At 69.9% G+C, this 57671-nt stretch carries 47 protein-coding genes (2 of these 47 cut by a window edge); 20 read left to right on the top strand and 27 right to left on the bottom strand.

The genetic code is table 11. The features are described 5' to 3' along the window. From AB0M29_RS25400 to AB0M29_RS25385, 4 genes are all read right to left on the bottom strand, one after another. A protein-coding gene (locus AB0M29_RS25400) for a hypothetical protein (protein ID WP_365386354.1) crosses the window boundary here: on the bottom strand, positions 1-569 show its 5' portion. It extends 34 nt beyond the left edge of the window; only the first 569 of its 603 coding nucleotides appear in the window; it begins with the start codon at positions 567-569; the stop codon falls past the left edge of the window. 459 nt (positions 570-1028) lie between these two features. Next, entirely contained in the window at positions 1029-2186 is a 1158-nt protein-coding gene (locus AB0M29_RS25395) for an RICIN domain-containing protein (protein ID WP_365386352.1), read from the bottom strand. Between the two features lie 89 nt (positions 2187-2275). Beyond that, entirely contained in the window at positions 2276-4501 is a 2226-nt protein-coding gene (locus tag AB0M29_RS25390) for an RICIN domain-containing protein (protein WP_365386349.1), read from the bottom strand. Positions 4502-4950: 449 nt separating this feature from the next. Beyond that, positions 4951-5361, bottom strand: coding sequence for a hypothetical protein (locus tag AB0M29_RS25385; protein WP_365386346.1), 411 nt, complete (start codon positions 5359-5361; stop codon positions 4951-4953). A 289-nt stretch (positions 5362-5650) separates the two neighbouring features. Between AB0M29_RS25385 and AB0M29_RS25380 the strand changes: the two genes are divergently transcribed. Beyond that, positions 5651-6931, top strand: a complete 1281-nt coding sequence (locus AB0M29_RS25380) for an ROK family protein (RefSeq protein WP_365386344.1) — start codon at positions 5651-5653, stop codon at positions 6929-6931. 94 nt (positions 6932-7025) lie between these two features. Here the strand turns inward: AB0M29_RS25380 and AB0M29_RS25375 are convergent, their stop codons facing one another. Continuing rightward, positions 7026-7679, bottom strand: a complete 654-nt coding sequence (locus AB0M29_RS25375) for a helix-turn-helix domain-containing protein (RefSeq protein ID WP_365386342.1) — start codon at positions 7677-7679, stop codon at positions 7026-7028. A gap of 58 nt (positions 7680-7737) precedes the next feature. On the opposite strand from AB0M29_RS25375, the gene AB0M29_RS25370 reads away from it, so the two are divergent. Continuing rightward, the gene (locus tag AB0M29_RS25370) at positions 7738-8190 is read left to right on the top strand and encodes a VOC family protein (protein ID WP_365386341.1); all 453 of its coding nucleotides are present in this window, start codon (positions 7738-7740) and stop codon (positions 8188-8190) included. 155 nt (positions 8191-8345) lie between these two features. Here AB0M29_RS25370 and AB0M29_RS25365 read toward each other — a convergent pair whose 3' ends face one another. From AB0M29_RS25365 to AB0M29_RS25330, 8 genes are all read right to left on the bottom strand, one after another. Beyond that, complete coding sequence (locus AB0M29_RS25365) at positions 8346-10436, bottom strand: alpha-galactosidase (protein WP_365386340.1); 2091 nt, start codon at positions 10434-10436, stop codon at positions 8346-8348. Positions 10437-10936: 500 nt separating this feature from the next. Then, the gene (locus AB0M29_RS25360) at positions 10937-11422 is read right to left on the bottom strand and encodes a PH domain-containing protein (protein WP_365386338.1); all 486 of its coding nucleotides are present in this window, start codon (positions 11420-11422) and stop codon (positions 10937-10939) included. Positions 11423-11700: 278 nt separating this feature from the next. Then, on the bottom strand, positions 11701-13176 hold the full coding sequence (locus AB0M29_RS25355; protein WP_365386337.1) for an aldehyde dehydrogenase: 1476 nt from the start codon (positions 13174-13176) through the stop codon (positions 11701-11703). A gap of 18 nt (positions 13177-13194) precedes the next feature. After that, a complete protein-coding gene (locus tag AB0M29_RS25350; protein WP_365386334.1) occupies positions 13195-14703 on the bottom strand; it encodes an FGGY family carbohydrate kinase in 1509 nt (502 codons plus the stop codon). A gap of 27 nt (positions 14704-14730) precedes the next feature. After that, positions 14731-15441, bottom strand: a complete 711-nt coding sequence (locus tag AB0M29_RS25345) for a class II aldolase/adducin family protein (RefSeq protein WP_365386333.1) — start codon at positions 15439-15441, stop codon at positions 14731-14733. 32 nt (positions 15442-15473) lie between these two features. After that, entirely contained in the window at positions 15474-15704 is a 231-nt protein-coding gene (locus AB0M29_RS25340; RefSeq protein WP_365386331.1) for a hypothetical protein, read from the bottom strand. Continuing rightward, positions 15701-16483: an NAD(P)-binding protein gene (locus tag AB0M29_RS25335; RefSeq protein ID WP_365386329.1), complete on the bottom strand. Its 783-nt coding sequence runs from the start codon at positions 16481-16483 to the stop codon at positions 15701-15703. The genes AB0M29_RS25340 and AB0M29_RS25335 overlap by 4 nt, the downstream gene beginning before the upstream one ends. Then, a complete protein-coding gene (locus tag AB0M29_RS25330) occupies positions 16480-17895 on the bottom strand; it encodes an NAD(P)/FAD-dependent oxidoreductase (protein WP_365386326.1) in 1416 nt (471 codons plus the stop codon). Before AB0M29_RS25330 ends, AB0M29_RS25335 begins: the two co-directional genes overlap by 4 nt. A gap of 369 nt (positions 17896-18264) precedes the next feature. On the opposite strand from AB0M29_RS25330, the gene AB0M29_RS25325 reads away from it, so the two are divergent. After that, positions 18265-19848, top strand: a complete 1584-nt coding sequence (locus tag AB0M29_RS25325; protein WP_365386324.1) for an APC family permease — start codon at positions 18265-18267, stop codon at positions 19846-19848. 254 nt (positions 19849-20102) lie between these two features. Beyond that, positions 20103-20846 carry a DeoR/GlpR family DNA-binding transcription regulator gene (locus AB0M29_RS25320; protein WP_365386322.1) on the top strand — a complete coding sequence of 248 codons (744 nt, stop codon included), beginning with the start codon at positions 20103-20105 and terminating at the stop codon, positions 20844-20846. 149 nt (positions 20847-20995) lie between these two features. Here AB0M29_RS25320 and AB0M29_RS25315 read toward each other — a convergent pair whose 3' ends face one another. Beyond that, the gene (locus tag AB0M29_RS25315) at positions 20996-21727 is read right to left on the bottom strand and encodes a TetR/AcrR family transcriptional regulator (protein WP_365386320.1); all 732 of its coding nucleotides are present in this window, start codon (positions 21725-21727) and stop codon (positions 20996-20998) included. Positions 21728-21790: 63 nt separating this feature from the next. Here AB0M29_RS25315 and AB0M29_RS25310 point away from each other — a divergent pair, with 63 nt between their 5' ends. The 8 genes from AB0M29_RS25310 to AB0M29_RS25275 all read left to right on the top strand — a co-directional run bounded on the left by AB0M29_RS25310 (position 21791) and on the right by AB0M29_RS25275 (position 28855). Beyond that, positions 21791-23263: a hypothetical protein gene (locus AB0M29_RS25310; RefSeq protein ID WP_365386319.1), complete on the top strand. Its 1473-nt coding sequence runs from the start codon at positions 21791-21793 to the stop codon at positions 23261-23263. Between the two features lie 63 nt (positions 23264-23326). After that, positions 23327-24226 (top strand): virginiamycin B lyase, encoded by a 900-nt coding sequence (locus AB0M29_RS25305; RefSeq protein ID WP_365386317.1) that lies wholly within the window; start codon positions 23327-23329, stop codon positions 24224-24226. A gap of 111 nt (positions 24227-24337) precedes the next feature. Then, entirely contained in the window at positions 24338-24871 is a 534-nt protein-coding gene (locus AB0M29_RS25300; RefSeq protein WP_365386315.1) for a DUF4262 domain-containing protein, read from the top strand. A 195-nt stretch (positions 24872-25066) separates the two neighbouring features. Beyond that, positions 25067-25855 carry an HAD-IIA family hydrolase gene (locus AB0M29_RS25295; protein ID WP_365386313.1) on the top strand — a complete coding sequence of 263 codons (789 nt, stop codon included), beginning with the start codon at positions 25067-25069 and terminating at the stop codon, positions 25853-25855. Positions 25856-26069: 214 nt separating this feature from the next. Further along, on the top strand, positions 26070-27011 hold the full coding sequence (locus AB0M29_RS25290; protein WP_365386311.1) for a DUF5996 family protein: 942 nt from the start codon (positions 26070-26072) through the stop codon (positions 27009-27011). Positions 27012-27119: 108 nt separating this feature from the next. Next, entirely contained in the window at positions 27120-27623 is a 504-nt protein-coding gene (locus AB0M29_RS25285; RefSeq protein ID WP_365386309.1) for a MarR family transcriptional regulator, read from the top strand. 112 nt (positions 27624-27735) lie between these two features. Further along, positions 27736-28263, top strand: coding sequence for a YceI family protein (locus tag AB0M29_RS25280; RefSeq protein ID WP_365386306.1), 528 nt, complete (start codon positions 27736-27738; stop codon positions 28261-28263). Positions 28264-28291: 28 nt separating this feature from the next. Then, positions 28292-28855: an NADPH-dependent FMN reductase gene (locus AB0M29_RS25275; protein ID WP_365386304.1), complete on the top strand. Its 564-nt coding sequence runs from the start codon at positions 28292-28294 to the stop codon at positions 28853-28855. A 39-nt stretch (positions 28856-28894) separates the two neighbouring features. Here the strand turns inward: AB0M29_RS25275 and AB0M29_RS25270 are convergent, their stop codons facing one another. Next, positions 28895-29578 (bottom strand): response regulator transcription factor, encoded by a 684-nt coding sequence (locus tag AB0M29_RS25270; protein ID WP_365386302.1) that lies wholly within the window; start codon positions 29576-29578, stop codon positions 28895-28897. Continuing rightward, a complete protein-coding gene (locus tag AB0M29_RS25265; RefSeq protein ID WP_365386300.1) occupies positions 29575-30774 on the bottom strand; it encodes a sensor histidine kinase in 1200 nt (399 codons plus the stop codon). Before AB0M29_RS25265 ends, AB0M29_RS25270 begins: the two co-directional genes overlap by 4 nt. Positions 30775-30917: 143 nt before the next feature. Between AB0M29_RS25265 and AB0M29_RS25260 the strand changes: the two genes are divergently transcribed. Next, positions 30918-31664, top strand: coding sequence for an ABC transporter ATP-binding protein (locus AB0M29_RS25260; protein WP_365386297.1), 747 nt, complete (start codon positions 30918-30920; stop codon positions 31662-31664). Between the two features lie 145 nt (positions 31665-31809). Continuing rightward, positions 31810-34164 carry an FtsX-like permease family protein gene (locus AB0M29_RS25255; protein ID WP_365386295.1) on the top strand — a complete coding sequence of 785 codons (2355 nt, stop codon included), beginning with the start codon at positions 31810-31812 and terminating at the stop codon, positions 34162-34164. Positions 34165-34328: 164 nt separating this feature from the next. Here the strand turns inward: AB0M29_RS25255 and AB0M29_RS25250 are convergent, their stop codons facing one another. After that, positions 34329-36713: a LuxR C-terminal-related transcriptional regulator gene (locus AB0M29_RS25250; RefSeq protein WP_365386294.1), complete on the bottom strand. Its 2385-nt coding sequence runs from the start codon at positions 36711-36713 to the stop codon at positions 34329-34331. A gap of 288 nt (positions 36714-37001) precedes the next feature. After that, a complete protein-coding gene (locus AB0M29_RS25245) occupies positions 37002-37820 on the bottom strand; it encodes an intradiol ring-cleavage dioxygenase (RefSeq protein WP_365386291.1) in 819 nt (272 codons plus the stop codon). A gap of 190 nt (positions 37821-38010) precedes the next feature. On the opposite strand from AB0M29_RS25245, the gene AB0M29_RS25240 reads away from it, so the two are divergent. Beyond that, a complete protein-coding gene (locus tag AB0M29_RS25240) occupies positions 38011-38394 on the top strand; it encodes a VOC family protein (RefSeq protein ID WP_365386290.1) in 384 nt (127 codons plus the stop codon). An 84-nt stretch (positions 38395-38478) separates the two neighbouring features. On the opposite strand, the gene AB0M29_RS25235 is transcribed toward AB0M29_RS25240, so the two are convergent. After that, a complete protein-coding gene (locus AB0M29_RS25235; RefSeq protein WP_365386289.1) occupies positions 38479-39510 on the bottom strand; it encodes an aldo/keto reductase in 1032 nt (343 codons plus the stop codon). A 104-nt stretch (positions 39511-39614) separates the two neighbouring features. On the opposite strand from AB0M29_RS25235, the gene AB0M29_RS25230 reads away from it, so the two are divergent. Both AB0M29_RS25230 and AB0M29_RS25225 read left to right on the top strand, forming a co-directional pair. Next, on the top strand, positions 39615-40502 hold the full coding sequence (locus AB0M29_RS25230; protein WP_365386288.1) for a LysR family transcriptional regulator: 888 nt from the start codon (positions 39615-39617) through the stop codon (positions 40500-40502). A 161-nt stretch (positions 40503-40663) separates the two neighbouring features. After that, positions 40664-41491, top strand: coding sequence for a ZIP family metal transporter (locus AB0M29_RS25225; RefSeq protein WP_365386285.1), 828 nt, complete (start codon positions 40664-40666; stop codon positions 41489-41491). Between the two features lie 77 nt (positions 41492-41568). Here the strand turns inward: AB0M29_RS25225 and htpX are convergent, their stop codons facing one another. The 3 genes from htpX to AB0M29_RS25210 form a co-directional block, all read right to left on the bottom strand. Then, positions 41569-42471, bottom strand: coding sequence for a zinc metalloprotease HtpX (htpX, locus tag AB0M29_RS25220; protein WP_365386283.1), 903 nt, complete (start codon positions 42469-42471; stop codon positions 41569-41571). Between the two features lie 118 nt (positions 42472-42589). Next, positions 42590-44059, bottom strand: coding sequence for an APC family permease (locus tag AB0M29_RS25215; RefSeq protein WP_365386280.1), 1470 nt, complete (start codon positions 44057-44059; stop codon positions 42590-42592). A 77-nt stretch (positions 44060-44136) separates the two neighbouring features. Further along, positions 44137-44871 (bottom strand): FCD domain-containing protein, encoded by a 735-nt coding sequence (locus AB0M29_RS25210; protein WP_365386278.1) that lies wholly within the window; start codon positions 44869-44871, stop codon positions 44137-44139. Positions 44872-45493: 622 nt separating this feature from the next. Between AB0M29_RS25210 and AB0M29_RS25205 the strand changes: the two genes are divergently transcribed. The 3 genes from AB0M29_RS25205 to AB0M29_RS25195 all read left to right on the top strand — a co-directional run bounded on the left by AB0M29_RS25205 (position 45494) and on the right by AB0M29_RS25195 (position 51264). Next, a complete protein-coding gene (locus AB0M29_RS25205; protein ID WP_365386383.1) occupies positions 45494-46840 on the top strand; it encodes an amino acid permease in 1347 nt (448 codons plus the stop codon). 198 nt (positions 46841-47038) lie between these two features. Further along, positions 47039-48337, top strand: a complete 1299-nt coding sequence (locus AB0M29_RS25200; RefSeq protein ID WP_365386276.1) for a glycosyltransferase 87 family protein — start codon at positions 47039-47041, stop codon at positions 48335-48337. Between the two features lie 38 nt (positions 48338-48375). Further along, positions 48376-51264, top strand: a complete 2889-nt coding sequence (locus AB0M29_RS25195) for a LuxR C-terminal-related transcriptional regulator (RefSeq protein ID WP_365386273.1) — start codon at positions 48376-48378, stop codon at positions 51262-51264. A gap of 61 nt (positions 51265-51325) precedes the next feature. Here AB0M29_RS25195 and AB0M29_RS25190 read toward each other — a convergent pair whose 3' ends face one another. The 5 genes from AB0M29_RS25190 to AB0M29_RS25170 form a co-directional block, all read right to left on the bottom strand. Continuing rightward, on the bottom strand, positions 51326-52564 hold the full coding sequence (locus tag AB0M29_RS25190) for an MFS transporter (RefSeq protein ID WP_365386272.1): 1239 nt from the start codon (positions 52562-52564) through the stop codon (positions 51326-51328). Beyond that, positions 52561-55299 (bottom strand): class III lanthionine synthetase LanKC, encoded by a 2739-nt coding sequence (gene lanKC / locus AB0M29_RS25185; RefSeq protein WP_365386270.1) that lies wholly within the window; start codon positions 55297-55299, stop codon positions 52561-52563. Before lanKC ends, AB0M29_RS25190 begins: the two co-directional genes overlap by 4 nt. Positions 55300-55432: 133 nt before the next feature. Then, the gene (locus AB0M29_RS25180; RefSeq protein ID WP_365386268.1) at positions 55433-55564 is read right to left on the bottom strand and encodes a hypothetical protein; all 132 of its coding nucleotides are present in this window, start codon (positions 55562-55564) and stop codon (positions 55433-55435) included. Between the two features lie 379 nt (positions 55565-55943). Then, positions 55944-56810, bottom strand: a complete 867-nt coding sequence (locus tag AB0M29_RS25175) for an AfsR/SARP family transcriptional regulator (protein WP_365386265.1) — start codon at positions 56808-56810, stop codon at positions 55944-55946. Beyond that, positions 56807-57671: the 3' portion of an MsnO8 family LLM class oxidoreductase gene (locus AB0M29_RS25170; protein WP_365386263.1), read on the bottom strand. It continues 221 nt past the right edge of the window; only the last 865 of its 1086 coding nucleotides appear in the window; its start codon lies beyond the right edge, outside the window; the stop codon is at positions 56807-56809. The genes AB0M29_RS25175 and AB0M29_RS25170 overlap by 4 nt, the downstream gene beginning before the upstream one ends.

The raw sequence follows: 57671 nt of genomic DNA, 5'->3' as shown, positions 1-57671 counted from the left end.
CTGCTGTTCCACAGGCTCTGCAGCGAGCGGATGTCCGTCGGGCTGAGCTTGACGCAGCCGTTGGAGACATAGCTGCCAGTCCACCGGTAGGGACCGCTGCCCTGCTGGCCGCTGGGCAGCATCTTGCTGTGGACGAACAGTTCGGTGCGCGGTGTTCCGTTCCAGCACTTGTGGTCGCTGATCTGCCACGAGATACCGTTGACACCGTGCGCGCCGCCGTTGTGGTGGGCGTAGTAGTGCAGGATGTTGTACGTGCCGTTGGGCAGCCAGCCGTGGTTCCTGTAGCAGGTGTTCTTGCTGCCGTCGCCCGACCCCGCGCGCCAGCTCGCGACCACCCAGGACCGTACGTGGTCCGGGTTGGTGTTCTGCACGTAGATGAACCTCAGGCGGGAGTTGGTCGGACTCGTGCCCTTGTCGAATTCGAGGTACGTGTAGTTCCTTCCGGCCGCCGCGGCCCGCGGGGCCGCCTTCGCGGTGGTCCCGGCCGCGGTGTTCGTAGCGGCGTGCGCCCCCGCCGGCGCCAGCCCGACCGCCGCGACGACCGCGCCGACCGCGACCGCGGTCCGCACCCTCGCCCGCCAACCGCCTTGCGCAGCTGCCCTGTTCGTTGTCCCGCTGTCCACTGGTTTCCCCCTGCGTTGCCGAAGTTCCGATGCCCACAACGTAGAGGCGGTCCCCCTCGCCGGACGTCGCACACAAGGTGGAACCTGCCGTCAACTCTGGCGGCAGCCGCGGGGCCGGTCCTCGACCCACGGCGGTACGCGGGCGGTCACCGTACGGGGGACACCGGCTGTCACCCGCCGGTGCTCCCGCCGCCGGGCAGCAGAACTGACTGCGGTACACACCGAGGCTGGACTCCGCGCTGGGGTCGTCGTAGGCGTCGATGAGGGCGACGGTCGCACCCGAGCCCGCGGTCGCAAGGCAGGTTGTAGGCGCTGCGCAGGGCACCGCTGTGAGCGTGCGGGGGGCGGTCCGGCGGGGTTGGTCCATCGCTGGGGAGCGCGATGGACCAACCCGTTCGCGCCGGGTTAGCTACGAGTCCACTGCTGGTTGGTGCCGCCGGTGCAGGACCACAGTTCGACGGGGGTGTTGTTGCCGGTGGCGGCTCCGGTGACGTCCAGGCACAGCCCTGACTGCGTGCCGCGGAGGGTGCCGTCGGAGTTCAGGGTCCACTGCTGGTTGGTGCCGCCGTTGCAGTCCCAGATCTCCACCTTGCTGCCGGCGGTGGTTCCGGCGGCGTCCAGGCACTTGCCGCCCACGGTGGTGAGCGTGCTGCCAGTGCCGGTGGCCCACTGCTGGTTGGCTCCGCCGGTGCAGTCGTAGATGATCGTCTGCGTGCCGTTGGTGGTGCTGGAGGCGGGGTCGTCCAGGCAGCGCCCGGATGCCTTGGACACCAGCGCCTTCCCGGTTCCGCCGCCGCCTCCGGCGACCCATCCGCGGGTCACATGGGTGCCGTTGCCGACCTGCGTTGCCTGGTAGTTGGACTGGCCGACGCAGTCGCTGTACTCGTAGTTGGCCTGCGACGTGCCGGTCAGTCCGCCGGCGTCGGTGGTGGTCGGGCCGCCGAAGACGACGTCCGAGCGGGGCATGGTCGCGCAGCTCGGGACGCCCAGGTAGTACTCGACGAAGCCGCCCTGCGACCCCGCCAGATTGCCGCTGCCGCTGGGCACGGTGTACGTGCCGATGTGGGTGGACACACCGGTGACGGTGTCCTTGGCCGTACCGGTCCAGGTGTCGGTGCCGGTGCGGGCGACCAGCAGGTTGTACTGGTGGCCGTAGACGCCGTTGAAGTCGACGGCGCAGCTGACACCGCTGCCGGAGTCCGCGCCCGAGTGGCAGTTCGGGTCGCTGGTCGTGGCGCCGTCGCCGAAGACGGAGAAGACGCCGTGCAGCCGCTCGCTGCCGCCGCTGTTGGCACGCGGCTGCAGACCCGTGTAGCCGCCGACGTTGTGCTGGAAGTCGTACTGCTGGGCGAAGTAGATGCCGTCCTGGTGGGCGGTGGCGGAGTTGACGGTGATCGGGAACGTGATGTTGGTCAGGCCCGAGGAGGGGACGTTCGGGATCGACCACCCGATGGAGACGTTGCCGCCACCGACCGACGCGCCCGCGTACTGGGATGCCGCCACGAGGAGCCCTGTCGCGCCGAGAGCGGCTGCGCACAGCCGGACCGTTCGAGACCTCAGCATGGATCGTCCTATCTGTTGGAGTGTCGCCGTGGGGTGCGTGTACTCCGGGGTCGCCGACCGGTGTGGGGTTCCGGTCGGCGACCCCGCAGCTAGCCGAGGGTCCAGTGCTGCAGGGCGGACCCGGTGTCGGCCTGCTGGGTGACCAGGGCGCCGTCGGTGGTGGAGGCGGTAGTCATCAGCAGGTGGGAATTGGCGGAGGCGACGGTGTAGGTGCCGTCGGAGAGCTTGGTGAGCGTCCAGTGCTGGTTGGCGGCCGCCGAGCAGGTCCACTGGATGATCTGGGCGCCCGCGGTGGTGGAACCGCCGGAGACATCCGCGCACAGCCCCGACTCACCGTTGGCGATCTGGTAGCTGCCGTCGGCCTGCTGGGTGAACGTCCAGGTCTGGTTGGTACCGCCGTTGGCGGTCCAGGTGATGAGCTGGGTGCCCGCGGTCGTGCTGTGCCCCGGGTCGTCGAGCGCCTTGCCCGAGACGGCCAGCGTGTGCGTGCCGTTGAGGTTGCCCGACGACGTGCCGACCGCGGTGATGGTCAGGGTCTGTTCCGCGGCGGTACGGGTGCCGCCGACGCTGTTGCCGGTGGTGTTGGTCCAGGCGCGGGTGGGTGTGGTCTCGGTGAGCCGACCGGAGGCCGAGGACAGGCCGATGACCAGGCCGCTGTAGCGGTTGACCAGCTTGTACGTGCCGTCCGCCGTGCCGCTGGTGGAGGTGCCGGGGATGACGAACCACTGCTGGCCGACAGTGGGTCCGCCGCTTCCGGACGCGGTCACGGTGGGGGCGGTGCCCCAGGCGCGGGTGGCGGAGGCAGTGGCGGCCACACCCAGCAGCTGGCCTGTGGAGGCGTTGGCGACGCGGTAGGAACCGTCGCCGTTCGCGGTGAACGTCCACGCGTCCAGACCTGTGCCGGACGCCGCGGCCAGCGAGGTGGTCGCCGAACTGCCGGAGACCTGGGCCAGGACACGGCCGTTGCCGCCCGCGATCTGGTACGTCTTCGCCGGGTCGAACAGTGCCGCGGCCGGCGCCGACGAGCCGATGGTGACGTTCACGTACTCCGAAGAGGAGCCGCCGGAGCAGCCGAAGGAGCAGTACGTACGGAAGTCCTTGCCGACGATCGTCGAGTTGGTCTTGTTGGCGCTGTCGAGGAACCAGCGGTACCAGGACGCGGTGTGATAGCTCCCGGTGTCACCGATGAGCGTCCACTTCTGCGTGGCCAGGTTGTCGGTGGCGTAGTACTGCTGCGGCGCGTTCCCCGACTGGTCGACGGCCTGCGGCTCACCGATGTACAGGCCCAGGTAGGCGTTGTACGTGACATCCATGACGAACAGCGGTGAGGTGGGCGGGGCGGTACCGGCCGCGACCTGCTGGTCGGTGGTCCCGGTGGTCGCCGGGCTGTACTCCTTCGACGTGGGCGTGTAGCCGGTGGTGTTGGCCGACGTGACGGGGACGACGTTGCTTTCCTTGCCGCCGACGCCGGGCTGCGTCCAGGCGCCGCCGTACCACTTCTGCCACGAACCGGGCGCCATCTTGCCCGACATCGGCGCGCGGGCGACGTGCTCGTAGAACGCCTTCCAGCCGCCGTTCTTGTCGATCACGCGTGAGCCGTAATAGACGTAGAAGTAGCCGGAGGCGGTGTCGACGAACAGCCGCGGGTCACCGTCGCCGTAGTAGTAGGTCTGCTGGGGGAACGCGGCCGTGTCCCCGCGGGTGGTGCTGTACGGGGATGTGATCGCGTGGTCCTTGATCGTCCAGGTCTTGCCCTGGTCGGTGGAGACCGCGTAGTCGATCGCGTCGTAGTGCAGCCCGTCACCGAAGGGCTGCGGGGTGAACTCGTTGTGCACCAGCCCGTACCAGTCACCGGTGTCCGGGTCGACCCAGGTGCCGGTCAGGTCGCAGTAGTTGGGTTGGGCGTAGCCCGAACCGGCGGGGGCCTTGGTGGAGTTGACGCCGGTCGGGCTGTTGTTGCAGAACGTGGTGGTGTCGGCGTTGGTGCCCGCGCTGTTGATCGCGCCGGCGGCTGTGGCGGAGTCCATGGTGGTGCCGGTGTAGAAGCTCCACGAGCGGCCGTCGCTGGCGCCGTAGTTGGAGTGGGACTCCTGGAAGTAGAAGGTGCCGTCCTTGTCGGTGTACGGGTTGGCGGGCGTGTCGTCCGGGTGCGTCCAGGTCCCCTTCGCGCCGACGGTGACGCTGTAGGTGGGGCTCGCGGCGGATACCCCCGGTGCCGCCGTCAGGGCGGTGCCCGCCACCGACAGGACGGCAGCCGCGACCGCGATGGCCAGGCTCCCCCGCCGTCTCCTTCTCACGTTCATGCCAGGTGACACGGGAATCTCCTCTTGGTTGTCGGCTGACGACCGATCCCAGAACCTGCGAAGGATCATGATGTGATCGATATCAATCCGGGATTGAGCGGTGCTTCGGGGCAACGTGGCAGTAAATGAGCCACCGCAACGGAGCCAGCGGCCGGAACTATGGCAGACGATGGGATCGATGCCAACCCTTCACGCAGGTTCCCCGTGACGTTTTCTTGTTCGCACATGATTCAAACGACTCTTCTCCGCGCACTACTGCGCAGAAGCGGCTGGTAGCCGGAGCGTGGGATGTCGCTCCCGAACATCCGGTCGGCCGCTGGTGGCGGCGCCGCGGCGGGCGCGGGCGGGCAGCCCGAGGCCGCCGCCCGAAGAACTTCGGGCGGCTTTGGCCTTCCCGGGTAGCCGACGGGGTGCACGGGAGCCGGGTTGAGGCACATCAGCGGCTGTGGGGCTGATGCCGGTCAGACGGCGGGCGCCAGCCAGGGCGGGGTATCGGTGGCAGTGACGCCGGCGATTGCGGGGCGGTGGTTCGGTGAGGGGACGGTCTGCACGGCGCAGCCGAGGGCTTCGAGCCGGGCGGCCCGCTCGTGGGCTTCCCGGTCCCTGAGGGAGAAGACCCACAGGCCCGGAACGAGGACGGTGTCTATCCAGCCCCTGGCGACCAGGGCGGTCAGCCGCCCGAGGGCGGGCAGCGGGCCGGACGACGGTTCGCCGTTGTCGAGGAAGATCAGCGGCGCGGTCGACCAGCCCATGCCGTCGGCGTAGTAGTGCAAGGCACCGACGTGTGCGCTCATGCCCCATGCGTCGTACGGGTAGCAGCGCAGGTACAGGGCCAGGCGGCGCGGTGCGCCACAGGGGGCCGGGGTGTACATCGCGAGAACACCTCCCGGGTGCGGCGCGCCAGGCGTCGCAGGGGTGCGAAGGTGCAGCGGACGGCGTGTCCGCGGCAGGGGTGGCGTCCGGCTCTTCAGCAGCCTAGACTTAGTTCGACTAAAGTCGGAACTAAAGCTAACGGCGGGTTTGGGGGCATTGTCAAGCGCGAGGACCAGGCCGTCGGCAAAAAGTGGAATGTGATGCTCCGGGTGGCTGCCGGGGTCCACGTCCGGCCGGGCCGCACGCTGGTTCCGCACCCGCGATGAGCGCTGGACGAAGGAGAGCGTTGTGGTCGTCAGCCGCGCGATTCCCGCCGTAGTGGATCTCCATGCCCGCCAGGCTCTGCCGTCGCGCCGTTCCAACCTGGGCATGGTCCTGCGCCTGCTGCGCGACCGCGGCCCCCGCTCCCGCAGCCGCATCGTCACCGACACCGGACTGCCCAAAGCCACGGTCTCCACTCTTACCGCCGAACTGGTCGCACTGGGGCTGGTACGTGAGGGCGAGGCCGCACGGGAAGGCGGCATCGGGCGGCCCAGCCAGCAGGTCGCCCTGAAGCCGGACGGCGCCTGCGCCGTGGGAGTAGAGATCGGAACCACGTACGTGACGGCGGTGGTCGTCGGCCTGGACGGCGAGGAACTGTGGCGGACCACGCAGGCCCTCGACGTCCGCGCCGCCGGACAGGAGCAGGTCCTCGATGTCGCCGCCCAGCTGATCCGCCAGGCACACGACGCGGCGGCGACGCGCGGCGGGCGCGTGGTCGGCGTCGGTGTGGGCACGCCGGGAACGGTGGACGTCGAGCCGGGCATCGTACGGTTCGCCGCGAATCTCGGCTGGCGCGACGTTGCCGTCGCGCAGTCCCTGCGCGACAGACTCGGCCCCTCCTTCCCGGAGATCGCCGTGGAGAACGACGCCCGGGTCGCCGCCATCGCCGAATTCACCCGCTACGCACGGCACGGCGTGCACGACCTGGTCCTCATCACCGGCGAGCGCGGCGTGGGCGGAGGGATCATCACCAACGGCACCCTCGTCCGCGGTTACACCGGATGCGCGGGCGAGATCGGCCACGCCCCGCTCGGCCGGCCCGGCACACCGTGCGTCTGCGGACGCCACGGCTGCTGGGAGAACGAAGTCGGCATGCACGTACTGCTCTCCCACGCCGCGGACGAGGACGACCCCGTACGGGACGCCACCCGGCCACTGGCAGACCGCCTGGACGAGCTGCACCTGCGCGCCGAAGCGGGCGACGCCCGCACCCTGGACGCGCTCGGCCGGGTGGCCGCGGGACTGGCCGAGGGTCTGCACATCCTCAGCGATCTGCTCAACCCCCAGATCATCGTGCTGGGGGGATACTTCGCCCGGTTCGCCGACTACTTCATCCCCGGCGTGGAGCGCGGCTTCGCCGACAGGGCACTCGTACCCACCGACCCGCAGGTCACCGTCGTCCCGTCCGAACTGGGCTTCACCGCCGCCTCGCACGGCGCCGCCGCGATGATGCTCGAACTCGTCTTCAACGACCCCACCCGCGTCGCCGACACCCTCCCACGCCCGGCAGGCAGGGCTGCGCGGTAGACGGGGACGGGACCCGACCGCCCCGTGTCGATCGGCCTTGCGCCGGCCTGCTCCCACGGCGTGGAGGGTCGGCCAGGTGCGAGTGGTCCCGGAGTCAGGGGTGCGGCTGGTCCAGGAGTTGGTGGGTGAGGGAGAGTTCCAGCCAGGTGCGGTAGCGCTCGCTGCTCCAGCTGCGGTGGCGGCGCAGGAGTTGGTGCACGTGGGGTGAGAGCAGCGCGTACAGCAGGTCGGCGGCTGCTTCGGGGGTGAGGCCGGGGTGGAGCGCGCCGCGGGCGTGCAGGCTTTCGGTCAGGGCGAGGTGGACGCGGTGCGTGGCGGCGGAACCGGCGTCCGCGGCCGCGCGCATGTCGGCGTCGGTGCCCGCAGCCTCGACGCTGACCATGATGAGGTCTGCGGCGCGGTCCAGCAGGGCGACGGTGTAGGCGATGTGCTGGGCGAGCGCGGCCTGGGGGTCGCTCTCCTCCCGGGCGGCCGTGATCTCGGGCCGGGCCGCGACCGCGACCGGTTCCTCGTCGCCGACGACGGCCACGTCCAGGGCGTGGGAGAACAGTGCCGCCTTCGAGGGGAACGCGTCGTAGAGGGTGCGCTCCCCGACCTCGGCCGCGGCCGCGACCTGCCGCATCGAGGTGGCCGCGTACCCCTGCTCCACGAACAGGCGGGCTGCCGCCTGCCTGATGCGCGCCCGCCGTGCGGCAGCGGCCGCTGCGCGGTGGGTGGAGTGGTACGCGCGCTTGACGCTGTCTGCCATGGAGAGCATCCTAACATTATTCGCCGCAGTGTCACTGCGGCTAAAATGGGAGGCAGACATGCCCGGACCACCGCTGGCAGGCATCCACCACGTGAAGATCCCGGTCACCGACCTCGACCGCTCCCTCGCCTTCTACTCCAAGGTCTTCGGCCTCACCGTGGAGATGGAGTTCCCGGACTCCGACGGCGTCGTCCGCGGAGTGGCCGGCCGTGTCCCCGGCCTGGGCGAGACCCTGCTGGCCCTGCGGGTCAACCCTGCCGCCGCCCAGGGCTGCGCCGACTTCGACCCGGTCAGCTTCGCCGTCACCGGACAGGCCGAGATCCAGGACTGGGCCGCCCACCTCGACGAACTCGCCATCGACCACTCCCCCGTGATCGAGGCCTCCGTCGGCTGGCTGCTGGTCTTCACCGACCCCGACGGCCTCCAACTGCACCTCTACAGCTGGGCCGCACACGGCATCGACCACTCCGACAAGCCGGGTTACGGCCGTGCCGTCACCGCATCCACCTGACACACGCGGCCTGAGCCGCCACACCGAGGCCCGGGCCCTGGCCGCCGCCGACCACGAGATGTGCCGACACCGCCGCCGCAGCCCTACGTTCCGGGCTACGGCGGCGGCTCGCGGTGCCGTGGTCGTGGTCGTGGGATGTCGTCCTGCGATGCGTGTCAGGAGAGCAGGGTCCAGGACTGGCCGGGGGCCGCGCCGTTCGCGTTGTTGGTGACCACGCTCGAGCCGGCGGTGGTGCCGGTGGTGTCCAGGGTCATGCCGTTGCCGACGTTCGTGAGGGTCAGCGCGCCGGTGGTGGTGCTCTGCATGACCCGCCACTCCTGCCAGGGGTTGCCGGGTGAAGACTTGAGGAGGTAGGCGGTGTTGCCCGCGCCGGTGCCGGCGGCCAGGACGGAGTGGACCTGCGTGCCGGTGTCGCAGTTGTCGCTGATGCGGACGGTGCCGTCGGGGTTGGCGGTGAAGGTCCACTGCTCGGAGGTGTGGTCGGTCCACCAGGTGTTGATGTCGGCGGACGAGCCCAGCGGGGAGCTGCAGGTGCCGGAGACCTCCAGCGCCCGGCCGCCGGTGCCGCCCGCACTGAGGGAGTGGTACCTGCCGTCGCCGATGACGGTGGCCGGGATGGTGGCCGGCAGCGGGGTGAGGCGGTAGAGGGCGACGGCGCTCGGCGCGAGGTCGGCACTGAGGTTGCCGGTGATGTTGCCGGTGGAGCCGGTCCACAGCTCCTTGGAGGAGAAGCCGGGCCCGTTCAGACCGAGCGCGCTCAGGCTGGTGCTGACGGTCTGGTAGTTGTTCGGGTCCTGGTTGACGAGCAGTACGGCGGTGTCGCCGCCCGCGAGGCGGCGCTTGAGCACGACGGGCGCGGTCTGGGAGTGGGGAGCGCTGCCGACCAGAGTGGCGGGCGTGGCCAGGGCGTCCTGGTCGATCTTGATGACGTCGGCGTTCTTGTAGATCGCCAGGCTGCTGCTGTCGATGCCGGTGGTCCAGGTGACGCCGTTGTAGCTGTGCCCGCTGTCGGCCGCACTGCGCAGGTCGGCGCCGGAGATGAGCGGGGCGGCCATCATCGACAGGATCGACATCTCGGTGCGGGACTCGTCGTCGGTGTACGACTTGGATCCGATGTTGTTGTCGGTCACGCCGTAGACGCCGTAGGGGTCCTTCCAGCCGGTGAACATCATGTCCATGTCGTTCCAGCTGCCCGGGCGCACGTTGCCCGCGTACTGCAGGGCCGTCTGCAGCTGTCCGTTGTACAGGACGCCGTTGATCTCGCTGTCGCGGTCGCCGCCGATCCGGCAGAGGTTGGCGACCTGGCCGCACCAGACGCCGGTGGGCGCGTACCCGGGGGCGCTGAACTGCTGGGTGCCCGCTGCCACGACCTTCGGATCGGTGCGGGCCGGGTCGTTGGCGTCGAGCAGGTACGGCACGCCGGTGTGCGCGGGCTGGGCGGAGACGCTGAGCGTCACTTTGGGTCTGCCCTGGGCGGCTGTGGCAGCGTCGAGCGCCTTCTGGAAGGTCTGGACCCGGGCGTAGATGGACCGGGTGAGCTCCTTGCCCTCGCCCTGGGTGTAGTAGTTGTGGCCGTCGGGGCCGACGATCTGCGGACCGTAGGGGCAGTCGTCGTACTTGACGTAGTCGACGCCCCAGGCCACGAAGTCGGCGGCGTCGGTGGTTTCGTGGCCCAAACTGCCGGGATGGCCCTGGCAGGTGGTGTAGGTGTCGGTGGCGTAGATGCCGAACTTCATGCCCTTGCTGTGCGCGTACCAGGCCAGGTACTGGATGCCGTTCACCGTCTGGCCGTTGACGTTCTGCGCGGGGTAGGCGGCGTTGGGGACGAGGTGGCCGGTGGTGGGGTCATTGCCGGAGCCGTCGGTGCCGGACACCGGGTTGCCGTTGCTGTCGTAGAGCTGCATCGCGCCGTCGGCGGTCTTCACCAGGTCGGTGGTCTGCCCGTCGCGGTGGCCCAGCGACCAACCGTCGTCGATGGTGACGGTGTCGTACCCGGTCTGCACCAGGCCGTTGGCCGACATGAAGTCGATGGTCTGCTTGACCTGCTGCTCGGTCACGCCGGTGCCGAGACTGTTCCAGGAGTTCCAACCCATCGGCGGAGTCAGGGCGTTGCCGTTGTCGAGCGCGGCGGCGGGAGCGGCTGTCGCGAGGGCGGACGCTCCGATGCCGACGGCCAGTCCGGGCGCGGCCAGGGCCAGCGTCAGCAGGATCCTCGACAGGACAGTGGTTCTTCGTGATACGCGCATGGGAGCAGCTCCGTGGGGGCGCATGGGGTGGGAGGAAGGGTGCGATGCGTGGGCCGCGGCCGCGGCCGCGGCGTGGCGACGCGTCAGCATCGGCCGCGGTGCCGGTGGCCGTGAGCCGTAGGCCGTGGGCCGGGCACATCAAAATCCAACACGGATGACACTCGGACAGGATCATTGACGGGCGAACGGGCCGATCGAACCCGTAGAGGCGGCCGTACGCTACGGCCGCCGACCACGCACGGGCGAACCGAACCCGCGCACTTCGCAGCAAAACAGCGTCGAACAGGGTCTCTGCCGACGCTGGCGATGCAGTAACACTGTAATTGCACATAACACTGCCGGATAGAGGGTGCGCGCGGTTATGTTGGATGCTGAGTGATCGGGTTGTATTCACCCGCACTTGGCCGCAAGGGGCAGTCGCCGGTACCTGGGCTGCACCACCTCGCCGACCGGACAGGCCGTCAGCAGCCGTCCACCTCGGGTGCGCGGCCGCTGTTGCCTCAGCTCCGGATGCGGTCGCGCAACTGCGCCTTGAAGCGCTGGATGTCCCGGCGTTCGTAGAGCGGGCCGGACGCCTTCCCCCCAAGAGTGGGGTTCAGGATCCGCACGGGTGTACGCACCCGCTCACCGGACCGAAGCACCAGGAAGATCGCGTCGCTGCGCCGCGGGTCGTCCGGCCGGTCAATCCGCCGGTAGGGCCCGGAGTCGATCTCCACGACCTCGCCCCAGGCAACAGAGCGGGTCCTGACCAGCGTTCGCACGCGCACACCCGTCCGGCTCACGTATATCCCCGCCCGATACGCGCGCAACGCCAGCCCGAACGGCACAGCCAACACCGCCTCCACCGCCAGCAGCCCCCACCACGACGCCCCGTCACCCACAGTCCAGCCCAGGAAGAGAACCCCCGCTCCCCCACTCCCCAGCATCGAGACGACATAGGCCTGTTGACGCTCCGACGCCTCCGTCAGCCGAGACCACCCGAACACCCGAACCTCCCCCCGAAGCGCGCCCGGCGCACAGCACCCCGCAGATCATGCCAGCACATCCCGCCCAAGTACCCGGGCCGGGGCTTCAGGCAGCGGAGCTCCACCCGATGGGCTGGACGTGCGGCTCGCCTGTCCCGACATCACCCGCGCATGCGACCTCGCCCGCGCCTTCGGGGAGCACGGCTGTGGGGAATCACGGCGGGGATACGTGGCCGAGTCGGGGGTGGTCGCGCCATGTATCCCCGCCGCGCCATGGGACCGGCGGGAGGGGCCGGTGGTCAGTGGAGGGTGAGCCAGATGGTTTTGAGTTGGGTGTATTGGTCGAACGCTTCGAGACCGTTGTCGCGGCCGCCGAAGCCGGAGGTCTTGTAGCCGCCGAAGGGTGTGGTGATGTCGCCTTCGCTGTAGCCGTTGATCGCGACGGTGCCGGCCCGGACACCGCGGGCAAGGGTGACCGCCTGGTCGAGGTCGCGGCACCAGACGGTCGCGGCGAGCCCGTAGTCGCTGTCGTTGGCGAGCGCGAGGGCTTCCTCGTCGGTCTCGAAGGCCAGTACGGCCACGACCGGGCCGAAGATCTCCTCTCGGGCGACCGCCATCCCGGGGGTGACGTTGTCGATGACCGTGGGGGCGACGAACCAGCCGCCGCTGTGGGGGTGCAGTTGCTCGCCGCCGGCGGCGATCGTGGCGCCGTCCTCGCGGGCGCGCCTGATGTGGTCGAGGACGCGGGCCAGAGCCGAGGCTTCGATGAGGGGACCGATCGCGGTACCGGGATCGGTCGGCTCGCCGACACGGCGCTGGTTGGCCTCCTTGGCGAGGGCGGCGACGAAGTCGTCCTTGATGGACCGGTGGACCAGGATCCTCGATCCCGCGGTGCAGTTCTGGCCGGCGTTCCAGAACGCGGCGTCGGCGAGGTCCGCCGCCACTTCGGGGATGCGGTCATGGTTGTCCGCGGTCACGATCTGAGGGCTCTTGCCACCGCACTCGAGAACGATGTTCTTGAGGTTGCTGTCGGCGGCGTAGCGCAGGAACTCCCGTCCGACGTCCGTGGATCCGGTGAAGGACACGACATCGACGTCGCGGTGGAGGCCCAGTGCTCTGCCGGTGACGTGGCCCAGTCCGGGGACGACGTTGAAGACGCCGTCGGGGATGCCGGCCTGGGCGGCGAGTTCGGCGATGCGAAGGGTCGTGAGGGAGGCGAGCTCGGGGGGCTTGACGACCACCGAGTTCCCGGCCGCCAGCGCGGGGGCGAGCTTCCAGGCGAGCATGGCGGCGGGGAAGTTCCAGGGAAGGACGGCGCCGACGACCCCGATGGGTTCCCGCACGATGAGACCGAGATGGTCGGGGCCGGTCGGTGACGTCTTGCCGAAGACCTTGTCGATGGCTTCGGCGTACCACCGGAAGGTGTCGAGGACGTCCGGCAGGTCGAACTCACGGCAGTCGGTGAGGGGTTTGCCCGCGTCGATGGATTCCGTGACGGCCAGTTCCTCGCGATGTTTGTCGATGAGGTCGGCGAATTTCAGCAGGGTCTTCTTGCGTTGTGCGGGCGGCAGTTGGCTCCAGACACCCTTGTCGAACGCCTTGCGGGCGGCGTGGACGGCGCGGTCCACGTCCTCACTGCCGCAGGCGGCGACCTGGGCCAGCACCTCGCCGGTGGCCGGTGCCAACGATGCGAAGGTCGCTCCGTCGACGGCGTCGGTGAACACCCCGTCGATGAATGCCTGGGTGCGGACAGTGGGAGGCAGTGCTGCTGTCATGGTGGTCCCTCTGGGTTATCAGCTCAGATGCAGGGAAACGGCGTGTCCGGCGAGTTGCGGGAAGATCTGGTCGCGGCTTCGCTCCCAGTCCCGTCGCAGGTCCTGGTAGGCGAGGTAGCCCTCGGGGGTCGGCTCGACCGGGTCGGAGACCTCGACCACCGCGTCCACGCCTTCCCGCGCGGTGGCGAAGGTGCCCGATCCGATGCCGGCCAGGATCGCCGCGCCGATGGACGGGGCTTCCACCCGCAGTGCGGGGAGCAGGGCGTGCCCGAGGACGTTGGCCTTGATCTGGTTCCATGTGGTGCTGCGCGCCTCCCCGTCGGAGATCGTCAAGGTGGTGGCCCGCAGACCGCGTTGGGTCAGCGCGTTGAGAAGGGCCGGGTACTGGTAGGCGATGCCTTCGAGGGTGGCCCGCACGAAGTGCGGCAGGGCGTGATGCCCGGAGATCCCGTGGAACACCGCGCGGACGTGATCGTCCTGGACGGGGACGCTGGTCCCCTCGATGAAGGGGAAGCACAGCAGGCCGTCGCAGCCGGGGCCGACTTCGTCCGTGGCGGCGATGAGGTCCTCGTAGGTGGCGTCGCCGCCGAGCGCGCCGCGCAGCCAGCGCAGGGTGGTACCGCTGCCGACGGCGACCATCTCGTGCAGATGGTGATGGGGCACCACGTGCGGCATCAGTCCGACCAGGCCGCTGGGATCGAACACCGGCCGCTCGGCGACGGCGCGCCAGCTCATGGAGGACCCGGTGCCGACGCTGACGTCGCCGGGTTCGATGACGCCGGAACCCAGGGCGGCGGCGGGGTCATCGCCGCCGCCCGCCACCAGAAGCGTGCCGGGGACCAGGCCGATCTCGCCTGCGGCGACGCCCAGTTCTCCGCGGACCTGCCACGGCTGGTACGTCACGTCCGGCAGGATCTCGCGGGGAATCCCGTAGACGTCGCACAGGTCGTCGCTCCAAGTCCCGGTGCGCCAGTCGTTGAGGATGCTGCGGGTGGGACTGGTCGGATCGGTGCCGATGTCCCCGGTCAGGCGGTGGGCGAGGTAGTCCTTGGGCTGCAGGGCGTGCCGGACCCGGCGCCACAGCTCGGGCTGGTGCCGGCGGGTCCACAGCAGGTTGGGCAGGACCAGGCCGGGGATCGGCAGCGTGCCGGCGATGCCGATGAGGCGCTGGCGTCCGAGCCTCCCGTAAGCCGCGGTCGTCTCGTCGGGGTCGCGCCGGTCGGTCCAGTGGATGACCGGCGCGAGCGCCCGGCCCGCCTCGTCGGTCAGCACCGCGATGTCGCGCTGACCGACGAGGCACAGGGCTGCGACCTCCGAGGGTGACACACCGAATTCCGCCAGGACCTGCGGAACGGCCAGAGCCAGGGCCCGGTACCAGTCCTCTGCGTCGTTCTGGGCCCACCCCGGGTGCGGCCGGTGCATGGGATAAAACTGCTCCGAGATGGCCACCACGCCTCGCTCGGGGTGCACCAGCGCGGCCTTGAGGCACGAGGAGCCGATATCGGCCCCGATGAGGTACTGGCCCATGACAGGTCGCCTTCCGCGGTTCGGGGTTCAGGCCTTGATCGGGTCGGTGTACGGGAGGGGGTCCGGGGCGGGCAGCGGCTCAGGTGCGCCGGGGAACTGGGCCCGCCAGTACGAGGCGATCCATTCGACCTGAGGTGCGGGCAGCTCGGAGACCTCGCCGAACTGCTTGGCCGACAGGTAGACCTCACAGGCGCCCTCGACGACGGCAGCGGTGTGGAAGGCGTGCTCGAGGTCGGCTCCGACGGCCAGCAAGCCGTGGTAGCGCAGGAACGTCGCGCCGCGGTTGTCGAGCGCGGCCTTGGTGTAGCTGTACATCTGGTCGGTCTCGGGCTGGGAGTACGGGGAGCAGTAGACCGCTCCCCCGGTCGCCTCGCACAGGCCGGTGAGGATGGGCGGGAGGGTCCAGCCCAGGTTGGCGAAGGTCATGACCGCCTTGCCGTGCGTGTGGACCACAGCGCCGACCTCGGGGCGTCCCTTGCAGATCATGGTGTGCATCTGGACCTCGGACGTGGGCGCCTTGCGCCCGTCGACCTGCTCACCGTCGAGGGTGACGACGGCGATGTCCTCGGGCTCCAGGAGGTCGTACTGGGAGCCGGTGGGCGTGCAGGCCAGCAGCTCGAGGTGGCCGGGTATGCGCATACTGATGTTGCCGGCCGTGGAGTAGACCAGCCGTTCGGCCTGGAGCTTGCGCGCGTAGGTGATGACCTTCAGGCGCGTCTCGAGCCACTTCGTTGCCATGGATACATTCCTTCTCTGCGGTTGCGGGGTGTTCAGGAGGATCGGTCGGAGGCCGTACGGGCCCGGCCGAAGAAGGCGGTGACGGCGGACCTCGAAGCGCCGCCGCCGAAGGCGACCTTGAGCAGCAGGGGGATGTCCCTGCGGTGGATATGGACCCGGGCGGGCCAGGCGCCCATGACGCCTTCCATCTCGATCCCCGTCCTGGAGTAGCGGAGCCTGGTGGGCTCGAACGGGAGCTCGCCGATCGGTGAGCTGACTTTCATGTGTGGCCTCCCTGCACGTGTATCCAGTCCCTGGCGGTCGCGGCCGCGACGGCGGCCCGCTTGCTCACGCCGTCGGCGGCGAGCGGCTGTACGAAGGTGACGCCGCCGGCGCCGTCGAACAGCGCACCGTCGACGTTGCGATTGGCGCGGGCGTCACCGGCGAGGACGACCCCGTCGCAGCCGATGGTGACGACGTCACCGGCGCTGCTGACCCGGACGCCTTCGACGCGGTGCGTGCCCAGGACCTCGATCCGACCGTCCGGGAAGCACTCGTCGGCCCAGCCGGCATCGCCCAGCCCCAGGACGGTGCCGCCGGAGTGCCGGAGCGCGGTGGCCAGGTGGGGGGCCCAGGTGCCGTTCCCGATGATCAGGGGTCGCCGCCACAGGGGGACACCGCTGGTGAGGAGGTGCGCCACGACAGTGGCGGGCAGGACGCCCGCGGGCCGTTGCCCGGTGATGCCGAGGTCGGCCTGCGTGGCGGGGCGTCGGCCACCGGCGAAGAACAGGTGGTCACCGGACAGCCACTCCACGCCCAGCGGTGAGACGAGCAGCAGCTTGCGCTCCGTCCAGCGGGTCGCGATCGCGCCCAGGCGCAACTCGACTCCGGCGTCCGCGGCACACGCGGCCAGCTGCCTCACATGGGGGTCGTCCCATCCGGACTCACCCCCGACAACGGGGATACGGTCGATCAGGACGACACGGGCAGGGGTGTCCTGCGCCAGAGCGACGGAACAGCCCAGGCCACTGGGGCCGGCGCCGACGACGAGATAGGTGCTCACGATCCGACGGTCCCCCGGGTGGTGTGCAGGACAGTGGCGGGGCTGGTGCCCGTCCGCTGGGCGGTCATGAAGGAGATGCCCGCCAGGCACAGCGACCCCTGGCAGCGGCCGTAGCCGGCTCCGGTGCGCTTGCGGACGCCCTCGATCGAGGTGGCGGGTACGGGGCCGGTGAGCGCGGCTTCGATCTCCGCGGAACTGACTTGCTCGCAGGCACACACCACCATTCCGTATTTGGGGTCGGCGGCGACGAGCCGCTCGGGGTGCGGGCTGGTGCGCAGCAGGGGGACGGGCGGAAGGACGTGCTGGGCGGAGGTCCGCTCCGGTGCGTCCAGTCCGGCCTCGCGCAGGAGCCGTAGCGTGTATTCGGCCGCGGCGGGCGAGATGCTCACCCCGGCCGAACGGTCGGTGCAGTGCAGCAGGCGGGGATTTTTGGCGTCGATGCGGAGGCGGTGCTGCTCGTCGCCCGCGGGACGGTTGGCCGCGAACGTCTTCACGATGTAGGCGTCGCGGACCTCGGGGACCAGCCGCGCCGCCTGATCGACGACCGCCTCGATGGTCTCGGCGTCGGTAGTGCGGTCGTCCGGGTCCTCGATGTCGTGTGCCGTCGGGCCGAGGAGTACCGACCCGTGGGTGGTCGGTACGACGTTGGTGCCCTTGGTGTCGGGAAGGTGGGTGCAGAACACGATCGACGACAGCCGTTGTCCGAACGAGCGGTCCACCACCGCGTACTGGCCCTTGCGGGGCCAGGCGACCAGCGGCTCGCCGCCGGCGAGCCGGCTGATCTCGGCCGCGCCGACTCCCGCCGCGTTCACGACGAACCGGCTGGTCAGCCGCGACCGGTTCGTGGTGACCGCGAGGATCTCGTCGCTTTCGCGGTCGATGCCCACGGCCCGCTCGGAGAAGCGGAAGTCGACCCCGTTGACGGCGGCCAGCCGTGAGTAGGCGGCGGTGAGCCGCATGGGATCGATGATCCCCTCGTCGGGCAGCAGCAACCCCGCCACGACATCCTTGTTGACCAGTGGTTCACGCGCCAGCACCTGCCAGGGTTCGAGGGCTTCCACGGCGACCCCGCAGGCGACCACCTCTTCCCTGGTGTGTTCGAGGCGCTCCGCCTCGTCGGCGTTGAGCGCCACCATCACCGCGCCGATCCGGCGGTAAGGGACATCGAGGCGCCCGCACACTTGCTCCCACAGCGGAGCGCTGGCGTTGATCAGGTGCGTCTCCAGCGTGCCGGGGGCCCCGTAGTACGAAACGGCCACTCCGGCGTTGCCCTTGGAGGCATGGTCGGCGACGTCGTTCTCGGCTTCGACCAGTCCGACGCGCGCTTGCGTTCGTGCCAGGCGTTCGGCAACGGCCGTTCCCAGCACACCGCCTCCGATGATCAGGACGTCGTAGTCCGATTCCGGCGACATCGCGGGGCCTCACTTCCCCAGGGCGCCGCTGAGCTGCGGCGACTCCCGGACAGTTGGGACAAATGTAGCATCACGAGCAGAAGCACAATGTTCATTCGAACATGTACGGCTCTGATCTGAACAGTAATCCCGAACTGAACAGACACGCAACCCCGCGACGAGGCTCGACGCGAACCCAACAGGCCCAGTTGAACAAGGTGGTACTCCCGCAGACCGCCACGTCCCCCGAACAACCCAATGTCCGAATGAACGAATTTTTAACAGAACCATTGACTGAAGCGACGTTCGAGCGTTCAATCTGAGTCAGTGGCGCCGGTCACACCGATCGATGTTCGCCACCCCTCGGTTGTGACCTGACCTGGAGGACTCATGGATCAGCCGCTGCTCACCGACTCCCCCACGGACGAAGAACACCTCGCCCGGCTCGGCTACAGACAGGAACTCGGCCGGACACTCGGCGCGTTCACCACCTTCGCGACCGGCTTCGCGTTCATCTCGATCCTTACCGGCGCGTTCCAGCTGTTCGCGTTCGCCTTCAGCACGGCGGGGCCCGCCTTCTGGTGGACCTGGCTGGTGGCGCTGGGCGGGCAGGCACTGTTCGCGCTCTGTTTCGCCGAACTGTGTGTGCACTACCCGATGGCGGGCTCGGTCTACAACTGGGCCAAGCGCGTCGGCAAGCCCACGACCGCGTGGATGGCCGGCTTCTCGCTCATGCTCGCACTGATCGTCTCCACAGCCGCCGTGGCACTGGCGATGCAGTTCGTGCTGCCCACCATCTCGAAGGCGTTCTGGATCTACGGCGACGGCAGCGGCAAGTACGACGCCGCGACCAACGGAGTCATCCTCGGCGCCATCGCCATAACGCTCACCACGATCGTCAACCTTCTCGGCCCGAGGGTCGTCTCCGTCATCAACAACGTCGGCGTCGCCGTCGAGCTGGTCGCCAGCGTCTTCCTGATCATCTTCTTCTTCGCGGCGGCCAAGCGCGGCCCGCAGGTCATCCTGCACACCGAAGGACACACGGCGGGCTCCAGTCTGGGCACACCAGGCGCCATGCTGGTCGCCATCCTGCTCGGCGTGTACATCCTCTGGGGCTTCGACACCGCGGGATCGCTCGGCGAGGAGACGATCAACCCGCGCAGGACGAGCCCCCGTGCGATCCTGCGCGCGGTGTTCGCCGCAGGGGTCAGCGGCGCACTCCTCATGATCGGCGCTCTGATGGCGGTCGGCCACGTCAACGATCCGCAGATGAGCATCGTGGGCCTGCCGTACGTCGTCGACAGCGTCCTGGGGCACACCCTCGGCACCATCGCCCTCGTGGCCGTCTCCATCGCAATCTTCGTCTGCGTCCTCGCGAACCAGACCGGCGCCATGCGCATGATCTACGCGATGAGCCGCGACAACGGACTGCCCGGAAGCCGCGTCCTGTCCAAGGTCTCCTCGCGGACGGGCGCCCCGACGGCCGCCGCGCTGCTCACCGGCGCGGGCGCCATCGTGATCCTGCTGGTCAACATCCGCCAGCCGCAGATCTTCCTCGTGGTCACGAGCGCCACGGTCATCCTCGCCCTCATCGCCTACACCCTGGTGGCCGGAGCGTTCTTCCTGCGGCGCATGCGAGGCGAATGGATCGAAGACCGCGACTACTTCCACCTCGGCCGATGGGGCAAGCCCGTCGCCTTCTGCGCCGTGCTGTGGGGAGTGTTCGTCATCGTCAACACCGCCTGGCCGCGCAAGGCCGTCTACAACCCCGCTCCTCCCTTCCACTGGGCCCTGCAGTGGGGCGGCGTGCTGTTCGTCGGCATCGTGATGCTGTCCGGACTGGTGCACTACCGCCGCGTCCAGCGCCATGTGATGGGCGTTCGGCCGGAACACGCGTCGGCACCGTCCGAGGGAGGCACCACCACCGACCGGAGACTGATGATGAGCAGCGAACTGCCGGATTCCGCCACCTGAGCGCCAGGTGTGTCGTGCCGCCGCCCGAGCGGCCGCACGGCACACACCCGCGGATCCCCCCTTGAACCGCCGCGTCCCGGCCTCGACGCACAGCGCAATCGACACGGGTACAATGTCCGAACGAACATAGAGTATGTACGATTCGGAAGTTGACGCGGCGGGACAGCCCTGTCAGGGGAGACGGTGCGATGAAGGACGGGTCAGGCAACGATGGTGAAGCGGCGGTTCGCGTCAGGCCTTCCGATCGCCGGCAGATGATCCTCGACCGCGTGCTCGAACGCGACACGGTGACGATCAAGGAGCTCGCCGACGAGTTCCACCTCACCGAGATGTCGTTGCGCCGGGACATCAACGCACTGGCAGAGGCAGGCCAGGTCGCCCGGGTCCGTGGTGGAGCCACACGCCCTCGTACGGCTGTGACGCCCAAGCGCTACCAGGACGTCGAGCAGCGCAACGCCACCGCCAAGGCCCGGATCGCCCGCGCCGCCACCAATCTGCTGGACGACGCGGTCACCGCGTTCTTCTACTCGGGCTCCACCGTCGCCCGAGTCGCGGAGGCACTCAACGAGGAACAACGGCGCAATCTCACCGTCGTCACCTCGTCGCTGCCGGTGATCAACACCGTGAGCAGCTGGGACTCGCCGCATCTCGTCGCGGTCGGCGGACTCTACCTCCCCGCGTACATGGCCTTCGTCGGACCACAAGCGGTGGATTCACTGCGTCAGATCAGCGCAGACGTGGCCGTCGTCGGGTGCGACGGGCTCAGCGCCGCGGAAGGGCTGACGACCCCGCACCAGTTCGTCGCCGAGATCGGAGCCGTACTGATCGAACGCGCCCGCCGCACCATCGTCGTCGCGGATTCCTCGAAGATCGGTCGGCGGGGATTCACCTCGATCGCGCCCAGCGGTGCCGTCGACTGCCTGGTCACCGACTCCGCCGCCGACGCGAACGAACTCGCCGCACTCCGCGAGACCGGGGTGGAAGTCCGCGTCGTCTGACCCAGCGGGCGAGCGAGCGCTGGTGGTGTGACGATTGGGCGGGGCCCGAGGGCCCTGGGGTCTATGGGTGGGGGCTCCTGACCAGCAGCGCCAAGACGATCAGTCGCCTTCAGCATCGCGGAGGGTGGCTGTGCGCTCCTGCGGGGGCTCTACCGTCTCAGGCGGGCCTCGATGCCGTCGAGAAAGAACGTCAGGCTGATCTCGAACTGCTCGTCCATGTCGGGTCCCGAAGGGTCACCCATCCAGCGCGCGAGGAGCTCGTGTCCTCCTTGTTCCGCCAGTTGCCGGGCTGCGGTGATGGCTTGGGCGAGTTGTTCCGGGGTCTCGAGGCCGAGTCGGAGCTGCATCGCGTGCTCCTCGGCCACCTGCTGTGCGTTGCCGAGGATGTGGCGGTCGAGGAGTGCGGCGTAGGCGACGGCTTGGCCCAGTTCGGCGCCCTGGCCCTGCAGGAGGCGCAGCAGGAATTCGGTGCGGCGCATCATGTGCGGGCCCAGTGGGGGCCGCGTGGGGGCAAGTTGGGCGTACCACAGGTGCCGTTTGACCATGGACCAGGTCTGCGTGGCCACCGCCCGTAGATCGGCTCGCCAGTCCGGCCCAGGCTGCGAGGGTAGCGGGATCTCAGCGGTCGCGGCGTCGAGCATCAGGTCGATGAGCCCGTCCTTGCTCATGACGTGGCGGTAGAGCGCCATGGGCGTGTACGGGCCCAGCCGTCGAGCCACTGCGGACATGGTCAGGGCTTGGGCGCCACCCTCGTCGGCGACCGCCATGCCTGCCCGCACGATGACCTCGCGCTCCAGAGGGCTCGCTCTGCGTTGGGGGGCGGGCTGGGCCCAGATCAGCGGCACGGCAGGCTGCCCGGCCGCTTGCAGGGACTCGTCCATGGAATTAGTATACATGATCAGCACGAGTTTATGGCATATATGCAGTGGTCAGGAGAGAGTGTTATGCAGCGGGAAGCGGTGCCGCCGGGGATCCGGCTGGGCATCTGCAGGGGGATCAGCTACGGCTTGTTCGGGAAGCCGGATTCCTTCGCGCGGCAGGTCCGGATGCTGGGTGGGTCGCTGGTGCGGGTCTACGTGTACTGGGAGCAGGTGGAGCCGGAGCCCGGGCGTGACGACTGGACGACGGTGGATGCGATCCTCGACCAGGTGGATCCCGCGGTGGAGACCTGGATCACGGTCTGCTCCAGCTCGTCATGGGCGACGCGGACCGCGTCGAGGTTCTTGCCGTCGTCCCCGGCGAACGACGCATCGCGGTACGCGCAGTTCGTCGATCGCCTGGTGACCCGCTGCCGGGGCCGGGTCGCGTACTGGCAGTGCAACAACGAACCCAGCAACACCGGCCTGCTCTGGAACGGCACCGCACCGGAGTACGCGGCGCAGCTGGCGACCTTCGCCCGTACCGTGCGGCAGGCCGACCCCGCGGCCCGTGTGGTCCTGGGCGGTTGCGGTTACGACGTGCTGGCCAGCCCGCCCGACAGCCAGGCCCGTGCGTTCTTCGACCACGTGGTGGACCAGGCCCGTGACGACTACGACCTGTTCTGCGTGAACCTGTACGGCGACCCGCACGACATCCCCGCCTACGTCGAAGACGCCCGGGCGATGATGCGCCGCCACGGATACGAGCGACCGGTGATCGCAGGCGAATACAACGGACCCACACTCTTCGAATTCCCCGACGCCCAGGGAGCGTTCCAGCATGCGATGGTCGCGGCCTTCACCGCCCCGGCCGGGGACTCGGAGGCGGAGCCGCCGGACCGCCGCACCATGCGCGCACTGTATGAGCAGGCGGAGCAACTGCCGGACCCGCTGCGGATGTTCCTCGAGGACTGCCCTCCCGAACTCGCAGCCCGCCGAGATCGCATCAACTGCCGCCAGATCGTCACACGGAACATCCTGGCCCTGGCCGCCGGTGTCAGCCGCACGGTGTGCTGGAACCTCGCCCCCGAGATCCCCGGCTACCACGACCGGCTCAACATGATGGGATTCCTCTTCGGCAAACTGGCACTGCTCGACTACGACGGAACGGAACTGGGCGTCCGGCACCCGTCAGCAGAGACCTTCGCTCTGCTGGCCGCACAACTGGACGGAGCCACGCGAGTACGCCGCCTCGCGACCTCGGACCGTCCCGGCCTCTACCTCTTCGAGGTGGAACGACACGGCCGCGGCGCCCTCCACGTCGTCTGGGCCGATGGCGACGTTCTCACCGGCGAGGAACAGCCCGGCACTCCTGTCGACCTTCCTTGGCCGCACGAGGACGCTCATGCCATCGATGCCTTCGCCAGGCCGGTGCCCCTGGAACGCAGCGGCGCAGTGATCCGCCTGCCCATCTCGGTGACCCCGGTCTTCGTGTCCGCCGACCCGACACCGACCCAGACCTGGGCAGACCCCGTCCCAGCCAGCGTTTTCAGCGGGTAACAGCGCCCCGGTCAGTGCTCCCCCATCCCGCACCTCTTCCGCCACCATCCAAGGAACCCGTTCATGGCACATGGTCACACCGTTTCGATCACGGAATTCTCCGTCGCCGATCACCAGGCCGGGCCCTATGGAGTCACCGCCGGGCCAGACGGTGCCCTGTGGTTCACCATGGTCCATCACGGACGGATCGGCCGGCTCACACCCGACGGCGACTGCACCTCCTACCCACTCGAACCGGCCTCCAGCGGGCCGTCGATCATCGTGGCAGGGCCCGATGACGCGATGTGGTTCACCGAGTTCCGCGGCGACCGCATCGGCCGCATCACGACAGCCGGAGACGTCTCCTCCTTCCCGCTGCCGACCCCGAGTGCCGGGCCGTTCGGTATCGCGACAGGCCCCGATGACGCACTGTGGTTCACGGAATCCGGCGCCGACTCCATCGGCCGCATCACGACCGACGGTCGCGTCACCGAGTTCCCCCTTCCCCTCACAGGGGCCTTCCCGTCCGCTATCACCGCAGGTCCTGACGACCGGCTCTGGTTCACGATGAATCAGGCAAACGCGATTGGAGCTATCGACGACAACGGCGCTGTCACCGTCCATGCGTTGCCGAAGCCTGACAGCGCTCCGGTCGGCATCACCACCGGTTCCGACGGCGCCCTGTGGTTCGTCGAGATCGGAACCAGTCAGATCGGGCGGATCACCCCTGACGGCAGGATCAAGGAATTCCCCTTGCCCGACCCCGACTCACGCCCGCACGCGATTGCTGCCGGCGCCGACGGAAGCTGCTGGTTCACCGAGTGGGGAACCAACCGCATCGGACGCATCACCCCCGACGGCACTATCGACGAACACGATCTGCCCACCCCTTTCGCGGAACCCCATGGCATCACCATGGGACCGGACGGCGCGATGTGGACCGCTCTTGAGGTCGGGAAGATCGCACGCCTGGTCATACACTGAGGCGCGGGGCCGAGAATGGCCGCGGGTACGCGACACGCTGACGCGCAAGGGCTGGAAGGTCGACTCCTCCGCGCACTCCGGCGGCCGGTTCCCTCCCCTAAGCTCACAGCCATGCCCACCGGTCACGCCGCCTGCCACTGCGTTGTCTGCCAGGACATCAGCGACCTGGACTCCCGCACCCAGTCGTCCATCGACGTCATCCATCAGCACGGCTGGCAAGTCACGGGGATTCCGGCAGACGACCAGGGACCCGGCTGGGCCTACACCATCGGTCTGTGGCACACCCACCGAATACCCGAACTGGCAATGTTCGGCCTGGACATCCGCTCCATGCCCACAGTCCTCAACGACCTCGGCCAGCGAGCCGTCGCAGGACAACCCCTGGAAGCAGAACAACAAAGGACCGACGTCGCAAGTGTCCCCGTCGTTCTCAAGTCCGTTGACTACCGCTGGTACAAGGCGTTCTTCGGCGCCGCGATCGGCTACTACCGCAAGCCGCCGTTCCCATTCCTCCAGGTGGTCTGGCCCAACCGCGACGGCGCCTACCCCTGGCAGCCCGGTGGGGAAGACCTCCTGGCCCGCCAACCCCGCCTTGACCTGCGCCCCGACCAACACCCCGTCGGGGTATGGACGCAAGACCTGTGAACGGACGGCCTCCACCCCGACGGGGACACTGACGCCATGACGCGATTGGGCAGTTCGGCGTAGATGTGGGTGCCGTCTGCGTCGGTGATGTCGACGACGACGCTGGTCCATTTCTCGGTGGGGATCGCGACGAGGTGGCGTGTCCGGACGCGCGGGTTGCCGTGCCGACGGGGGTTCGCCGGATACGGTCGGCTCATGGCAAGGATCGGCGCTGTTCTCATCGACATCGACGGAGTACTCACGGTTTCGTGGAAAGCTCTGCCCGGCACCGTCGAGGCCATGCACCTGCTCCGCGAGGCGTCCATCCCCCTGATGCTGCTCACCAACACGACCTCGCGCACCCGGGCATCCATCGCGGCCCTGCTGGCCGAGGCCGGGTTCCCCGTGACCGCCGGGGACATCCTCACCGCTCCCGCCGCTACGGCCGCATACCTCGCTGAACACTGCCCCGGAGCCCGGTGCCTGCTGCTCAATAGCGGTGACATCCACGAAGACCTGCGGGGTATCACCCTGGTAGCTCCGGACGGCCCGGACGCCGACGTGGTCGTGGTCGGAGGCGCCGGGCCGGAATTCGACTACGACAGCCTGAACCGAGCCTTCGGCCACCTCCAGCGAGGCGCCCGGCTCGTGGCCATGCACCACAACCTGTACTGGCGCACACAGGGGGGACTGCAGCTGGACGCCGGTGCCTTCCTGACCGGGCTGGAACAGGCCGCCCACGTCACGGCGGAGGTGACCGGCAAGCCCGCGAAGGCGTTCTTCGCCACCGCCCTCGCGCATCTGGGCGTGGACGCCACACAGGCGCTGATGGTGGGCGACGACATCGAGACCGATGTCCTCGCCGCGCAGCACCACGGGCTGGCCGGGGCTTTGGTGCGAACCGGAAAGTTTCTTCCGGAGACACTCCGAGCCGCTTCCGGCGCCCCAGACCACGTTCTGGACTCCTTCGCGGACCTGCCCGCCCTGCTTGGGCTCCCGACGTGACTGATCCCTCCGGCACCGATCAGCTGTCGCGTGTGTCGTCCCGCTCCAGATAGCCGATCGTCTGGCTCATCGCCCGGTCACGCGAGATGCGGCGTCACGAGCGGCCGCCTACCGTGGAACTCGGGAAGGGTGCGGCTGAACGGGAGTGTGTTCGGCGGCCACGCGCCGTTCGTCCGATCAGTGCGGCGCGCCGATACGAAGGTAGGGACGCGCGGTGGATCTGCTGCCCCCGATTCCGCTGGCGGAGTGGAAAGACTCCAAGGAGACGTTGCACCGGTTCACGCAGGTCGTCGGCAAGATCCGACTTGCGAGCAGTCCGCGGCGCAACCACTGGTGGAATGTCCCGTTCCACCTCACCGGGCGGGGCATCACCACCCGGCCGATGGGCGGCGTCGACGGGAGTCCGATCTTCACGATCGACTTCGACTTCGTCGACCACCGGCTGACGGTGTCCTCCCTCGATGGCCTGACGGCTTCGTTCCCACTGGCCGGGCATTCCGTCTCGTCGTTCTACCGCGCGACGCTCGACGCTCTCGGCACGGTCGGGGCGGCGGTGACCATTGCGCACCCGTACCCCTTCGGTCTGCCCGACGAGCACCGGCGGTTCGCCGACGACACCGAACACGCCTCCTACGACCCGTTCTGGGTCAACCGCTACTGGCAGGTGCTCAGCCAGGTCAACCTGGTGCTGGAGGAGTTCTCCGCCGGGTTCTCGGGGAAGGTCAGCCCAGTGCACCACTTCTGGCACACCTTCGACATCGCGGTCAGCCGGTTCTCCGACCGCGTGGTCGACCAGGAGGCGAGCGTCGACCCGGTGACCCGTGAGGCGTACTCGCGAGAAGTCATCAGTTCCGGCTTCTGGTTCGGCGACGATGCCTTCCCTCGGCCGACCTTCTACTCCTACGCCGCACCAGAGCCCGACGGACTGGCCGACAGCCCTCTGCACCCCGCCGACGCGCGGTGGATCGACCGAGGCGGTAGCCACCTGGCCACATTGGACTACGACGTCGCCCGTAACAGTCCCACGCCCAGAGACGCCATCCTCGACTTCTACGAGTCCGTGTACCGTGCCGCGGCCGACCGCGACGGCTGGAACATCGGACGCCGAGCCTGCCCCGGAGGCATCACGGACCCGCTGACGTCAGCCACGCAGTGATCGATTGCAACTGACCGTGTGACGTGAAGACTCAAGTGATGCCGTCCACCGGAGGAACCCAGGACTGACCCCATGTCTTCCGCACAGTGCGGCTGATACGCTCGCAGCGTGACCCCCCAGGACGAGGCGCCCGAGGCGCCGGAAGACGAGCAGGCGCACCTGTGGCTCACCCCCGGCGAGCTGACCTCCTGGCTGTCGGTGGTCCGGCTGATGACCCGCCTGCCGTGGGCCATCGACGCGCAGCTGCAGCGCGACGCCGACCTGACCATGGTCGAGTACATGACCCTGGCCATACTGTCCGAGTCCCCCGAGTGGACCCTGCGCATGAGCGTGCTCGCGGAGAACACCAGCACGTCGCTGTCGCGACTGTCGCACATGGTCAAGCGGCTGGAGAACCGCGGCTACGTCCGCCGCGAGCCCGATCCGGCGGACGGACGCTTCACCAACGCCATCCTCCTCCCCCACGGCATGGACAAGCTCGAGTCCGCCGCCCCGGCGCATGTGGCCTACGTCCGCGACCTGGTCGTGGACAACCTCTCCGGCGAGCGTCTGCGCCGCCTCGGCCAGGACGCGGACCGCATCCTGCAGCGGATCGACTCGCCCGCGCGCTGACGCCATCGCCGCCCAGCTCGGCCACGACCGGCCGCCGCCCCTCACTTCACTTGAGCATTCAAGCCAAGAGGAGTAGGGTATGACTTGAAGGCTCAAGTTATTGGAGGTCGCCATGACCACCGCAACACCCGCGCCGGGACAGTACGCCATCGACGTCCCCCGCTCCGAGATCACCTTCACCACCACGCACATGTTCGGACTCGGCACCGTGCGCGGCAGCTTCCGGCTGCGCGGCGGTACGGTCTCCCTCGCCGAGCCGCTCACCGGCAGCCGGGTGGACGCCGTCGCCGACGCGGCCAGCTTCGACACCGGCAACACCAACCGGGACCGCCAGGTCCTGTCCAAGACACTGCTCGACACCACCGGCTACCCCGACATCGAGTTCACCTCGACCGGGGCGGAACAGGACGAGGCCGGCGCCTGGGCCCTCCCGGGCCAGCTGACCGCGCACGGTGTCCGCGCGCCTGTCACCTTCACCGTGGCAAGGGCCGAGGTCGACGGCGACGAGATCACCGTAGAAGCCACCGCGACCGTCGACCGCTATTCCCACGGTGTCACCAAGCTCAAAGGCATGGCCGGACGCCGCCTGCGGCTGACCGCGACCGTCCGCGCCCGCCGCACCGACAGCGGCCCCGCCTGACGGCACGGCCGCGGAAGGAGCGCACATCATGAGCACTCTCAAGATCGCCGTCATCCTCGGCAGCACTCGCCCCGGCCGCAACGGCAAGGCGGTCGCCGACTGGGTCATCGACCGCGCCGGCGCCCGGACCGCCGCCGAGTACGAACTGGTCGACCTCGCCGACTGGCCGCTGCCCTTCATGGACGAGCCGGTGCCACCATCCATGGGCCGGTACCAGGGCGAGCACACCAAGGCATGGGCGGCCAAGGTCGCCGCGTTCGACGGCTATGTCTTCGTCACTCCGGAGTACAACCACTCGATCCCCGGCGTGCTGAAGAACGCGATCGACTTCGCCTACGCCGAGTGGAACAACAAGGCCGCCGCCTTCGTCTCCTACGGCACCGTCGGCGGCATCCGCGCCGCCGAACACCTGCGCACCATCGCCACCGCGGTCCAACTCGCCCACACCCACCAGCAGCTGGCCTTCTCGCTGTTCAGCGACTTCGAGAACCTCTCGCTCTTCAAGCCCGCCGAACACCACGACGCCGCGGCCACCCAACTCTTCGACGAGCTCGAAGCATGGTCCACGGCAATGAAGACACTGCGCCACTGAGCTCGCGCCATCCTGAACGGGCTGGTCGCCCCGTCTGCCCTACCGTCTACGCGGCACGAGCCCGGTTTCGAACGCGATGATCGCCAGGTGGACGCGGTCCCGAGCTTCGAGCTTGGCGAACAGACGCGCGACATGGGTCTTCGCGGTCGCCGCGCTGATCACCAGCCGCTCGGCTATCTCCGTGTTCGACAGTCCCTGTCCGACCAGTGCCAGCACCTCGCGCTCCCGGTCGGTGATCCCCGCGAGGGCACTCGAGTCCGCGGCGGGCCCGGCGTCCGGTTCGGGGGCCGCGGGGCCGGGCGTTCCGGCGAAGTCCGCGATCAGCCGTCGGGTCACGCTCGGCGCGATCAGCGCGTCGCCCGCGGCCACCACGCGGATCGCCTCCAGGATCGCGTCCAGGGCCATGCTTTTGAGCAGGAATCCGCTGGCTCCGGCGCGCAGTGCGCCGTAGACGTACTCGTCGTCGTCGAAGGTCGTCAGCACCAGGATCTTGGGCGGGTCCGGCTCGGCGGTCGCCTGTCGGGTCGCCTCGATCCCGTCCATGCCCGGCATCCGGATGTCCATCACCACGACGTCCGGCCGCAGTTCACGTACCAGGCGTACCGCCTCGCGGCCGTCGCCGGCCTCGCCGACCACCTCCAGGTCGTCGGTGTCGCCGATCAGGATCGCGAGCCCGACCAGCATCAGCGGCTGGTCGTCGACCAGCAGCACCCGTACGCTCATGCCGGGAGGCTCGCCGTCACCCGGAATCCGCCCTCCGGACGCCGGCCCGCGCTGAACTGGCCGGACAGCAACGTCACCCGCTCGCGCATGCCGAGCAGGCCGAAGCCGCTGCCCCCGGCCCCCGCCGCGAACCTCGGACGGCCCGGCCCGCCGGGACTGTCGTCCCCGTCGTCCACCACCTCGATCCTCACTCCTGTCGGCTCGTATCCGACCGCGACCCGGCATGTCCGCGCCCCGGAATGCCGCACCACGTTCGTCACCGACTCCTGGATGATCCGGAACGCCGACAGTTCGATCTCCGGCGGCAGTGGACGCTGCTCGCCCTGCCAGGTGAGGTGGACTCGCACCCCGGCGCCGGCCGTGCGTTCGGCGAGCTGCGGGACGTCGGCCAGGCTGCCGGCCGGCGCCAGCGGAGCGGCCTGCGGCATGGCGTCGTCCGGCTCGGCGCGGCGGAGCGCCCCGAGCATGCGCTGCAGCTCCAGCAGCGTCTCCCGGCTGGTGGTCTCGATGCCGCGCAGCGCCTGCCGCGTCTGCTCGGGTTTGGTTTCCACGACCCGTGCCGCCGCTCCCGACAGCACCGTGATGATCCCGATGCTGTGCGCGACGCTGTCGTGCAGCTCGCGGGCGATCCGCAGCCGCTCAGCCATGACGACGCGGGCCGCGGTCTGCTCGTGCAGCGCTTCGAGGTATTCACGGCGTTTGCGGTACACGCCCCCGAAGACCCACGCGACCGCGAACCACAAGGCGAACTGCCCGGCCCACTGGGCCGCGCCGCTGACGGACTGCCCGTGGACGTGGACGTCGTTGACGAACACGGCCGCGACGCCCGCGACGGAGCCGACGGCGGCAGCCGTCGGCCGCCGGGCGGCGAGGTTCCCGCTCAAGACGACGAGCAGGATGAGCACGATCAAGGGCCGCGCGCCGAAAAGGTCGCCGAGGACCGCTTCGCCCAGGACCGCCGCGAAGACGGCCGCCGGCAGACGGCGCACCAGCAGGACCGGCAGGGCGAGCACGACGCACAGACCTATCGCCGGGAAGTGCCCGAGGGCGGGGAACCGGAACAGGCTGTGGTTGGGGCTCGGCGTCGTCAGGGGGAGCATCAGCGCGTACAAGCAGGCGGCGGCGAGCACCCCGGCCCGTGACATCAGCCAGGTCACACGCTTCGATGTCGACAGACGCTGGAGAAGCTGTTCCATACGCCAGATCGTATGCAGTGGCGTCGGCTCCGCGCGTCGCCCCGGGGATGTACGCCGGATACACCCCCGGGGCGATGGCCTGGGAAGAGGTGACATCCGCCGGCCGACGCGGTGGATCGTGGTCCGTTCCTAGGTTCATGGTCATGACGAATGCACCGATGATCGATCTTCGCGACACGACAAAGAAGTACGACGACGGCCCGCCCGCACTGGCCGGCGTCACCCTGTCCGTGGCGGCTGGTGAGTGCGTGGCGGTCCTCGGCCACTCCGGCAGTGGCAAGTCCACGCTGCTGAACCTGATCGCGGGTCTGGACAAGCCTTCCAGTGGCACCGTGACCGTCGACGGCACCCGCGTCGACCAGCTCGGCGAGGCCGGTTCGGCGAAGTACCGCCGGGCCTCCATCGGGATGATCTTCCAGTTCTTCAACCTCCTTGACGACCTGACCGTGTTGGACAACGTCATGGTTCCGGCGCAGCTGGCCGGGATGGGCAAGGGCGAAGCGAAGCGGCGGGCCGTCGAGCTGCTCGGCTCGCTGGGCATCGACCGGGATGTCAGGGCCTATCCGCAGCGGCTGTCCGGCGGGCAACGGCAGCGGGTGGCGGTGGCCAGGGCCCTGATGAACAAGCCGGCGCTGCTGCTGGCCGATGAGCCGACCGGCGCTCTGGACTCGGGCTCGGCCGAGGACGTGCGCGAGCTACTGCTGGACCTGAACAGCGAGGGCCAGACCATCCTGCTGGTCACCCACGACGTGCAGCTGGCCGCGAGCACCGCGCGCCGCACGATCGAGTTGGTGGACGGCGCGGTCGAGCGGGACGTCATCAACGACGGCAGCGGTGCCGGCCTGGCCGCCCGCACGCTGCTGACCCGTCCGGCGGGAGAGGCCCGATGACCCTGCGCAAGCCGCCGATGTCCCGGCGCGTCTTCGAGGTCGGCTTCCGGGCCGTGGCCCGCCTGCTGCCGGCGGTGAGCCGGTGAGCGCCCTGGGCAAGGTCGTACGTTCCGGCGTGGGCCGCCGTCGGGTCCAGTCCCTCGTCATGGCGCTGACAACGTTCGCCGCGGTGACGTCCTCGGTACTCTCCCTCGGTCTGCTTGCTGTCGTGCAGGCCCCGTTCGAGCACGCTTTCAGCGCTCGGAACGGGGCGCACCTGGCGGTCCAGTTCGATGGTTCGAAGGTCACGGCCGCGCAGGCCGCCGCCACCGCTCACGCCGCCGGCGTCACCGAGGCGGCCGGGCCCTACCCGGTCGCCGCCGCCCTGGACACGACGATCGGCAGGGACTGCTCCAAGAAGGAGTGGGCCGGTCACGACAACGGACCCATCACCGTCACCACCCGGCCCGACCTGGGCAGCACCTCCGGGATGGACCAACTGGCGCTGACCCAGGGGCGCTGGCCGACGGGCCCGGGCGAGATCGCCCTGCCGGGGCAGCACTACGCCACCGCCTGCTTCGGCGACTCGGTGGTGTTCTCCTCCCTGCCGGGCAAGCCGTCGTACAAGGTCGTCGGCTTCGCCGACTCGGTGACCAGCAGCGCGACCGCCTTCGCCACCGCCGACGGTTTCGCGCGGCTCACGGCCGCCGGTGCCACGTCCGACGAGCAGATGCTCTACCGGTTCGCCAAGGCCGGGACCGCCGCCGACATCGCCGCCGACAAGCAGGCGGTGGCCGCCGCCGCGCCGGTCGGCGCGGTCGAGGGCGGACAGTCGTACCTGACCGCGGAGCAGCAGGCGACCGGCAACGCCAAAGCCTACGTGCCGTTCCTGATCGGCTTCGGGATCCTCGGGCTGTTCATGTCGGTGCTGATCATCTCGATCGTGGTCAGCGGGGCTGTGGCCTCGGGAATCCGGCGCATCGGGATTCTGAAGTCGTTGGGCTTCACCCCTTCGCAGGTGGCCCGCGCCTACACCGCGCAGGCCATGATCCCGGCGACGTTCGGCCTGGTGCTCGGGACGGTTTTCGGCAACCTCCTGGCCGTGCCGATCCTGGGCGGTGCCACCCAGCAACTCGGCGCGGCCAGTACGGCCAGTGCCACGATCCCGGTGTGGGTCAGCATCGTGGTGCCGCTCGGCACCCTGCTGATCGTCGGCGTCACGGCTTTGGTCCCGGCGCTGCGGGCCGGCCGGATGCCGACGGTGCGGGCTCTGGTGGTCGGCCGCGCCCCCAAAGCCGGGGGCGGTCAGGCGGCGCAGCGTCTGGCCTCGCGGCTGCCGCTGCCCCGGGCCATGTCGTTGGGGCTGGCCCAGCCGTTCGCCCGGCCGGCCCGGGCCGTACTGGTCGGTGCGGCGGTGCTGTTCGGCGTGGTGAGTGTCACGTTCGCGGTGGGGCTGGAGACCGGGTTCAACACGTACCTGGACGCCAGCACCTCAGGCTTCAACGTCGCGTCGGAGTTCGTGGAACCCACAGCCGACGTGGGCGTGCCCTGGGGTCTCTACGGCCCCAACGACCCGCGCAACCCACACCTGGACGCCGCCAAGGTGGCCGCCGCGCTCGCCAAGACCCCGGGCACGAAGGCCGCGTTCGGCTGGGGCGAAAGCGGCGCGACCATGGTCGGCGCCCCGCCCGGCGGCGAACCGGCGAAGGTGTTCACCATCACCGGCGACTTCTCCTGGACGCACATGGAGCTGCTGTCCGGCCGCTGGTACTCGGCGCCCCGCGAGGCCGTGGTCGGCGACAAGCTGGCCACGGCGGTGGGGATCCACGTCGGTGACGACGTCACCGTGGTGCAGCAGAACAAGCAACTGTCGTTGAAGGTCGTCGGCATCAACTTCGACACCAACGTGGGCGACTACACGGTCATGACGGACGCGGCCACCTTCACCGCCGCCGGTCTGACCCCGCACATCGACCAGTTCAACGTCGAGCTGGCCGACAACGTCAGCGGATCGGACTGGTCCACCTCGGCCGCCGCCGCGCTGACCCCGCTGAGCGCCTCGGTCCAGCCGAACAACGATGGGGGCAAGAACATCGTGGTGATCACCATGGGCGCCCTGGTGGCCACGCTCACGCTGATGCTGATCGCGGTCGCCGCGCTCGGGGTGCTGAGCACGGTGGTGCAGGACACCCGGGAGCGCGTCCATGATCTGGGGATCCTCAAGGCCCTCGGGATGACACCCAAGCAGACCGTCGCGATGGTCCTGACCTCGGTGACACTCACCGGTCTGATCGCCGGGTTGATCGGGGTCCCGCTCGGGGTCGCGGTGGAGAAGGCGACGCTGACCCCGATGGGGAACGCGATCGGCCGCCACCTGCCGCCGAGCGTGACCCACACCTACACCGCCGGGCTGCTCCTCCCCCTGCTGGCCGGCGGGATCGTGATCGCCCTGCTCGGGGCACTGCTGCCGGCCACCTGGGCGGCCCGGTCGCGGACCGCCACCGCGCTGCGGACCGAGTAGGGCCGAGCGGGACGGAGCAGAGCCGCTGGTCGCCCGCGGCAAAGCGGTACTGGGCACTGCCCTCACGCACCACGGCGCGGCAAGAACGCCAATGCCGGCCTCCCCCGGTCGATACCCGCGGGAGGTCGGCATTCCAGCGTTTTACCCGCCGGCTCACCTCTCCGTTACGCATCCCGCCGCCCCAGGTCCCCCCGTTCCCCGGCCCCGTCAGCCACCCACACGGCGATCTGCGTGCGCGACCGCAGGCCGAGCTTGTCGCGGACCTTGTCCAGGTGCGTGGCCACCGTCCGCATCGAAAGGCTGAGCCGGTGCGCGATCTGACGGTTGGTGAGGCCCTCGGCGACCAGTTCGGCGACCATGAGCTCCCTTCCGGTGAGCGTGGACAGACCGTCCGCGCCCGGGCCCGCGCCACTCCCCCGACCGCCGCCGCGTTCCCGCAGGGCGTACGCGACGAGCCCGTCCCAGCGCTGCCGACGGCCGCTTCTGACGGCCGCGTCCCGCGCGTCCCCCGACAGCCGCTTTCTCGTACGCGCCGCCGACTCCGCCACCCTGCTCCGCCAGGGCGCCTCGGGTTCGCTCTCCAACCGGCGGCGGGCCTGGGCGCATCCCTCGTGCAGCCTCAGGGCTCGCGGGAATTCGCCCCGCTCAGCCGCCACGATGGCCAGGCCCTCCATGGGGTACACGGCGTGGTGGCCGGCTCGCGGAACGATCCTCAGCACCTCGGCGAACTGCGCCTCCGCGCGCTCCAGATCTCCGAGAACCAGCCGCACGGTGCCCGCGGTGTGCAGTGCGGCCGCCACTTGGGGCCAGGGGGCATGCTTCTTGAGCACCGGCAGACAGTGCGACATCAGCTTGTCGGCCTCGTGCTCCCCGCCTGCCTGGAGCAGCGCCCAGGCCAGATGATGGGTGCACCACGCGGTGTCGTGGGGATCGCCGAGGGCGGCGACGATATCCAGGCACTCGCGCAGGTCCGCGACGGCTGCGGAGGATTCGCCGCGGCACAGGTGTGCCGCGGCCCGTGCGTCCAGGGCGTTGGCCAGGCCCGGGGGGTGACTGCGCGCGCGTTCCATGGCCACAGCCTGATCGCCCAGGCGCACAGCTTCCGCCAGGTCCGCCTGCTCGCAGGCCGCGCGCGAGGCGAGCGCCGGCACCGAGCCGCCGAGCGCGCGGACGTCGGGGTCCTCCAGAAGCGGCGTCAGCAACGTACGAGCGGCGGACGGCTGCTCCTGCTGGTATCGCACGCGTGCCAGTTCCAGTGTGAGCCGGAGGTGCGCCATGTCGTCGCGTCCGCCGGTGTGGGCGAGGGCCACCGCGAGATTGTCCCGTTCCGCCGCCAGGGGACGGCTGGCGTGGTCGGCGAAGACCTCATCGCGGGCTCGGTCCGCCACCGTACTCATCCAGTCGAGGGCCCGTTGCCAGGTGGCGTCCAGCTCCCCGGAGGCGGCCAGCCGCTCCGCGGCGTACGCGCGGACGGCAGCGAGTTGCCGGAACCGTGCGTGCGGTGCCTCTCCCGGCAGCCGCACGATCAGGGACTTGGCTTCCAGGGCACACAGGAGAGGGAGGATCGGGTGCGGCGCGAGGGCGTCGGCGGCGCAGACCGCTTGCGCCGCGGCCGCGTCGAACCCGCCGGCAAGGACCGACAGGCGCCGGAAGACCGCCTGCTCGGCCGGACCGAGCAAGCGGTGGCTCCAGTCGATCGCCGCGGCCAGCTCGCGATGTCGCCCGGGCCCGGTCCGGCTGCCGTCAGTGAGGAGTGACAGCCGGTCGTCCAGTCCCGCCAGGATGTCGCTCAGCGGCAGGGTACCGGCCCGGCGTGCCGCCAGTTCGATGGCGAGCGTCAGACCGTCGAGCCTGCGGCAGATCTCGGCGACGGTACGGCCGTTGCCACGGTGCAGATCGAGTCCGGGCACGACGGCCGAGGCACGCTCCACGAACAGCCGGACCGCGTCGGACCGCAGGAGCGCGAGCGGGTCGTCCTCGCTGCCGGCCGACGGCAGCGACAGCTCGCCGACCCGGAACACGACCTCGCCGGGAACCCGCAGCGGCTCTCGGCTGGTGGCCAGGATCCGCAGTTGGGGGCACCGGCTCAGCAGGAACGCGGCCAGGCGGGCGCAGGGCTCCGCCAGATGTTCGCAGTTGTCCAGGATCAACAGCCGGGGAGCGTCGCCGATCGCATGGGCGACGACGTCCGCGCCGGTGCGTCCCGCCCGCTCGCCCACGGCCAGCGCGGCGGCCACGGTCTGCGCGAGGAGCGCGCCGTCGTGCAGCGAATCGAGTTCGACCAGGTCGGCCCGGCCGTCGCTGCCAGGAAGCCTCTTCGCGAACTCCAGTGCCAACCGCGTCTTGCCGACACCACCGGTTCCCGTCAGTGTGACCAGCCGCGACGATCTCAGCAGGGCGCGCAGGCGCGTCAACTCATCTCTGCGGCCGACGAAGGAGTCGAGCGCACGTGGCAGGTCCCGGCCGGGAGCGTTCGGGAGAGCTGACGACACCTCGGGGGACGCCGTGGCGGCCGCGGACGCGCTGAGGGACGGCTTGGCAGGGACCACCGCGTCAGAAGCCGAAGCCTGTTGCGTCCCGCGGGGCTCCCCCCGTGTCGAGCGCCGGCGGTACGCGCGTTGCCGACATGCGCTGGAACAGTAGCGAGCCGGTCGGCCGCTGCGCGCCGTTCCGATCAGCTGCGCGCCGCATGACTCACACGTTTGGCTCCGGCTCATCCCCGATTCCTGGCCTCGACTTCCGGCGCGGAAACCTTGCCACGCGCAGGCGGCACAGGGCACACCGGTGGCGGCCGGGGCTGGGCGAGCGGGCCCCGGCCACCATTCAGGTGGAAGGAGTCAGGGGTTGACGCCGAGTACGACGGTGCCGATCACTCCCGCGCTGAGGTCGGTGCCCGTCTGGGTGACGGTCAGCAGGGTCGAGGAGCCGCCGTTGCGGTAGATGCCGTCCCGGGCGTTGAGCGTCCGGGTGGCCCTGTTCGTCCGGTAGGGGTTCAGGGCGGCGACCGAGGTGTTGTACGTCTCCGGGAAGTAGAGCTGGCCGGTGTGGGACACGTGGCCCCCCTGGTACTTCCCGCCCGAGACGGTGCCGCCGACATGCGTCTTGACGTGGATGTGTATGGCGCGCCCGACGTACCAGCCGGGGTAGACGGTGGTGAACTCCGCGACGCCGGCTGAGTCGGTCAGCTGCACGCCGCGCAGGAACGTCGTGTCCGGGGTGGAGCCGCCGGCAACGTACCCGGAGTAGACGCCCACCGCATCGCACTGCCAGACGTCGACCGCCGTGTTCGGCAGCGGGGAGCAGGTCGTGGCGTTGACCACCGTGATGCGCAACGAGAGCGGCACGCCCGGCTTGCCCTCGGTGATGTTCTCGCGGACGGTCTCCAGGTCGAGGTAGTAGGGACCCTCCGTCTGCTCGGGTGTCAGGACGCAGGCAGCGGCCAACGCGGTGGACGACCTGTCCGCGCCGTTCCGGGTCGCCGCCGGCGTCGCCTGCGCGACCGCGGGACCGGCCAGACTCACGGCGGCCAGTCCCAGGGTCGCGCCGCCCAACGAGGTGAGGACGGCTCGGCGGGTGGCGCCCGTCGTACGGTCGGTGCTCTCCGCACCGGATTCCGGCTGCGCCGGCTGGGGGCTGAGTGGGGGGGTATCAGTCATGGGTCGACTGTGGCCCGTGGGGGCAGTACCGCGGATCGACCACATGACCGGCGAGTTGGGCCCGTTACGAAACTCGAAAGCAGCGTCCTGGTCGAGCGCGACGCGGACACCGCAGCCTGACACCACGCGACCCTCGACAGACGCCGTTCACATCCACCACAAGAACGTGATCATGAGGCAAGGTGTCGAAATGAGATCACGAACCAGTGGCATGTGGTGGGGAACCTCGATCGAGGCGCCGGACCCCAGTGGCTTGGCGAAGTTCTACGCCGATCTCCTGGGCTGGCCCATCGGGCACGAGGAGCCGGGAACGGCCATCGTCGCCCCGTCTCCGCAGGGACCGTTCTTCGTGTTCCAGCAGGCAGACGGCTATCGGGCTCCGGTCTGGCCCCCGGCCGACGGGGACCAGCGCCCGATGATGCACTTCGACTTCCAGGTCGGCGACCTGGACTCGGCCGTCGCCGAAGCGGTCGCCCTGGGGGCAACCCTCGCGGAGCATCAGCCCCAGAAGAACGTCCGGGTGCTCTTCGACCCCGCCGGCCACCCCTTCTGCCTCTGCTTCGACGAGACATGACCAGCTGGTCCCGGCTCGTGGGCCCTCCTCCCGACGGGCCGCGTAGCGGCTCACACGTCGCCGCCAAGCAGCCTCGATCGCCCGTCAGTTGGACGGGCTCAGGGCGCGCGAGCGCTGCTGGACGCCCGGTGTGCCGTACGGGTAGTCGGACACGATCGGCGCGCTCACCTCGTTGAGCTGTGCCGTCTCCTTCTCCGACAGGTTCAGGTCGGCGGCGGCGAGGTTGTCGTCGAGCTGTTCGAGCGTACGTGCCCCGATGATCACCGACGTGACCGCGGGCCGGTCCGCGACCCAGGCCAGCGCCACCTGCGACAGGGACACGCCGCGTCCCTCGGCCACCTGCCGTACCGCGTCGATGACCTGCCAGGTGCGCTCCTGCGCGTTGCGCGGGCCGTATGCCTCCATGCCACGCCGCGGGTCCTCGCCGAGCCGGGTGGCGCCGGTCGGGCCCTGGTCGCGCAGGTACTTCCCCGTCAGCCAGCCACCGGCCAGCGGCGACCACGGCAGGATCCCGATGTTCTCGTTACGGCAGACGTCCACCAGCTCGAACTCGATGTCCCGGATCAGCAGGTTGTACTGGGGCTGAAGCGTCACGATCGGCGCGAGCCCGCGGAACTCCGCCAGCAGCGACGCCTTCTGCAGCTGCCAGCCGAGGAAGTTGCTGACGCCCGCGTACCGGATCTTGCCGGCGCGCACCGCGTCGTCGAAGAAGCCGAGCGTCTCCTCGATCGGAGTCAGCGGATCCCAGGCGTGCGCCTGGTAGAGGTCGATGGTCTCGACCCCGAGCCGCCGCAGGCTCGCGTCCAGAGCCCGGGAGAGGTGGACGCGCGTCAAACCGGCGTCGTTGGGCCCCTCGCCCATCGGGAAGCGTCCCTTCGTCGCGATGACGAGTTGGTTCCGCGCCCCCGGCCGGCCCGCCAGCCAGCGGCCGATGATCTCCTCCGACGTGCCGCGGGAGTAGACGTCGGCGGTGTCGACGAAGTTCCCGCCGCGCTCGACGAACCGGTCGAGCTGGGCGTGGGACACCTCCTCGCTGCTCTCCTTCCCGAATGTCATCGTGCCCAGGCACTGCGTGGACACCACCGTGCCGGTGCTGCCCAAAATGCGGTATTCCATCGGTCTGCCTCCAGCGTCGAGATCCGATTCCGAGTCTGATCGACACCTGATTAAGCTGTCCAACAGCGGAATCCGATGCCATTCAGCAGCGAGGGTGATGAATCATGGAGCTCCGGCAGCTCGAGTACTTCGTCGCCGTCGCCGAGGAGCGCCACTTCACGCGCGCCGCCAAGCGCCTGCACGTCGCGCAGTCCGGCCTGTCAGCCTCGATCCGGTCGCTCGAACGCGAGCTGCGTGCCGATCTGTTCGTGCGCAGTACCCGCCAGGTCGAGCTGACGCCCGCGGGCCGGGCCTTCCTGGCCGAGGCCCGGCGCGCACTGTCGGCGACCGACGCCGCACGGGACGCCGTGGCCGCCGTGCAAGGGCTGCTGCGCGGCAGTCTGGCCATCGGCTCGTTGCAGTGCCTGCACCACGTACACCTCCCGGCAGTGCTGGCCGGCTTCCTCGACGCCCACCCCGGACTGGAAGTCCGGCTCCGCCAGGGCGGATCCCGGGAACTGATCGACCAGGTACGCACCGGCCGGCTGGACATCGCGTTCGTATGCCGCCCGCCCCGGCACCCCGAGGGGCTCATCATCGAGCCACTGGCCGACGAGCCGCTCGTACTCGCCTGCGCACCGGGGCATCAGCTCGCCCACCGCGACGAGATCAAGCTCACCGACCTGCACGACGAACGCTTCGTGGACTTCCACCCCGACTGGGGCACCCGCGACCTGGCCGACACGGTGCTCGCCGACGCCGGAGTCGAGCGCCACGTCGCACTGGAGGTCACCGACGTGCACTCACTGCTCGACCTGGTAACCCACGGCCTGGGGGTGGCCCTCGTACCCCAGTCCTTCGCGGCCAAGACCGACCAGGCGCGATTCATCGCCCTGTCCGGCACCGTGCCGACATGGGAGACCGTCACCGTGACCAGCAATCCGACCAGCGCGGCCGCCACCGCGCTGCTGCGCGCGGTCCACCATGCCAAGAGCGGCCGAAGCGCGCGCTGATCGCACCCTTTCCCCGCGTCGGCGGCCTTGCGGCACGCGTCCACGCTGCGGGCGCTCGGCCGGGCACGGAAGTCTCAGGACTTGTTAGGCAAGCCTAAGCTCAACTAGGGTCTGACCCGCTTTGCCGTCCCCATGTTGCCCTCCGCTCGGAGCACACCCTCATGTCCTCGTCCCAGATCGCTCTGCTCGGTGCCATCGCCGGGTTCACCATCTACCTCGGCCTGCCCATAGGCAGACTCCAAAACCCCGCGCCCCGGCTGAGAGCCGGCCTCAACGCGGTCGCCATCGGCATCCTCATATTCCTGATCTGGGACGTCCTCAGCGCGGCCTGGGAGCCCACCGACGCCGCACTCAGCGACCACCACTGGGGCACCGCGTTCACCGGCGGCGCGGTACTGGCCGCCGGACTGGCGCTGGGACTTGCCGGACTCGTCTACTGGGACCGCTTCATCGCCCGCCGCAAGGCCCCGGCCCTCTCCGCCGGCCCCGGCGCCGCTGCGGCCAGCGAACTGGCTGCCCGGCCGACGCGCTCCACGGCCGGCAGCCTCGCGCTGATGATCGCCACCGGTATCGGCCTGCACAATTTCGCCGAGGGCCTCGCCATCGGCAACTCCGCCGCCACCGGCGAGATCTCCCTGGCCGTGCTGCTGATCATCGGATTCGGCCTGCACAACGCCACCGAAGGGTTCGGCATCGTCGCCCCGCTCGCGGCGGAAGGGGAACGCCCGTCCTGGGGCACCCTGGCCCTGCTCGGCCTCATCGGCGGCGGCCCCACCTGCGTCGGCACCCTGGTCGGCCAGCACCTGGTCAACGACGACCTGTCCATCGCCTTCCTGGGACTGGCCGCCGGCTCCATCCTCTACGTCGTCATCGAACTGCTCGCCGTCGCCCGCCGGGCCGCCCTCAAGGAACTCACCACCTGGATGATCCTCCTCGGCCTGCTGCTCGGCTTCGCGACCGACGGCGTCGTCACGGCCGCCGGCGTGTGACCTGGACTCCGGGCCCGGCGCAACCGGGCCCGGCGTTCGGCGCCGTCATGTCCGCGCCCCTCTGCGACGGCTGTTCGTCAGGAGTGCAGTCCGAGTTCCGTGGAGAGCTTCGCGAGGGCGTCCAGGCGGCGCTGGAGGCTTGGGTGGGTGGAGAACACGGTGGCCAGGGGTGATCCCTCTTTGAGGGCGGGCGTGAAGAAGAAGGCGTTGAAGGACTGGGCGGTGCGCAGGTCCTCGGTGGGAATGCGTGCGATGCCGCCGCTGACTTTGACCAGGGCGGAGGCGAGTTCGGAGGGGCGGCCGGTGAGGATGGCCGCGGAGCGGTCGGCGGCGAGTTCGCGGTAGCGGGACAGCGCCCGGAGCAGCAGGAAGCTGAGCGCGTACACCAGCGCGGAGACGGCCATGACGGCGGCGAGGAGCGCCGCGGTGTTCTGGTCGTTGCGCCGGCCGCCGAACAGCTCGGAGTAGAACGCGAACCGCACCAGCAGCCCGGCCAGCACCCCGAGGAAGGAGGCGACGGTGATGACCGCGACGTCCTTGTGCGCGACGTGGGACAGCTCGTGAGCCAGTACGCCCTCCAGCTCCCCCGGCTCCAGCCGGCGCAGCAGGCCGGTGGTCACGCACAGCACGGCGTGGTCGGCGTTGCGTCCCGTCGCGAACGCGTTCGGCAGATCCATCTCGGAGACGGCCACCTTGGGCTTGGGCATGTCGGCCAGCGCGCACAGCCGGTCGACCGTCCCGTGCAGGTGGGGCTGCTCGGCGGGGGTGACCTCGTGGGCGCGCATGGCGAACAGGGCGATCCGGTCCGAGAACCAGTACTGGGCGACCAGCATGGCGGCGACGATGACCACCACCAGCGCCACGGACTTCAGCAGGGCGATCAGCGCGGCGACGAATGCCACGTACACCAGGCCGAGCAGGAAGATCACCGCCACCATGCGGACGGTCAGCTCGCGGTCGGGAGCGAAGCGGGAGCGCATCGTCTCCTCATCTCCTCACTTCTCCCCCTCCTTCCAATGTGCCAGATCGCGGTGCCGATCGGGTGGTCGACGGCGACCACCATCTGAGCGGGCCGCGGCGGGCGCGCGCGGCGGACGCTCACTCGGCGTCGGCGACGATGGAGCCGACGCGTTCGGCCAGGGTCGGGTCGCGGCGGACCAGCAGCGTCGCGTAGCCGACAGCGCCGAGCAGCAGGCTCAGGGCGGCGTACGGGAACCAGTTGTAGGGCTCGGGCTGGCCGGGCTTGGCGAGGTAGTAGAGCGGGACCAGGATGACCAGCACGCCCAGTGCGGGCAGCACCAGGTGCCGGACCATGTGGAACTCCTGCGGCCGGTACCTGCGGTAGTACAGCGGCAGGGCGATGTTGGAGGCGAGGTAGACCAGGAGGATCAGGAGGGTGCCCAGGGTCGACGACTCGGTGAAGAAGACCACCGGGTCCATCGAGCCGCCGTGGTGCCCCAGGAGGTGGCCCAGGCCCCAGGCGCCGATGAGCAGCAGGGCGGTCACGGTGAACGTGACGATCGCGTTGGTCGGCGTGCGGCGGATCGGATGGACGTAGCCGAAGAAGGACGGGAGCAGTCCCTCGCGTCCGGCGTTGAACACCATACGGGCCTGGGAGTTGATGCCGGCGATCAGGACGCCGAGGGTCGAGGTCAGACCGCCCAGGTAGGCGGCGAAGGCCAGCGCGCCGAGGGTGCCGTGGGCGACGTCGATGAAGGGGATCTGGGCGGCGCCGAGCCGGTCCACGTCGTAGTGGAAGCCGGTGACGGTGGCGTAGGAGAAGAGCACGTAGCTCACCGACATGATCGCCACGGAGGTGAACACCGCGCGCCCGACGTTGCGCCGCGGGTTCTCCGTCTCTTCCGCCAGAGCCGCCGAGTTCTCCCAGCCGATGAAGAGGTACACCGCCAGCGGGAAGCCCGCGGCCAGGCCCTTGAAGCCGCGGCTGACGTGGCTGGGGAGGAACGGGTCGAGGGAGAGGTGGCCGCGGTTGTTGACGATCGCCGCGATCGAGACGACCACCAGCACCGCCATCTCGACGCCGAACAGATATCCGGCCCATCGGGTGGAGACCACCACCCCGCGCAGCATCAGCACCACCGAGCCTCCGGTGAGCAGCAGCGTCCAGATGATCCACGGCAGGTTCACGCCGGTGTAGTGGTGCAGGGTGATCTGTACGAATCCGCCGGAGATCGCGATGACGGACCCCATCGCGATGATGTAGCCGAGGGCCGCCAGCAGGGCCGTGGTCACCGCGCTGACCGGCCCGAAGGTCTTGCCGACGAAGGTGATGAAACTACCCGCCGAGGGGTGGGCCCGGGAGAACTGCGCCAGCGTGTTGCCGAGCAGCGCGACGGCTATGCCCGCGGCGACGATGGTCAACGGGGAGGCCACACCCGCCGTGGTGGCGAGGAAGGCGAAGCCGAAAAAGAAGCTCATGGCCGGGCCGACATTGGCCATGGTCGCGGCCGCGATGTCCGCCATGCCGAGGACGCCGCCGCGCAGTCGCTGCGGCGTGCCCGCGGCGGGGCTCGGCGTGGACGGCGGTCCGGCTCCGGGCTCTGGCATGGCGGCAGCTCCTTCTGCGGTGTGGCGGCGCTTCGCGGGCGAGGGGGTCTCAGCGCTCGGGTCGACCCGGCCGGGCCTCACCCCAGCCGGGCACGCTGGTGAGCCTTCGCCGCGCGCACGGCCGGGTCCGTCGCGCCTCGGCCGAGCTCGGCGAGCAGTTCGGCGTGACAGCGGTTCTGCTCCCGCACCGTCGCGGGTTCCGGCGGCGGCTGCAGCAGGCACAGCCGGCCGAGCAGGTCGGCGACGAACTCGCGGATCCCGGGGCTGCCGAGCGTCTCCGCGAGGTCCAGGTGGAAGCGGGCCTCCAGCTCGAGCAGTCGCGTCGGGTCGTCAGTCAGGTCCATCTCGGTGACCAGCGCCCGCAGCCCGTCCAGCCGCTCGGCCGGGACCTCGCCCGAGCCGTGCGCCACGAGGCCGCATTCGAGCAGAACATGGAATGCCTCCAGTGAGGCCGCCTCCTCCTCGCTGTGCATCAGGGCGACGACCGCGGCCCAGCCCGGCGCGATGAAGGTCCCGCCCGCGCGTCCGCGTCGGCGGTCGAGCAGCCCGTCCTGGCACATCCCCTCCAGTGCACGGCGGACGGTGATCTCGCCGATCCCCAGCTCCTCGGCGAGGACGCCGGTGTCCGGCAGCCGGTCGCCCGGCAGCAGGGTCGCCAGGCGTACACGCAGCGCGATCCGGGACCGTACGAGCTCGGCTCCACTCTGCCCGCCGCCGGGCAGGGCACGGGCGTGTCCTACCCCGATGACGGGTGCCGGCCGCTCGGGACCCGGCTGGTTGTAGGGCCCGAACTTGCCCGTTGCGTTCACCACGACGCCACCCTAACGGCCTGCTGAACGCGGTGGTGCGAGCAAGGGAAAGGGCTCGAAGGCCCAGGTCAAGTGGGCGAGGTGGACTGGTGTCGGCCGGGCGGGACAAGGCGATCGATCGCGGTCCTGGCGCAGGTCGGGGTGGGTGCGGGCGCGGGGGCGGCGTTGCGCATGAGCGCTCCCAGGGGGAGAGGGCGTCGGGCGGGTTCTCCGGGCTTCCCGGACAGCCCGCGCCGCGGGGCGGCGTCACCACGTGGGGAGGAGCGGACGAGGTGGCGCCGTGGTGCGGGAAAAATTAGAGCATCATGAACATTTAAACAAGCCCCGCCCGCGGCCATCTCGACACGGGAACCGGAAGGTCAGCGGGGTGCGGCCCGGCCGGAGCGGAGACCGGCCCGGGCGCCGCGGGGGAAACGGGCGATCCGATCCCCTTGTTTTTTCTGATCGTCGTGAACTATTTTCCTCGGCGTCACCCCCGGCCGGTGCCTCCCCCGCCCGCACCCACTCCCTGGATGTCGATATGACGATACGTCCCCCTCTTCCCGTCGCCGACCGTGTGGCCGAAGGCGAGAGCGCCACAGCGGAGTCCGGTCTCCAGGCCGGGCTCAAGAACCGCCATCTGTCGATGATCGCCATCGGCGGCGTCATCGGCGCCGGCCTCTTCGTCGGATCCGGATCCGGGATCGCCGCCGCCGGCCCCGGCATCCTGCTGTCGTACGCCCTCGTCGGCGTCCTGGTCGTCCTGGTCATGCGGATGCTCGGAGAGATGGCCTCGGCCAACCCGACCTCCGGATCGTTCTCCGCGTACGCGGACCGCGCCCTCGGCCGCTGGGCCGGATTCTCCATCGGCTGGCTGTACTGGTTCTTCTGGGTGGTGGTGCTCGCGGTCGAGGCGACCGCCGGTGCCAAGATCCTTCACGGCTGGATCCCGGCCGTCCCGCAGTGGTCGTGGGCGCTGATCGTGATGGCCGTGCTCACGGTCTCCAACCTCGCCTCGGTGGCCTCGTACGGAGAGTTCGAGTTCTGGTTCGCCGGGATCAAGGTCGTCGCCATCGCCGGATTCATCGGGGTGGGCCTGCTGGCGGTCCTCGGAATCCTGCCGGGCATCCACAGCGACACCGCCGGGCTGTCCAACCTGACCTCGCACGGCGGTTTCCTGCCGAACGGGCCCGGCAAGATCCTCACCGGTGTGCTGATGGTCGTCTTCTCCTTCATGGGCAGCGAGATCGTCACCCTCGCCGCCGCCGAGTCCAAGGACCCGCAGCGCGCGGTCACCCGGGCCACCAACAGCGTCATCTGGCGGATCGCCGTCTTCTACCTCGGCTCGATCTTCATCGTGCTGACCCTGCTGCCCTGGAACTCCACGTCCATCACGAAGGACGGCTCATACGTCGCCGCACTCGACTCGCTGGGCATCGCACACGCCGGCCAGGTCATGAACTTCATCGTCCTGACCTCCGTGCTGTCCTGTCTCAACTCCGGCCTCTACACCGCCTCCCGCATGGCCTTCTCGCTCGGCCGGCGCGGCGACGCCCCGGCCGCCTTCGGCCGTACGGCCCGTCAGGGCGTTCCGCAGACAGCGATCCTGGCCTCGGTGGTCTTCGGCTTCGTGGCGGTCTACTTCAACTACGCCTATCCCGACACGGTGTTCCTGTTCCTGCTCAACTCCTCCGGGGCGATCGCGCTGTTCGTGTGGCTGGTGATCTGCTGCTCGCAACTGCGGATGCGCAAGATCATCCAGGCGGAGTCGCCGGACAAGCTGGTCGTGCGGATGTGGCTCTACCCGTACCTGACCTGGGCGACCATCGGGCTCATCGTGTTCGTACTCGGCTACATGCTCACCGACACGGCGTCCGGCGGCGGGCGCGACCAAGTGGTGCTGTCGACACTGGTCGCGCTCGGCGTCGTGGGCATCGCGCTGCTTCGGCAGCGGTTCCAGAGCGGCCGGAAGGACTCCGTGACCTCGTCGTAGGTCCGAGAGCCCGGGATCGCTGAAACCGCCGCGGGCCACCGCCGCCGCCCGGACGCAACCCGTCCGGGCGGCGGCTGCCCGTGTGTCCGCGCGCCGGTGCGCGGGGCGTTGACGGGGGCCTGACCGCCCGGTGTCCCATCCTGTGGGAACGTCAGCGGCCCCGCTGACCTCGGGCGTCGAGAGGCGGGCGTTGCCTTCATGAGCCATCGGCAGCGCGTGGGCTGGGCCGCGGTGCTGTGCGCGCTGTCCTTCGCCGCGGTCTGGCTCGTGCAGCGCGCCGTGCACGGCTCACTCGTCGACGTCATGGTCTACCGCGCCGCTGGCCGTACGGTGCGCGACAGCGGCGACCTGTACGCGATGCGTGTCACGCCCGCGATGCTGCCGATGACCTACCCGCCCGTCGCCGGGCTGCTGTTCGTGCCGCTGACCTGGCTCGACGTCGACCGGATGCGGGCGGCCGCGATCGCGGGGAACCTCCTGCTGAGCGTGGCGCTCGCCGCACTGTCGCTGCGCCTGGTGCTACGCCGCACCCCCAGCGCGGCCGCGGTGCTCGCCACGGCGGCGTGGGCGGTGTGGAGCGAACCGGTGTGGGCTACCATCCGCTGCGGCCAGATCAACCTCCTCGTGGTGTGCCCGGTCCTGTGGGACTTCACCCGCCGGCCCGCCAATCGGTGGGCCGGCGCGGGCACCGGCCTCGCGGCGGCGCTCAAGGTCACACCTCTGCTGTTCCTGGTGCTGCTGGCCGGGGCGGCAGTCGTCACCCGTGGCCGCGGCACTCCCTGGCCGCGCCGCTTCCTCACCGCCGCCGGCACCTTCGCCGGAGCCACGCTGCTGGCCGCCGTGGCGCTGCCGCGCGACTCCCTGCGCTACTGGACACGCTGCGTCTTCGCCCCCGACCGGTCCGGCTCGGCGGTGAACCTCGCCAACCAGTCCCTGCGCGGCGTCGTCGCACGGCTGCAGCACACCGCGCACCCCACGTCCCTGTGGCTGGCCGCGGCCGTGCTCATCGCCCTCGGCGGCACCGCCCTCGCGGTCATGGCGCTGGCCTCGGCCGACCGTGTGCCGGGCGCCACCGCGTGGGCAGCGGTCACCTGCGGAACCACGACGCTCCTGGCAAGCCCGATCACCTGGACCCACCACTGGGTATGGAACGTGCCCATGACGGTTCTGCTCGTCCATGAAGCGCTACGACGACGCGATCCACGCTGGGCGGCCGGCGCCGCGGCGTGCGTGGTCGTCTTCTGCTGCGACGCCCTGTGGGCCGTCCCCCACGACGCCACCCGACCCGAAGTGCACGAGAACGCCGCCCAGATGCTGCTCGCCGCCAGCTACCCCCTGGCCGGCCTCGCCTTCCTCGCCGCGGCCGCCCTCACGCTACGGCCCACGCGACCGTCCCGGTGCGAACCAGCACCACGCACCCCTGACGGCCGCGTCCAGCCCACGGGCCGACAGGCCGTACGGACAGGGGAACCGCCTCGCCGCTCGCCCGGCCTCTGATCGCACTCCTCGAACGGTGCTCCGGGCGTCTTGTGCGGATGCGCGGTCGGGCGGGCACCGGCGTCGGTGTAACCCCGGTCGGTATTCACCATGCAGTGGTGGGGAACTCCGGGGGGAGAACGGTGGGCATGGACGGGGCGGGGCTGGTAGGGCGGGAGTGGCACGTCCGGCGTGTGCGTGAGGACATGGACAGGCTGCGCGCCGGCGCGGGTGGCCTGGTCGAGGTGGTGGGCGAGCCGGGGATCGGCAAGACGCGGTTCCTGGGAGCGGTACAGGATCTGGCGCGGGAAGCCGGGTTCAGGGTTGTTGCGATCACCGGCTGCGGCGCCGGGCGCACGCAGGACACCGAGTGCGCGGGCGTCCTGCGGAGGCTCGCCGTAGGGCTGTTCGGGGCTCCGGCAGCCGGCCGGCCCGGGCCGGAACGGATGCCGGCCGGCCCGCGGGTACCGGTCGTCGTGGTGCTGGACGACGCACACGCGCTCGGGCCGGAGGCGGTGGACTTCCTGGATCTGTTGACCAGAACGGTGGCCGCCGTCCCGGTGCTGTGCGTGGTGGCTCATCGCGAGCGCCAGACTCCCCCGGCACTGCGCTTCGTGCTGGCCCGCGGCACAGAACTCGGTGTGGTGGATCGCGTCGAACTCGGCCCGCTGTCCCGGGAGGAGTGCGCACGCCTGGTGGGTGACAGGGCCGCGACGCGCCGCGCGGAGGAGCTCTTCCGGGACAGCGGCGGCTACCCGCTGTACGCCCTTGCCCTGCACGCGCTGCGCACGCTCCCCACCGAGGACAGCGGCAGACGCACACCAGCGGGCCCCGGCGCCTACGGGTTCGGTCACTTCGAAGCCTTGTTGCTGGGCGAGACGGTCGGCTTGTCACCGCAGGAGCAGTCCGTCCTTGAGACCGCCGCGGTACTCGGACCCGTGATCCGCCCCGAGGTCCTGGAGCAGGTGCACACGAGATCGGCCCCTGGCCGGTTCGACCAGGCACTGGAAGGCGTGATGGGGCGCGATCTTCTCCGGCTCAGCGGGCGCGCTCTCACCTTCCGCCATCCGCTGATGCGCCGGGTGGTGTACGAACGCACCTCCCCGTTACGTCGTCTGTCCGTCCATGCCCATGCCCTGGCGGTCCTGCGGGCCGAGGGGGCGGAGCCGCTCGAGCTGGCTCCGCACATCGCGGGGTCGGTGAGCTTGGAGCCGCTGCGGGACGCCGAGGCGCTCGTTCTTGCGGGCACCGAGTGCGAGAGCGTCACACCGGAGCAGGCGGCCGTCTGGTACGACAGAGCGCTACGCCTCCTGCCGTCGTCGGACGACCACGCCGCCCGGCGCTTCGAGGTCTCCCGCCTGCGGGCCGGGGCCCTGGCCCGGGCCGGACGGCTCACCGACAGCCGCGACGTGCTCCAGGAACTGCTGCGCCGCCCCGGCACGCCCGGCACGGACCGGGTCGAGGACCGCGTGGAGGCGGTGGTGATGTGTGCCTACAACGACATGCGCCTCGGACGGCCGGCACAGGCCTGCGCGATGCTGCGTTCGGAGATCGCCCCGCTGACGTCCGACCGCACCTCGCGCGAACGCCTGAAACTGACCTTGGAGCTGGGCCTGTCGGCCCTGTTGGCCGGTGAGTACCCGCCGGTCAGGCACGACCTGCTGTGGGCCCACGATGCCGCACGGAACCGCGGGGAGCGCCACCACCAGGCGACCGTACTGGCGATCACCGCTTGCGGAGAGGCGTTCGAGGGGCAGACGGCCCTCGCCAAACTCGCCGCCGACTCGGCCGCCGCCCTCGTCGACGCTCTGCCCGACGCCTTGCTGGCGGAGCGCGGCACTCTGCAGACCCTTGCCTGGGCCGAGCTTCTCCTGGAACGAGCCACCGACGCCGAACGCCATCTGGAACGCGCCCAGGCGCTCCTGGAACGCAGCGGTGACGCGCTCGCCATGCCCCACGTCCTGATCGAGCAGGCCATGATCCACCTGTACGCCGGCCGCCTGCCCCGCGCCCTGGGCCTGGCCAGGCAGGCACAGGAGGCGTCCCGGACCACCGGCCACGCGCCGATCCTCACCGCCGCGCGGACGCTCGAATCGCATCTCGGGGCCTGGCTGTCACCCCGGCGCGGTGGGTCGAGGGAGCGGGACGCGGTGGCGGACGCGGCCGCTCGGCCCGACCCGGCACCGGCCGCCGGGAACAGGTGGACGCACCTGACCACGACACTGCGCAACCACACCCGTCTCAGCGCGGGACACCTGGGCGCCTGCGCGGAACTCCTGCTGCGCCCCGGAGGGCCGGATCTGCGGGTGCTGGCGGCACCGTTGCTGCCCCAGTACGCCGAAACCCTGGTCACCGCCTTCCTCGAACTTCGGGACCAGGAACAGGCCGCCTCGCTGGCCGCCTTCGCGCAGGAGTACGCCAGCCGCCTGGACCTTCCCGGCCAGCGGGCCCACGCCGCGCGCGCCCACGCACATGTGCTGGCCGCCGCCGGGCGCCACGACGAAGCCCTGACCCATTTCCGCCAGGCCGAGGTGTGGTTCGCGCAGGCCGGCAAGAAGGCCGAACTGGCCCGGTGCCTGAGGGACACCGCTCGTACTCTTGCCCGTCTGGGGCGTTCCGACGATGTACGAAGTGTGGTGCGCCGCCTGTCCGGGCACATCGCGGCCACCGGTGCGGGATGCCTGCGAGGAGACGCGGAGCGGCTTCTCGCCACGCATCCCCTCCACGCGACCACCGGCTTAAAGGATTCTCTGACGAAGCGCGAACAACAGGTGGCGGCGCTGGCCGGGACCGGGCGCACCAATGCGGACATCGCCCGCCAACTGGGCCTGAGCAAAAGGACGATCGAGAACTACCTGGTCAAGATCTACCGCAAGGCGGGGGCGAGTCCGGCCTCGCGCGAGAATCTCGGGCACCTGCTGCCAAGGACAGCGCAGGACGCGACGTGAGGGGTGGACCGCCACTGGCGGCCGGGGGCGACCCCGCGTGATGCGCGCCCCACGTCGCGCATCACGCGGGGTCCGCGGGGCCGACCCCGTGGCGAAACCCGGGCGCGAGGGCCGCGTACAGGGCCACCACGCCGAATGCTGCCGTGAGGACCAGTTGTGTCGCCCGGAGGTCGAAATGCTGGACCAGAAGACCGGCGATCACAGGCGCCAGCGGCTGGGCGGCTGTGCCGAGAAAACGGGACGCGCTGCTCACCCGGCCGAGCACATCCCCGGGCACCATCAGGATCTGGGCACTCGTCAGAGAGGCTCCCACCATCGGGCCGGCCAGCAGCACAACGGCCAGGACCGCGACGAAGACGGTCCCATTGCCGGACACCGCGGCCAGGGCCAGGCTGCCCGCCCTGGTCAGGGCCACGACGACGAGCAGGGGCCTGAGGGTCACCCGGCGGGCCACCGCCGGCGCGAGCAGGGAACCGAGCAAGCCCGCTGCGGCTGCCACACTGACACCGGTGCCCACGAGGAGACCTCCGGAACCGCCGAGGATGAGCGTGAACAACAGCATGGACATCGCGAAGTTGGTCACCATCGAGTACAGCGCGGTCGCCCACAGGAAGGGCTGCCGGCGCAGCACCGACCAGCCGCGTCCCATGTCCGGCAAGAACCTTCGCATCGTCGGGCGCGTCTCGGCCGCGAAGGTGGCCCGCAGACACCAGACACAGGCGAAGGAGACGACGAACGTCGCCGCGTCGACGACCAACGGCATGGCGTGATGCAGCGTGAACAACCACCCGGCGATCACCGGTGCGCCGATGTCGACCGCGTATCCGCGGGCCTGGTTGATGCTCACCGCATCAGGAATCGCCTCCGGGGGGACAATCATGCGGACGGACTGCGTCTGAGCGGCGGCGAACGCCATCCACAGGAAAGTGGAGGCACAGACCACCGTCAGCAGGACGGCCACCGGCGCCGTAGAGGTCAGCACCGACACCACGGCCAGTCCGGCCAGCACGGCACGCCCCGCGTCACAGACCAGCATCACGCGACGGCGGTCGAACATGTCGGCGATGTAGCCGCCGGGCAACTGGCCGAGCCACGCCGCCACGTACGCCAGCGTGCCCAGCAGCCCTGCCAGAGCGGCCGATCCGGACAGGGCGAGGACGAGCATGGGCAGCGCCAGTGCCGAAATCGACGAGCCCAGTTCCGACGCGGCCTGCCCGATCCACAACAGCCGGAAGTCATGGTTGCCGCCGAGCGCCCGCACGGCCGGCAAGCGGGCGCTCGTTCTGGCCTCGGCTGTCACTGCCCGCCCGTCCCGCCCGGCAGCAGTTCGTCCACGAGGAACCCGAAGTTGGTGCGCAGTCCCGGGCCGGCATGGAGCACCCGGTCGAGGAACAGCGCGACGCCCGCCGATCCGGTGCCCACATCACACGTCTCGCGCATCAACTGCTCCCCGGGAAAGGCCGTCCCCTCCTCCCGCTGGACACCGAACAGCAGCACGCCCTCGGCGATCCGCGCGGTTTCCTGGAACAAGTGCGCGCGCCCGGTGAACTCGGCGACATCGAGCATCGCGTTCCCGATTCCCGACAGCCCGTGGAACAGCTGCGGCGAGACCGCGTACTTCCGGGTGAGATCGGGAATCAGACGGTCCACCCACGCGGCCAGGCTCTCGTCACCGGTGACGGACTGGAACCGGATCAGCGTGGTCATGACCCCCGCGGTCCCGTAGTCCCAGTACTGGCGGAGGACCGCAGACGCCTCGTCGGCGTGCGAGGGGAAGGACGTGACGCCGCTGGGCATCGTACGGGCGTGCGACAGGTCGAAGTCGAGTGCCTGGCGGCCGACTTCCAGGAAATCCGGCCGACCGGTCGCCTGGTGGAGGTAGAGCAGGAACAGCGCCGCACCACTGGCACCGTAGGCGTACCCGATCGGTGTCCGTCCGTCCTCGGAAGGCCAGGTGACACCTGTGGGGTGGTGCTGGGCCGTCGCGGCCAGATGCCCGCCCGCGCGCAACGCCCCGTCGAGGAACTCCTCCCGGCCCGTGACGCGCCACATGCGCAAGGCGGCCAGTCCGTATCCCGCACATCCGTGCATCACATCGGCGCGCTCCCACAGCAGCGGGTGGTCGGCCGTGCGACGCATCAGTGCGACGGCCGCGTCGCTGTACCCCAGATCCTGCAGGGTCCACGCGATGCCTGACGTACCGGAGTACAGGCTGGGCGGCAGTTGGCCCGTGCCGGTGCCTCCCCGCAGCAGCCACGACACCCATTCCTGCCGCACGTGTCCCGTCAGGCGGTGCAGGGAGCGGAGGACTCCCGCCGCCCCGTAGGCAGCCCCGTAGGGATTGGTCTCGTGCACGGTCAGGTCTGTCGGGAACAGGCGGTCCTCGCGTTCCGGCGAGGCCACCCGGCGTAAGTACGCGGTGGTGCCGCCGATGGTTTCGGCGATGCGCGCGTTCAGCAACTGACCGCGCTCCCCGTTCAGTTCCTCCTCGGCGGGTCTGCCCAGGGGCAGTGTCCGCGGCCAGGCTGCCGGGTCGGCTACCGACAGGACGGCGAAGCGCCGGGCGATCTCGTCGGGTGCCGGCGGCTTGCCGGACGTCAGATCCTCGATCAGCGCGACCAGGTCGTCGGGGAGGGCGAGGTCGTGCCTGAGCTCCGCCAGGAACCGGGGCAGCGCACTCGCGTCGAATCCGACCATCGAGTTGTTGAGCATGATGGAGCCGAAGATCATCGCACCGAGGGCCGCGTAGTCGTCAGCGGGCATCGGTTCCTCACCGTCCGGGACCCGCCTGGTGTAGCCGGGGGTGTACAGATAGGGCGTGGCATCGACCCCCTGCCGCACAGCGCCTTCGAGGTCGATCAGGTGAACGTGGTCGTCCTCGTCGACCATCACGTTCATGAAGGACAGGTCCGCCAGCACGATGCCCCGCTCATGAGCCGCCGCGATCGCCTCGGCGACCTGGGCGAACAGGTCACGCATCCGCCCGTGATAGGCGGCGAATGCCTCACCGGTGAGGTCGTTGCCGAGCAGGGGGTTGGCGCTGGTCGTGAGCTGACCCAGATGCCGCTCGCCGGCGTGCTTCTCGACCAGGAACACGTGCTCCCATGCGTGGAGCAGAGTGATCACATCGACGAACTGGGGGACGTCGGCGAGCTGGGCCAGGATGCGGTGTTCCTTCTCCAGCAGTTCGACGACGTTGAGCGCGGCGGCTCGGCCGGGGCCGAGACCGATGTGCGGCCGGGCCTCCTTGAGCACCACCGTCTGTCCGGTCTCGGTGTCCACGCCCCGGTACACGCCGCCGCGGTTGGTGAAGTTGATCGCCGACTCGATCACGAAACGCCCGCCGCCGAGGCCTTCCTCGGTGTCTCCGGACTCGACCAGATCTTTCCGGGCGTCACGTCCGAACGGATCGACGCTGATCCACGGGGCCGCCGACCAGTACGGGTGGCGGATGTCGGGATGGAGGCTGCCGTCCGGTGCCGCGATCATGAGGTCCTGCGCGCCGTCGGGACGAAGCCGGGGATGCCCGAGGAATCCCCCGTACCGGTAGTAGACCGAGGAAGAGCCGGGGCACCTCCGATCGCTGAGGATGTAGGGCCCGGCGAAGGAGGCCAGTTCCTCGCTCAGGGCATGGGCGACCTGGAGGAAGGAATCGGAGTCGGCGGGATAGACCGTGATGAACTTCCCGCTCGATCCACGGGGCCACAGCTTGCCGCTGGTCATCGCCAGCGCCCACTCATCGACGAGGAACTTGAAGTGCGTCCCGTGATCCCGAAGTACGGGCAGCGCCGCGCGCAGTACGGCCGCGCCGTCGGCCGCCGTCGCGGACACATGCAGCTTCCACCCCTGACCGGCCAGCCGCACACCCGGCGGATCCGAGAGAAGCCACAGGCCACGCCGTCGAAGTGTCCACGACTCAGGGACGAGTTCCCGGTAGAGGCTCAGGAAGGCCGCATCAGGGGCGTGCCGACCCACCGGCTCGAACCAGCGGTCGTCCTGCTGGCTGTAAATGTAGAGCGTTTCCCGTCGGTGCAACTCCCTCTACCTTTCAGTGAGATCTTTCCCGATGAGTGAGCCGAGAAGCACACCCGCCGGCTCGTGGATACGCAATCCGGAGCCGGCCGCCGCCGGTGGAACAGGCGGCGGCCGGCCTCGCCCTGTGCCGGAACTAATCGCTGCAGCTGCGGGCGTCGCAGGAGGTGAGGCTGACGTGGATGGCCAGCTCCGACTCGTCCGGCGAAGTGATCTCCAGACGCTGGAGACCGAGAATCGACGACATGACGTACTCCTTGTTTTTCATGACCGGCACCGTGCCGACTGCAGCCATACTGCGGACCGTCGGTTCACCGCCGGAACATCGGAGGTACATCGGAGTCCTGGTAAAGCCGCCGGAGGCCGCCGCCGGGTAAACCCGACGGCGGCCGGCCCGATCATGCGCGGCAACTACTTGCCGCAGCTGTTGTTCTCGCAGGAGGTGATGCTCCAGACGATGGCCGGCTCCGACTCGTCCGGCGAGGAGATCTCCAGACGCTGGAGCCCCAGGATCGACGACATGATGTACTCCTTGTGTTCTCATGGCCGGCACCGTGCCGACTGCAGCCATACTGCGGAGCGTCGGTTCACTGCCGGAACATCGGAGGTACATCGGGCCCCGGCGGCATTTCCGATATACGCGGCCGTCAGCGGCTTCGGGACAGGCGAGGGGCGAGCTCCCTGTCGTCATTGCCCATGATGGCCGCCAGGACGGCGTTCAACGCCGGGCCGGGATCGATGCCCAGTTCTCGGGCAAGGACCAGTCTGCATTCCTGGTATGCGGCCAGGGCGTCGGCCTTGCGTCCCGAGGCGTAGAGCGCGAGCATCTGGAACTCCCGCATCCGTTCGCGAAAAGGGTGCGCCATGACCAGTTGCGCGAGTTCGGGGATCACCAGAGTGTGATGGCCCATACGTAATTCGACATCCACGTACTCCTCGATCACGCCCAGACGCGACTCGGTCAGCCCGTGCGCGGCATCGCTGAGCATCATCGAAGAACGGACATCGGCCAGTGCGTCCCCCCGCCACATCGACAGGGCGTCAGCGAACGCATGCTCCGCCGAACCCAGTTCCCCCCGGGCACGAGCGGCCCTTCCCTCCCCGGCAAGTGTGTGGAAGCGATCCGCGTCCAACTCCCCCGGGTACACCCGCAGTAGGTATCCCGAGGGCCCCCGGACCAGCCGCTCGGTCAGCCCGCACCGGGCCAGGTGGGCACGAAGCCGGTGTACGTACTGGTGCAGGTTCTTGTGCGCGCTGGCCGGAGGGTCGCCGTTCCAGAGCGCATCCGTCAGGTGGTCCGCCGACAGCGGCCGGCCACCAGAGGTGACGAGAGCTGCCACCAGGATCCGCATCTTCTGTGCCGGCAGCGGCATGCACTCCCCGTCGGCCGCCATGACGACGACCGGCCCGAGCACCCCGAACCGGACGAAGCCGGGCTCGGCGTTCTTCACCGCGGTGTCCGGCTGCCCGGACGGCCGCACCGCCCGGCGTACGCCGACCGGTCCCGGGTTCACTCGACTTCCAGCGCGATCGCCGGACACATCACCGAGACGGACGCCTGGGCCAACAACCGCAGCGTACGAATCCGCCCCGGTCCGTCCAGGTCCATCGGGACCACCATCAGTTCGTCCGCACCCGTGGCATCCGCCAGCGCCGCCAGGCGCCGTACCGCCGCGGGGCCGGTGCCGGTCACGACCGAGGCGCTCGACAGGAACCTGCGCACCTGATCCCGCTCCTGCTGGGTGACCGGAGCCTCCAGCAGTCGCTCGGTGTACGGCACCCCGGCTTTGGCGGCCGCCCGGCGCCGCACTTGGCTCAGCCCAACGGTGAAGGCGATCTCGTCGGCCTTGGAGTCGGTCGACGCGCAGGCCACGACAACGGAGAGGATCACATAGGGCTCGGAACGGGCCCCCGCCGGCCGGAAGGAAGCCCTGTACTGATCCAGTACGGGCCCTGGTGCCGTCAGGCCCAGATGGTGGGCGAACACAAAGGGCAGCCCGCGTTCCGCCGCCAGGCCCGCGCCCTTCGCGCTGCTCCCGAGCACGTAGACGGGCACGGCCCGGACCCGCGGCGAGAGGGAGAGTGCCGCGTATGCGTGGTCGGGGGGAAAAGTGCCGGACAGGAATCCCACCAGGTCGTCCACCATCCGCGGGTACTTGCCCGCGGAGTCGGAGGTGCGGCCGAGCGCGCGTTCGTACACCGCGGTTGACGGAGCTCCTGCCGCGCCTCCCACCCCCAGATCGATGCGCCCCGCGTAGAGCGCCTCCAGCGTGCCGAACTGCTCGGCGACCACGAGCGGCTGATGGTTCGACAGCATCACACCGCCCGACCCGACCCTGATCCTCGTCGTACGCGCGGCTAAGGCCGCGACCAGA

This window comes from Streptomyces sp. NPDC051976, assembly GCF_040680795.1.
In the GTDB taxonomy this organism is placed as follows: Bacteria; Actinomycetota; Actinomycetes; order Streptomycetales; family Streptomycetaceae; genus Actinacidiphila.
The sequence above is the reverse complement of the archived record's forward strand: the minus strand, read 5'-3'. Positions and strand labels throughout refer to the sequence as shown.

Bases quoted from the DNA above. Each gene is read 5' to 3' on its own strand.
- AB0M29_RS25235 (WP_365386289.1), bottom strand. From the start codon at position 39,510: ATGGAATACCGCATTTTGGGCAGCACCGGCACGGTGGTGTCCACGCAG.
- AB0M29_RS25275 (WP_365386304.1), top strand. From the start codon at position 28,292: ATGAGCACTCTCAAGATCGCCGTCATCCTCGGCAGCACTCGCCCCGGC.
- AB0M29_RS25375 (WP_365386342.1), bottom strand. From the start codon at position 7,679: ATGGCAGACAGCGTCAAGCGCGCGTACCACTCCACCCACCGCGCAGCG.
- AB0M29_RS25260 (WP_365386297.1), top strand. From the start codon at position 30,918: ATGACGAATGCACCGATGATCGATCTTCGCGACACGACAAAGAAGTAC.
- AB0M29_RS25325 (WP_365386324.1), top strand. From the start codon at position 18,265: ATGGATCAGCCGCTGCTCACCGACTCCCCCACGGACGAAGAACACCTC.
- AB0M29_RS25345 (WP_365386333.1), bottom strand. From the start codon at position 15,441: ATGGCAACGAAGTGGCTCGAGACGCGCCTGAAGGTCATCACCTACGCG.
- AB0M29_RS25340 (WP_365386331.1), bottom strand. From the start codon at position 15,704: ATGAAAGTCAGCTCACCGATCGGCGAGCTCCCGTTCGAGCCCACCAGG.
- AB0M29_RS25270 (WP_365386302.1), bottom strand. From the start codon at position 29,578: ATGAGCGTACGGGTGCTGCTGGTCGACGACCAGCCGCTGATGCTGGTC.
- AB0M29_RS25305 (WP_365386317.1), top strand. From the start codon at position 23,327: ATGGCACATGGTCACACCGTTTCGATCACGGAATTCTCCGTCGCCGAT.
- AB0M29_RS25245 (WP_365386291.1), bottom strand. From the start codon at position 37,820: ATGACTGATACCCCCCCACTCAGCCCCCAGCCGGCGCAGCCGGAATCC.
- AB0M29_RS25265 (WP_365386300.1), bottom strand. From the start codon at position 30,774: ATGGAACAGCTTCTCCAGCGTCTGTCGACATCGAAGCGTGTGACCTGG.
- AB0M29_RS25255 (WP_365386295.1), top strand. From the start codon at position 31,810: ATGGCGCTGACAACGTTCGCCGCGGTGACGTCCTCGGTACTCTCCCTC.
- AB0M29_RS25195 (WP_365386273.1), top strand. From the start codon at position 48,376: ATGCGCGGTCGGGCGGGCACCGGCGTCGGTGTAACCCCGGTCGGTATT.
- AB0M29_RS25225 (WP_365386285.1), top strand. From the start codon at position 40,664: ATGTCCTCGTCCCAGATCGCTCTGCTCGGTGCCATCGCCGGGTTCACC.
- AB0M29_RS25370 (WP_365386341.1), top strand. From the start codon at position 7,738: ATGCCCGGACCACCGCTGGCAGGCATCCACCACGTGAAGATCCCGGTC.
- AB0M29_RS25350 (WP_365386334.1), bottom strand. From the start codon at position 14,703: ATGGGCCAGTACCTCATCGGGGCCGATATCGGCTCCTCGTGCCTCAAG.
- AB0M29_RS25365 (WP_365386340.1), bottom strand. From the start codon at position 10,436: ATGCGCGTATCACGAAGAACCACTGTCCTGTCGAGGATCCTGCTGACG.
- AB0M29_RS25295 (WP_365386313.1), top strand. From the start codon at position 25,067: ATGGCAAGGATCGGCGCTGTTCTCATCGACATCGACGGAGTACTCACG.
- AB0M29_RS25230 (WP_365386288.1), top strand. From the start codon at position 39,615: ATGGAGCTCCGGCAGCTCGAGTACTTCGTCGCCGTCGCCGAGGAGCGC.
- AB0M29_RS25215 (WP_365386280.1), bottom strand. From the start codon at position 44,059: ATGCCAGAGCCCGGAGCCGGACCGCCGTCCACGCCGAGCCCCGCCGCG.
- AB0M29_RS25320 (WP_365386322.1), top strand. From the start codon at position 20,103: ATGATCCTCGACCGCGTGCTCGAACGCGACACGGTGACGATCAAGGAG.
- htpX (WP_365386283.1), bottom strand. From the start codon at position 42,471: ATGCGCTCCCGCTTCGCTCCCGACCGCGAGCTGACCGTCCGCATGGTG.
- AB0M29_RS25300 (WP_365386315.1), top strand. From the start codon at position 24,338: ATGCCCACCGGTCACGCCGCCTGCCACTGCGTTGTCTGCCAGGACATC.
- AB0M29_RS25280 (WP_365386306.1), top strand. From the start codon at position 27,736: ATGACCACCGCAACACCCGCGCCGGGACAGTACGCCATCGACGTCCCC.
- AB0M29_RS25330 (WP_365386326.1), bottom strand. From the start codon at position 17,895: ATGTCGCCGGAATCGGACTACGACGTCCTGATCATCGGAGGCGGTGTG.
- AB0M29_RS25310 (WP_365386319.1), top strand. From the start codon at position 21,791: ATGCAGCGGGAAGCGGTGCCGCCGGGGATCCGGCTGGGCATCTGCAGG.
- AB0M29_RS25395 (WP_365386352.1), bottom strand. From the start codon at position 2,186: ATGCTGAGGTCTCGAACGGTCCGGCTGTGCGCAGCCGCTCTCGGCGCG.
- AB0M29_RS25315 (WP_365386320.1), bottom strand. From the start codon at position 21,727: ATGGACGAGTCCCTGCAAGCGGCCGGGCAGCCTGCCGTGCCGCTGATC.
- AB0M29_RS25205 (WP_365386383.1), top strand. From the start codon at position 45,494: ATGATCGCCATCGGCGGCGTCATCGGCGCCGGCCTCTTCGTCGGATCC.
- AB0M29_RS25200 (WP_365386276.1), top strand. From the start codon at position 47,039: ATGAGCCATCGGCAGCGCGTGGGCTGGGCCGCGGTGCTGTGCGCGCTG.
- AB0M29_RS25180 (WP_365386268.1), bottom strand. From the start codon at position 55,564: ATGAAAAACAAGGAGTACGTCATGTCGTCGATTCTCGGTCTCCAGCGT.
- AB0M29_RS25385 (WP_365386346.1), bottom strand. From the start codon at position 5,361: ATGTACACCCCGGCCCCCTGTGGCGCACCGCGCCGCCTGGCCCTGTAC.
- AB0M29_RS25240 (WP_365386290.1), top strand. From the start codon at position 38,011: ATGAGATCACGAACCAGTGGCATGTGGTGGGGAACCTCGATCGAGGCG.
- AB0M29_RS25355 (WP_365386337.1), bottom strand. From the start codon at position 13,176: ATGACAGCAGCACTGCCTCCCACTGTCCGCACCCAGGCATTCATCGAC.